Source organism: Pseudaminobacter sp. Soil_N_29 (assembly GCF_057656055.1).
The window spans coordinates 514674-570181 of sequence record NZ_JBDGLC010000002.1 but is presented as its reverse complement, the minus strand read 5'-3'; the positions used below and the strand labels follow the sequence as shown (position 1 = coordinate 570181).

54 protein-coding genes, 1 tRNA gene, 1 pseudogene and 2 riboswitches (1 of these 58 only partly in view) are annotated in these 55508 nt (G+C 65.1%); of the genes and pseudogenes, 36 read left to right on the top strand and 20 right to left on the bottom strand.

The features are described 5' to 3' along the window. The first annotated feature begins 612 nt into the window (after positions 1-612). A complete protein-coding gene (locus AC3A4H_RS08685) occupies positions 613-1794 on the top strand; it encodes a BaiN/RdsA family NAD(P)/FAD-dependent oxidoreductase (protein ID WP_487766333.1) in 1182 nt (393 codons plus the stop codon). A 68-nt stretch (positions 1795-1862) separates the two neighbouring features. After that, a complete protein-coding gene (locus tag AC3A4H_RS08680; protein WP_487766332.1) occupies positions 1863-2654 on the top strand; it encodes an SH3 domain-containing protein in 792 nt (263 codons plus the stop codon). A gap of 21 nt (positions 2655-2675) precedes the next feature. Here the strand turns inward: AC3A4H_RS08680 and AC3A4H_RS08675 are convergent, their stop codons facing one another. From AC3A4H_RS08675 to cobA, 5 genes are all read right to left on the bottom strand, one after another. Further along, positions 2676-3011 carry an ElaB/YgaM/YqjD family protein gene (locus AC3A4H_RS08675; RefSeq protein WP_487766331.1) on the bottom strand — a complete coding sequence of 112 codons (336 nt, stop codon included), beginning with the start codon at positions 3009-3011 and terminating at the stop codon, positions 2676-2678. Between the two features lie 88 nt (positions 3012-3099). After that, complete coding sequence (cobT, locus tag AC3A4H_RS08670) at positions 3100-4110, bottom strand: nicotinate-nucleotide--dimethylbenzimidazole phosphoribosyltransferase (protein WP_487766330.1); 1011 nt, start codon at positions 4108-4110, stop codon at positions 3100-3102. Between the two features lie 19 nt (positions 4111-4129). Continuing rightward, entirely contained in the window at positions 4130-4894 is a 765-nt protein-coding gene (gene cobS / locus AC3A4H_RS08665; RefSeq protein WP_487766329.1) for an adenosylcobinamide-GDP ribazoletransferase, read from the bottom strand. 3 nt (positions 4895-4897) lie between these two features. Next, the gene (locus tag AC3A4H_RS08660; protein WP_487766328.1) at positions 4898-6211 is read right to left on the bottom strand and encodes a cobyrinic acid a,c-diamide synthase CobB; all 1314 of its coding nucleotides are present in this window, start codon (positions 6209-6211) and stop codon (positions 4898-4900) included. Continuing rightward, positions 6208-6993 (bottom strand): uroporphyrinogen-III C-methyltransferase, encoded by a 786-nt coding sequence (gene cobA / locus AC3A4H_RS08655; protein WP_487766327.1) that lies wholly within the window; start codon positions 6991-6993, stop codon positions 6208-6210. Before cobA ends, AC3A4H_RS08660 begins: the two co-directional genes overlap by 4 nt. Before the next feature lie 53 nt (positions 6994-7046). On the opposite strand from cobA, the gene AC3A4H_RS08650 reads away from it, so the two are divergent. Continuing rightward, entirely contained in the window at positions 7047-8177 is a 1131-nt protein-coding gene (locus tag AC3A4H_RS08650) for a cobalt-precorrin-5B (C(1))-methyltransferase (RefSeq protein ID WP_487766326.1), read from the top strand. Here the strand turns inward: AC3A4H_RS08650 and cobM are convergent. Genes cobM through cbiE form a run of 3 tightly spaced genes read right to left on the bottom strand, consistent with a single transcriptional unit; the run spans position 8144 to position 10523 of the window. Further along, the gene (gene cobM, locus AC3A4H_RS08645) at positions 8144-8908 is read right to left on the bottom strand and encodes a precorrin-4 C(11)-methyltransferase (RefSeq protein ID WP_487766325.1); all 765 of its coding nucleotides are present in this window, start codon (positions 8906-8908) and stop codon (positions 8144-8146) included. The genes AC3A4H_RS08650 and cobM overlap by 34 nt on opposite strands. Beyond that, a complete protein-coding gene (locus AC3A4H_RS08640) occupies positions 8905-9309 on the bottom strand; it encodes a cobalamin biosynthesis protein (RefSeq protein WP_487766324.1) in 405 nt (134 codons plus the stop codon). Before AC3A4H_RS08640 ends, cobM begins: the two co-directional genes overlap by 4 nt. Continuing rightward, positions 9288-10523 (bottom strand): precorrin-6y C5,15-methyltransferase (decarboxylating) subunit CbiE, encoded by a 1236-nt coding sequence (cbiE, locus tag AC3A4H_RS08635; RefSeq protein ID WP_487766323.1) that lies wholly within the window; start codon positions 10521-10523, stop codon positions 9288-9290. The genes AC3A4H_RS08640 and cbiE overlap by 22 nt, the downstream gene beginning before the upstream one ends. A gap of 1 nt (position 10524) precedes the next feature. Between cbiE and AC3A4H_RS08630 the strand changes: the two genes are divergently transcribed. Further along, positions 10525-11292: a cobalt-precorrin-6A reductase gene (locus tag AC3A4H_RS08630; RefSeq protein WP_487766352.1), complete on the top strand. Its 768-nt coding sequence runs from the start codon at positions 10525-10527 to the stop codon at positions 11290-11292. On the opposite strand, the gene AC3A4H_RS08625 is transcribed toward AC3A4H_RS08630, so the two are convergent. The 8 genes from AC3A4H_RS08625 to AC3A4H_RS08590 form a co-directional block, all read right to left on the bottom strand. After that, positions 11256-12020, bottom strand: a complete 765-nt coding sequence (locus AC3A4H_RS08625; RefSeq protein WP_487766322.1) for a precorrin-3B C(17)-methyltransferase — start codon at positions 12018-12020, stop codon at positions 11256-11258. The two genes, AC3A4H_RS08630 and AC3A4H_RS08625, sit on opposite strands and share 37 nt — an antisense overlap. Continuing rightward, positions 12017-12754, bottom strand: a complete 738-nt coding sequence (locus AC3A4H_RS08620) for a precorrin-2 C(20)-methyltransferase (RefSeq protein WP_487766321.1) — start codon at positions 12752-12754, stop codon at positions 12017-12019. The genes AC3A4H_RS08625 and AC3A4H_RS08620 overlap by 4 nt, the downstream gene beginning before the upstream one ends. Then, on the bottom strand, positions 12751-13383 hold the full coding sequence (locus AC3A4H_RS08615; RefSeq protein ID WP_487766320.1) for a precorrin-8X methylmutase: 633 nt from the start codon (positions 13381-13383) through the stop codon (positions 12751-12753). Before AC3A4H_RS08615 ends, AC3A4H_RS08620 begins: the two co-directional genes overlap by 4 nt. Positions 13384-13385: 2 nt before the next feature. Continuing rightward, a complete protein-coding gene (cobG, locus tag AC3A4H_RS08610; RefSeq protein ID WP_487766351.1) occupies positions 13386-14777 on the bottom strand; it encodes a precorrin-3B synthase in 1392 nt (463 codons plus the stop codon). A 44-nt stretch (positions 14778-14821) separates the two neighbouring features. After that, entirely contained in the window at positions 14822-18166 is a 3345-nt protein-coding gene (gene cobN / locus AC3A4H_RS08605; RefSeq protein ID WP_487766319.1) for a cobaltochelatase subunit CobN, read from the bottom strand. A gap of 16 nt (positions 18167-18182) precedes the next feature. Further along, entirely contained in the window at positions 18183-19220 is a 1038-nt protein-coding gene (cobW, locus tag AC3A4H_RS08600; RefSeq protein ID WP_487766318.1) for a cobalamin biosynthesis protein CobW, read from the bottom strand. After that, entirely contained in the window at positions 19217-19651 is a 435-nt protein-coding gene (locus tag AC3A4H_RS08595) for a DUF1636 family protein (RefSeq protein ID WP_487766317.1), read from the bottom strand. The genes cobW and AC3A4H_RS08595 overlap by 4 nt, the downstream gene beginning before the upstream one ends. 30 nt (positions 19652-19681) lie before the next feature. Next, positions 19682-19883: riboswitch (cobalamin riboswitch) on the bottom strand. Positions 19884-19912: 29 nt separating this feature from the next. Further along, the gene (locus AC3A4H_RS08590; RefSeq protein WP_487766316.1) at positions 19913-21112 is read right to left on the bottom strand and encodes a winged helix-turn-helix domain-containing protein; all 1200 of its coding nucleotides are present in this window, start codon (positions 21110-21112) and stop codon (positions 19913-19915) included. A gap of 343 nt (positions 21113-21455) precedes the next feature. On the opposite strand from AC3A4H_RS08590, the gene AC3A4H_RS08585 reads away from it, so the two are divergent. From AC3A4H_RS08585 to AC3A4H_RS08480, 22 genes and pseudogenes are all read left to right on the top strand, one after another. After that, a complete protein-coding gene (locus tag AC3A4H_RS08585; protein ID WP_348777277.1) occupies positions 21456-21821 on the top strand; it encodes an NADH-quinone oxidoreductase subunit A in 366 nt (121 codons plus the stop codon). Continuing rightward, positions 21812-22393 carry a NuoB/complex I 20 kDa subunit family protein gene (locus AC3A4H_RS08580; RefSeq protein ID WP_348777276.1) on the top strand — a complete coding sequence of 194 codons (582 nt, stop codon included), beginning with the start codon at positions 21812-21814 and terminating at the stop codon, positions 22391-22393. The genes AC3A4H_RS08585 and AC3A4H_RS08580 overlap by 10 nt, the downstream gene beginning before the upstream one ends. A gap of 6 nt (positions 22394-22399) precedes the next feature. Beyond that, positions 22400-23005 (top strand): NADH-quinone oxidoreductase subunit C, encoded by a 606-nt coding sequence (locus tag AC3A4H_RS08575; RefSeq protein WP_487766315.1) that lies wholly within the window; start codon positions 22400-22402, stop codon positions 23003-23005. Between the two features lie 9 nt (positions 23006-23014). Further along, positions 23015-24205, top strand: a complete 1191-nt coding sequence (locus AC3A4H_RS08570) for an NADH-quinone oxidoreductase subunit D (RefSeq protein WP_487766314.1) — start codon at positions 23015-23017, stop codon at positions 24203-24205. 1 nt (position 24206) lies between these two features. After that, positions 24207-24842: pseudogene (gene nuoE, locus AC3A4H_RS08565) on the top strand (NADH-quinone oxidoreductase subunit NuoE); the annotation flags it as partial. 28 nt (positions 24843-24870) lie between these two features. After that, positions 24871-26175, top strand: a complete 1305-nt coding sequence (gene nuoF, locus AC3A4H_RS08560) for an NADH-quinone oxidoreductase subunit NuoF (protein ID WP_348777273.1) — start codon at positions 24871-24873, stop codon at positions 26173-26175. A 167-nt stretch (positions 26176-26342) separates the two neighbouring features. Next, positions 26343-28424 carry an NADH-quinone oxidoreductase subunit NuoG gene (gene nuoG / locus AC3A4H_RS08555; protein ID WP_487766313.1) on the top strand — a complete coding sequence of 694 codons (2082 nt, stop codon included), beginning with the start codon at positions 26343-26345 and terminating at the stop codon, positions 28422-28424. Positions 28425-28431: 7 nt separating this feature from the next. After that, on the top strand, positions 28432-29475 hold the full coding sequence (gene nuoH, locus AC3A4H_RS08550) for an NADH-quinone oxidoreductase subunit NuoH (RefSeq protein ID WP_348777271.1): 1044 nt from the start codon (positions 28432-28434) through the stop codon (positions 29473-29475). Between the two features lie 11 nt (positions 29476-29486). After that, positions 29487-29657: a hypothetical protein gene (locus AC3A4H_RS08545; protein ID WP_487766312.1), complete on the top strand. Its 171-nt coding sequence runs from the start codon at positions 29487-29489 to the stop codon at positions 29655-29657. Positions 29658-29659: 2 nt separating this feature from the next. Next, the gene (nuoI, locus tag AC3A4H_RS08540) at positions 29660-30151 is read left to right on the top strand and encodes an NADH-quinone oxidoreductase subunit NuoI (protein WP_348777270.1); all 492 of its coding nucleotides are present in this window, start codon (positions 29660-29662) and stop codon (positions 30149-30151) included. Positions 30152-30284: 133 nt separating this feature from the next. Next, complete coding sequence (locus tag AC3A4H_RS08535; RefSeq protein WP_348777269.1) at positions 30285-30899, top strand: NADH-quinone oxidoreductase subunit J; 615 nt, start codon at positions 30285-30287, stop codon at positions 30897-30899. Between the two features lie 2 nt (positions 30900-30901). After that, positions 30902-31210 carry an NADH-quinone oxidoreductase subunit NuoK gene (gene nuoK, locus AC3A4H_RS08530; protein ID WP_348777268.1) on the top strand — a complete coding sequence of 103 codons (309 nt, stop codon included), beginning with the start codon at positions 30902-30904 and terminating at the stop codon, positions 31208-31210. Between the two features lie 12 nt (positions 31211-31222). Beyond that, positions 31223-33217, top strand: coding sequence for an NADH-quinone oxidoreductase subunit L (gene nuoL / locus AC3A4H_RS08525; RefSeq protein WP_487766311.1), 1995 nt, complete (start codon positions 31223-31225; stop codon positions 33215-33217). A gap of 3 nt (positions 33218-33220) precedes the next feature. Beyond that, positions 33221-34726, top strand: a complete 1506-nt coding sequence (locus AC3A4H_RS08520; protein ID WP_487766310.1) for an NADH-quinone oxidoreductase subunit M — start codon at positions 33221-33223, stop codon at positions 34724-34726. Positions 34727-34739: 13 nt separating this feature from the next. After that, on the top strand, positions 34740-36176 hold the full coding sequence (nuoN, locus tag AC3A4H_RS08515) for an NADH-quinone oxidoreductase subunit NuoN (protein WP_487766309.1): 1437 nt from the start codon (positions 34740-34742) through the stop codon (positions 36174-36176). A 4-nt stretch (positions 36177-36180) separates the two neighbouring features. Next, entirely contained in the window at positions 36181-37005 is an 825-nt protein-coding gene (locus AC3A4H_RS08510; protein WP_487766308.1) for a biotin--[acetyl-CoA-carboxylase] ligase, read from the top strand. A 96-nt stretch (positions 37006-37101) separates the two neighbouring features. After that, positions 37102-38772 (top strand): ribonuclease J, encoded by a 1671-nt coding sequence (locus AC3A4H_RS08505; protein WP_487766307.1) that lies wholly within the window; start codon positions 37102-37104, stop codon positions 38770-38772. Between the two features lie 20 nt (positions 38773-38792). Continuing rightward, positions 38793-39197 (top strand): methylmalonyl-CoA epimerase, encoded by a 405-nt coding sequence (mce, locus tag AC3A4H_RS08500; RefSeq protein ID WP_348777262.1) that lies wholly within the window; start codon positions 38793-38795, stop codon positions 39195-39197. Positions 39198-39201: 4 nt separating this feature from the next. Continuing rightward, positions 39202-39471: a DUF1467 family protein gene (locus AC3A4H_RS08495; protein WP_487766306.1), complete on the top strand. Its 270-nt coding sequence runs from the start codon at positions 39202-39204 to the stop codon at positions 39469-39471. 858 nt (positions 39472-40329) lie between these two features. After that, positions 40330-41655, top strand: a complete 1326-nt coding sequence (proS, locus tag AC3A4H_RS08490; protein WP_487766305.1) for a proline--tRNA ligase — start codon at positions 40330-40332, stop codon at positions 41653-41655. Next, positions 41655-42938, top strand: a complete 1284-nt coding sequence (locus AC3A4H_RS08485) for a lipoprotein-releasing ABC transporter permease subunit (RefSeq protein ID WP_487766304.1) — start codon at positions 41655-41657, stop codon at positions 42936-42938. The genes proS and AC3A4H_RS08485 overlap by 1 nt, the downstream gene beginning before the upstream one ends. After that, positions 42938-43621: an ABC transporter ATP-binding protein gene (locus AC3A4H_RS08480; RefSeq protein ID WP_487766303.1), complete on the top strand. Its 684-nt coding sequence runs from the start codon at positions 42938-42940 to the stop codon at positions 43619-43621. The genes AC3A4H_RS08485 and AC3A4H_RS08480 overlap by 1 nt, the downstream gene beginning before the upstream one ends. An 874-nt stretch (positions 43622-44495) precedes the next feature. Here the strand turns inward: AC3A4H_RS08480 and lipB are convergent. Beyond that, positions 44496-45227: a lipoyl(octanoyl) transferase LipB gene (gene lipB, locus AC3A4H_RS08475; RefSeq protein ID WP_487766302.1), complete on the bottom strand. Its 732-nt coding sequence runs from the start codon at positions 45225-45227 to the stop codon at positions 44496-44498. Positions 45228-45437: 210 nt separating this feature from the next. On the opposite strand from lipB, the gene AC3A4H_RS08470 reads away from it, so the two are divergent. The 4 genes from AC3A4H_RS08470 (at position 45438) to AC3A4H_RS08455 (ending at position 48674) form a co-directional block, all read left to right on the top strand. Beyond that, positions 45438-45522 (top strand) — tRNA-Leu (locus AC3A4H_RS08470). 269 nt (positions 45523-45791) lie between these two features. Then, a complete protein-coding gene (locus tag AC3A4H_RS08465) occupies positions 45792-46424 on the top strand; it encodes a class I SAM-dependent methyltransferase (protein ID WP_487766301.1) in 633 nt (210 codons plus the stop codon). A gap of 348 nt (positions 46425-46772) precedes the next feature. Continuing rightward, positions 46773-48191 (top strand): magnesium transporter, encoded by a 1419-nt coding sequence (gene mgtE / locus AC3A4H_RS08460; protein ID WP_348777252.1) that lies wholly within the window; start codon positions 46773-46775, stop codon positions 48189-48191. A 96-nt stretch (positions 48192-48287) separates the two neighbouring features. Further along, entirely contained in the window at positions 48288-48674 is a 387-nt protein-coding gene (locus AC3A4H_RS08455; protein ID WP_348777725.1) for a MerR family transcriptional regulator, read from the top strand. Positions 48675-48739: 65 nt separating this feature from the next. On the opposite strand, the gene AC3A4H_RS08450 is transcribed toward AC3A4H_RS08455, so the two are convergent. Both AC3A4H_RS08450 and AC3A4H_RS08445 read right to left on the bottom strand, forming a co-directional pair. After that, entirely contained in the window at positions 48740-49216 is a 477-nt protein-coding gene (locus AC3A4H_RS08450) for a methyltransferase family protein (protein WP_487766300.1), read from the bottom strand. Further along, complete coding sequence (locus AC3A4H_RS08445) at positions 49213-50211, bottom strand: heparan-alpha-glucosaminide N-acetyltransferase (RefSeq protein ID WP_487766299.1); 999 nt, start codon at positions 50209-50211, stop codon at positions 49213-49215. Before AC3A4H_RS08445 ends, AC3A4H_RS08450 begins: the two co-directional genes overlap by 4 nt. 79 nt (positions 50212-50290) lie before the next feature. Here AC3A4H_RS08445 and AC3A4H_RS08440 point away from each other — a divergent pair, with 79 nt between their 5' ends. After that, positions 50291-51121, top strand: a complete 831-nt coding sequence (locus tag AC3A4H_RS08440; protein ID WP_487766298.1) for an aldo/keto reductase — start codon at positions 50291-50293, stop codon at positions 51119-51121. A gap of 115 nt (positions 51122-51236) precedes the next feature. After that, positions 51237-52436 (top strand): MFS transporter, encoded by a 1200-nt coding sequence (locus tag AC3A4H_RS08435; RefSeq protein WP_487766297.1) that lies wholly within the window; start codon positions 51237-51239, stop codon positions 52434-52436. On the opposite strand, the gene AC3A4H_RS08430 is transcribed toward AC3A4H_RS08435, so the two are convergent. Further along, the gene (locus tag AC3A4H_RS08430; protein ID WP_487766296.1) at positions 52405-53607 is read right to left on the bottom strand and encodes an aromatic ring-hydroxylating oxygenase subunit alpha; all 1203 of its coding nucleotides are present in this window, start codon (positions 53605-53607) and stop codon (positions 52405-52407) included. The genes AC3A4H_RS08435 and AC3A4H_RS08430 overlap by 32 nt on opposite strands. A gap of 154 nt (positions 53608-53761) precedes the next feature. Continuing rightward, positions 53762-53955: riboswitch (cobalamin riboswitch) on the top strand. A gap of 37 nt (positions 53956-53992) precedes the next feature. On the opposite strand from AC3A4H_RS08430, the gene AC3A4H_RS08425 reads away from it, so the two are divergent. The 4 genes in view from AC3A4H_RS08425 to cobO are tightly spaced (at most 14 nt apart) and all read left to right on the top strand, a layout consistent with a single transcriptional unit that may run on beyond the window. After that, positions 53993-54175, top strand: a complete 183-nt coding sequence (locus AC3A4H_RS08425) for a CbtB domain-containing protein (protein WP_348777248.1) — start codon at positions 53993-53995, stop codon at positions 54173-54175. A 14-nt stretch (positions 54176-54189) separates the two neighbouring features. Beyond that, complete coding sequence (locus tag AC3A4H_RS08420; RefSeq protein ID WP_487766295.1) at positions 54190-54939, top strand: CbtA family protein; 750 nt, start codon at positions 54190-54192, stop codon at positions 54937-54939. After that, positions 54932-55447 (top strand): bifunctional adenosylcobinamide kinase/adenosylcobinamide-phosphate guanylyltransferase, encoded by a 516-nt coding sequence (gene cobU / locus AC3A4H_RS08415; RefSeq protein ID WP_487766294.1) that lies wholly within the window; start codon positions 54932-54934, stop codon positions 55445-55447. Before AC3A4H_RS08420 ends, cobU begins: the two co-directional genes overlap by 8 nt. A 1-nt stretch (position 55448) precedes the next feature. After that, positions 55449-55508, top strand: the 5' portion of a protein-coding gene (gene cobO, locus AC3A4H_RS08410; protein WP_487766293.1) for a cob(I)yrinic acid a,c-diamide adenosyltransferase. It continues 558 nt past the right edge of the window; only the first 60 of its 618 coding nucleotides appear in the window; its start codon is at positions 55449-55451; its stop codon lies beyond the right edge, outside the window.

The following is a 55508-nucleotide window of genomic DNA, read 5'->3' as shown; positions in this document are numbered from 1 at the left end:
TCCTGCCGCGGTCGCGCCACCTATCGAAGCGAGAGGCAAGGCGACTACCAGTAACGTCCACGTCAATGAGCGCCAGCGGTGAAATCTTCTGGAACTATCAAGTGGAGCAGGATCGAAAGCGTCTATCATTCCACCCTCCATGATCAGGCTTGCAGAAAAATACTTCGTGAATAAGGGCGTGTATCTATTAAGAATAAGCTAAAGTCTTATCTATTGGCGGTGAGAGAGATCTTCTTTGCCAGACCGCTATAGACTTGATGCCCGCCACGCTCTCATGATTATCGCTGCCGCTCGCATCTGGACGGCTAAAGCACTCACAGAACTGTTTTCTCCATGTCAGGGACCCCAGCCCGCGTTCAAAAAGGCCTCATCGAGGCGGCGGGTTCTTTTCTTGCGGCACTTGGCAAGCGATTCGTGACGCGCTAGAACGAATCCCAATGGGTCCACAGTTCGATCCTGTGCGTGCCAATCAAATAAATCGCTGATTTTATTTGTCTTTCTACGCTTTGCGCGGATTGGGTGCGGCGATCCTCTGGCAATTGGTTCAGGCACGGCGGCAGGCTTTGCCCGGTGGCCAAGATCTGTTGAGGGCCGAGAGCGGAGCAAGGCAGGTTGAACATGTTCGATGTAGTTGTGATCGGTGCAGGCGCCGCCGGCATGATGTGCGCGATCGAAGCGGGCAAGCGCGGCCGCTCGGTGCTGGTCATCGACCATGCCGCGGCGCCCGGCGAAAAGATCCGCATCTCCGGCGGCGGGCGCTGCAACTTCACCAATATTCACGCCAGCCCGAAGAATTTTCTCTCGCAGAACCCGCATTTCTGCATCTCCGCGCTCAGCCGCTACACGCAGCGCGACTTCATCGCGCTCGTCGAGCGCCACGGCATCGCCTATCATGAAAAGACACTCGGCCAGCTTTTCTGCGACGGCTCGGCCACGCAGGTCATCGCCATGCTGGTGGCAGAGATGAAGCGCCACGGCGCCGAATTGCGGCTGGCCACTGCCGTCGAGCGAATCGAGCGGACTGGTGACGGATTTTCTCTCTCGCTCTCGGGCGGCAATGTGCGCTGCTCGTCACTGGTGGTGGCCTGCGGCGGCAAGTCGATCCCCAAGATGGGCGCGACCGGCTTCGGCTATGACGTTGCCGCTCAGTTCGGCTTGCGGGTGGTGGAGACGCGGCCGGCGCTGGTTCCGCTGACATTCGACCAGAACACGCTGGCGCGGCTGAAGCCGCTGGCGGGCGTGGCGGTGGAGGCAGCGGCGATTTCCTGCGGCAAGGCTCGCTTCGAGGAGGCGATGCTGTTCACTCATCGCGGCATCAGCGGGCCGTCGATCCTGCAGATCTCCTCCTATTGGCGCGAGGGCGAGGAGATCGGCATTTCCATGCTGCCGGGTACCGACATGTTCGAGGCGCTGCGCCAGGCCCGCGCCGCCAATGGTCGCCAGGCTCTGCAGACGGCGCTCGGCGCGCATCTTCCCAAGGCGCTGGCACAGTCGATCGCCGAGGAGGCGCGTATGCCGGGCAATATCGCCGATCTTTCCGACAAGCAGCTTCGCCGCGTCGCCGAGATGGTCAATGGCTGGCGAATCAAGCCGGCCGGCTCGGAAGGCTACCGCACGGCCGAGGTGACGCTGGGTGGCGTCGACACGCGCGACCTGGATTCGAAGACCATGGCGGCCAGGGCCGTGCCGGGCCTTTATTTCATCGGCGAGGTGGTGGACGTGACCGGCTGGCTCGGCGGCTACAACTTCCAATGGGCCTGGTCTTCGGGCTGGTGCGCGGGGCAGGCGGCTTGAGCGGCCGGGCGAAGGCAAAGGGCCGGCGCGTCAACCGCGTCTTAAAATCTTCGCGCCATGGTGCGCGCATGGTTGGATTTGCACTTCCCAAACTGAGATGGCTGGTGCTGGGCGCCGTCGGCGCGGGCGTCTGGGCAATGACCCAGGAGCCGCCCACGCCGCGCAAGACGCAGATGCCCTCGCGCCCGGCGGCGACGGTGCAACGCAAGGCCGAACCCCCGGTTGCGCCGCAGCGGCAAGCCGCTGCGCCGAGCGCGCCGAAGCAGGTTGACGCCGCGCCGGCAACTTCGGCAAAGGAGGTCGTGGCGCTGGCCGCGCGTCCGTCACAGATGGTCACCAACTCGGTGGCAAAGCCGCAGCACCCGCTGCCGCAGCGCGCGCCTGACAACACGCTCTACACGACCACGCGGGTGAATATGCGCGGCACCGCAAATGCCAGCGCGCCGTTGGTTGCGACGCTTGGCGTCGGCGAGGCGGTAAAGCCGATCGTGCGGGACGGCAAATGGCAACTCGTGTCGGCGCGTGGCCACAAGGGCTGGATACTCGCCGAATATCTGCGCGCCGCAAGCCCCGAGGCGCCGCGCCCAGCGACAGCGGTGCCGGGCAGGGCAGGACCGACCGCTGCGGTGGCCCGTACCGAACCGCCTGCCAGCAGGCCGCAGCCCTATACGCCGCCGCGTCCACAGACCACCGGACTGATTTCATCTGCCAAGGCGCTGTTCGGAGGCAAGCGTCCCCTGCGCGCGCCGCAGCCAGGCGACTGCCAATGCCCATACGACCTGATGATCGACGGCTCGCAGTGTGGCGAGCGCAGCGCCTATATCCGCCGCAGCCGCCGAAACGTGCAGTGCTACATGTGAGCGCGGACGCGACGGCAACGCCTATCGACGCGCGAGCAGGCCGATCAGCAGGCCTAGAACTGCAAGCCCCACCACCGTTGTGGCGACCGGGTTCTCGCGTGCGGCCTGCCGCACCTCTCGGGTGCGCTGGGCGATGTGAGGCATGGCGTCCTGCATCCGCGACATGACCTCGTCGTAGATTTCGGATGCGCTGTGGTGCGTATCCTCGAGTGCGGCGGCTCCGCGCTTCGACAGGCTCTTCTTCAGCGACAATACCTCGCGGCGCAGTGCCGAGATCTGATCTTCCAGATCGTCGGTCAGGTCGTTGCGAAGCCTGGAAAACGAGTCGTCGCGAAGCCGGGAAAATGTGGAAGCCATTCGGGAAATCCTCGTTAGCGTGATGGAGCCAGAACGACCGCTGCCGCCTTTGGTTCCACCCGCAGGAACGGGGCCTGCCGCCTCCGAGCTATTTCTCGGAAACGCCGGCCTCGACGAAGCTCGCCATGCCGGTGTGGCATTCCAGCGCCGAGCGCACGACGTTGATCGCTAGGCACGCGCCCGAACCTTCGCCGAGCCGCATGCCGAGATCGAACAGCGGCTTCAGCTCCAGCGCTTCCAGCAGCGCCCGGTGCCCGGCCTCGGCGGAAACATGGGCGGCAAGCACGTGGCCGAGCCCGGCGTCGTGCAGCCTGGCCAGCGGCGCGACCGCGGCGGTGCAGACAAAGCCGTCGAGCAGCACCGGCACGCCATGCCGGCGCGCGGCCAGCGTCGCGCCGAAGATGGCCGCAAGCTCGCGCCCGCCAAGGGCTGCTGCGACCTTGAGCGGGTCGGAAAGCGCATCTGCGTGCAGCGCAAGGCCCTTGTCGATGGCCGTCACCTTGCGCTTCAGGCCCGCATCGTCCACGCCCGTGCCGCGACCGGTCCACTTTTCCGCGCCGCCGCCGAAGAGGGCTGCCGCAATCGCCGCTGCCGGCGTCGTGTTGCCGATGCCCATTTCGCCAAAGCAGATCAGGTCCGTGTCCTTGCTGACCGCCTCATAGCCGGCCGAGACGGCGGCGAGGAATTCTTGTTCGCCCATCGCGGGTTCCTGCGTGAAGTCGCCGGTCTGGCGTTCGATCTCGAGCGGAATCACCGCAAGTTCTGCGCCGGCCACGCGGGCGAGCTGGTTGATCGCGGCGCCCCCGCCGGCGAAATTCGCCACCATCTGCACCGTGACTTCCGATGGATATGCCGAGACGCCTTGCGCGGTCACGCCATGCGAGCCGGCAAAGACGATCACTTTCACCTTGTCCAGCTTCGGCATGTCGCGGCCCTGCCAGCGGGCCAGCCAGGCGGCGATGGTTTCGAGCCGTCCGAGGCTGCCCTGCGGCTTGGTCAGCGTGTCCTGACGGCGAGCAACCGCCTCGGCGGCCGAATCGCTGCCCATGGGCAGGCTTTCGCAGGCGGCGCGCAGGTCTTCGAACGAGGTGAAGGTCATCGTGGGGAACTCCGATAGGTCAAATCAGGATTGCGCTTGCCGCAAGCAGGACGAGGATTTCCGCGCCCTGCTGCAGCGCGCCGACGGTGTCGCCGGTGTGGCCGCCGATCTGGCTAAGGCACAACCAACGTAGGACTAGAAACCAGAGGGCGAGCAGGGCGGCGACGGCTATGGCGCCGGGCAGGCCGAGGAACAACAGTGCTAGCGCACCAAGCACCGCACTGGCGATGGCGACTTCGGCGGAAGGCGCGCCGGCGTCGGCCGCGAGGCCTTGCGTGCGGGCGGAGGGCAGCAAATCCATGAAGCCGGGGATCAGTGCGCGAGAGGCGCCATGGGCAGCGATGAGCGCGCTGAAGACGTGCGGCACGCTGGCAAGTTCGGAAAGCGCGGTCCAGCGCAGCAGGATGGAAAGCGCCAGTGTGGCCACGCCATAGGTGCCGACGCGACTGTCGCGCATGATTTCCAGCTTGCGCTCGCGTGTCCGGCCTCCGCCAAAACCGTCTGCGGTGTCGCCAAGGCCGTCCTCGTGCAGGCAGAAAGTGACGAGCATGGTGGCGGTCAGCGCGAGCGCGGCGGCCGGGCCCGATGCGAGGCCGAGCCATGTTGCCAAGGCAAAGACGATGCCGCCGATCAGAGCCACCACGACGCCGACGAGCGGCGCCGCCCAGAGCGCGGAAGACAGGCTGCGGCCTGAAAAGTCGAGATGCGGAAGCGGCAGGCGAGTCAGGAAGACGAGCGCGAGCGCAAAATCCTTGGCTGCCTTCTCCAAAAACCCGCCGCCCATCGCTCAGCCCCTCGCAATGGCGTGGAAAAAGGTGCCGCTGACATGGCCGCGCCGGCCGCCGGCAGCGCCCAGCGGGTTACCCTGACCGTCGGCCAGTTCGGCGAGCTTGTCGTCCGCGCCGGGCGAAATCACCTGCGCGTAATGGAACTCATGCCCGCGCACGAGCCTACCTTTTTGTCCAAGCGGACAGTCGGCCAGCAGCGTCGCCTGCCGATAGCCGAGGTTCATCTTGCGCTTGGCGAAGCTTGTGGAATGGCCGAGCAGGCCGAGCATTTCGTGCGTGGTGCCGTCGGCGTCCTCCAGCGTCTCGCCCAGCGTCATGAAGCCGCCGCACTCGCCATGGACCGGCCGCATCTCGGCAAAGCGGCGCATGCCCGCGCGGAAATTCTGCGCGGCGGCGAGCTTGCCGGCATGGAGTTCCGGATAGCCGCCGGGCAGCCAGCAGACGTCGCAATCCTCGCGCGGGGCCTCGTCGGCCAGCGGCGAAAACGGCACGATCTCGGCGCCGGCCTTGCGCCAATGCGCGGCGACATGCGGATAGACGAAGGTGAAGGCGGCGTCCTGCGCCAGCGCGATGCGCTGGCCGGGCGGTGGGAGAGCATCGGAAAAATCCGCGCCCTGCGGCTGAAGCGGCGTCATCAACGCCATGATCGCCTCGAGGTCGAGCGAACGCTCGGCCATGTCGGCGAGTCGGTCGAGATGCGTCATCAGGTCGGCATGCTCGCCGGCCTGCACGAGGCCGAGATGGCGTTCCGGCAGGGCCAGCGCGGTGTCGCGCATGACGGAGCCGACGACCGGCAGGCCGAGCGCCTCGATGGCATCACCCGCAAGCCGCCTGTGACGCTCGCTGCCCAGCCGGTTCAGCACCACCCCGGCGATGCGCACTTGCGGATCGTAGGTGGCAAAACCCTTGGCGATGGCCGCGGCCGTCTGCGACTGGCCCGAAACGTCGAGCACCAGAAGGACTGGCAGGCCGTAGAGGCGCGCGAGGTCAGCCGCCGAGCCCGAACGGCCCGGCGCGCTCGGAATGCCGTCGAACAGGCCCATCGCGCTTTCCAGCACGATCATGTCGGCCTGCGAAGCTGCTTGCGCCGCCAGCGCATTGAGCAGCGCAGGCGACATCGCCCAGCTGTCGAGATTGACGCCCGGCCGGCCAGTGGCCGCATGGTGGAAGCCGGGATCGATATAGTCGGGGCCGGATTTTGCGCCGCCGACGCTTAAGCCGCGCCGCGCCAGCGCCCGCAATATGCCGATGGTGACGCTGGTCTTGCCCGAGCCCGAGCGGGGTGCGCCGACGATCAGCCCGCGTGCGCTCATGCTTCCCCCAGCAGTTCGGCACGCATAGCGACGATCCCGCCAACGACGATCAGCGCCGGCGACACCACATTTTCGCGCGCGGCAGTTTCGACCAGCGCGCCTAGTGTTGCGGTGACGGTACGCTCCTGCGGCAGCGAGGCGTTCTCCACCAGTGCCGCCGGCGTATCAGCCGGCAGTCCGCCCGCCAGAAGCTCGGCAACCGTCTCTTCCATATGCGTCAGGCCCATATAGATCACGATCGGTTGGCCGGTGCGGGCAAGGGCTGCCCAATCCGGCCTGTCGTCGGAGACGGCGGCAAAGCCGGTAGCCAGGATGATCGCGCCGTTGACGCCTCGAACCGTGGCCGGAATGCCCGCCGAGGTCAGGCCGCCGAAGGCCGAGGTGACGCCGGAAAGCACCCGCCAGGGAATGTTTTCGCGGGTCAGCACCAGCGCTTCCTCCGCGCCGCGGCCGAAGACGAAGGGGTGGCCGCCCTTCAGTCGAACCACCTTGCGGCCGTCGCGCGCCAGCTTCACCAGCAGCGCGTTGATGTCGTCCTGCGGGATCGACAGCCTGCCGCCTCGCTTGCCGACGAAGAATTTTTCCGCCTGCTCGGCAACGGCGACGATTTCGGGCGACACCAGCGCGTCGTGCACCAGCGCGTCGGCCTGGGCGAGCGCGGACAAGACATCGAGCGTCAGCAGACCCGGATCGCCGGGGCCGGCGCCGGCCAGCCAGACATGGCCGGGTTCGAGCACCTGCGGCTCATGCTTTAAACGGGCGATAGCTTTTTCGAGACTCATGAATGCCGCTTTCGACGATGACGCGGAGCGTCGCCAAGCCTATAGATTGCGCCATGACTGCCGAACAGACCGCCTCCGAAGAAGCTCCCCTGCGTCGTGGCTGGACCACCGGCGCTTGCGCCACCGCCGCCACCAAGGCGGCGTGTGCTGCGCTTTTGTCCGGCGATTTCCCCGATCCGGTGGAGATCACGCTGCCCGGCGGCAATGTGGTCGGTTTCGCGCTTGCAATCTCGGAATTGGGCGAGGGGCAGGCGATGGCCGGTGTGGTCAAGGATGCCGGCGACGATCCGGACGTGACGCATGGCGCGCTGGTGAAAAGCACGGTCCGCCGGGGCGCACCGGGCAGCGGCATTGTCTTCCGCGCGGGCCCGGGCGTCGGCACGGTGACGCGGCCGGGCCTGCCGATCCCGCCGGGTGAGCCGGCGATCAACCCCGTGCCGCGCAAGATGATCGCGCAGGCGGTGCATCAGGTTGCCGGCGAAAATGCCGATTTCGAGGTCGAGATTTCCGTCGTCGGCGGCGAGGAGATGGCGCAGCGCACGCTCAACCCGCGCCTCGGCATTCTTGGCGGCATCTCGATCCTGGGCACGACCGGCGTGGTTATTCCCTATTCGTGCTCGGCCTGGATCCACTCCATCCATCGCGGCGTCGACGTCGCGCGCGCCATGGGGTTTACCCATGTCGCCGGCTCCACCGGCAACGCGTCCGAGATGGCGGTGCAAAAATTCCACGGCATGCATGAGGTTCAGCTCATCGACATGGGCGACTTCGTCGGCGGCATGCTGAAATACATCCGCGCGCATCCCGTGCCGCGCGTCACCATCGCAGGCGGCGTCGCTAAGATGACCAAGCTGGCGCAGGGCATGCTGGACGTGCATTCGAGCCGGGGCAGGGCCGATCTCGAAGGACTGGCTGAGGTGGCGCTGGAGGCCGGCGCGAGCGATGACCTTGCCGCGCGCATCCGTGGCGCCAACACCGTGGCGGAAGCCTTTGCGCTTGCCGTTGCCGAAGGCGTGCCGATCGGCGACGCGATTGCCGCCGGCGCATGGCGCACCGCCGCGCCCGCGCTCAAGGGCACGGACATCGAGCTCGAGATCCTGGTCTTCAACCGCGAAGGCGAGTTGAGAGGGCATGCGCCCTTCGCACCGGCTCATAGCGTGTCGCGCCCCCTGAACCGGCGCTGATAGTCGGGATCGTAGAGCGAGCTTTCGCGAAAATCCTGCGATGCCAGCGACGGCCCGACGAAGATCAGCGCCGTGCGCTCGATCGGGTCGTCGGCCAGCTTCGCCGCGATCGTGCCGAGCGTGCCGCGCAGCACGCGCTCGTCCGGCCATGAGGCGTGGAAGACGATCGCAACCGGGCAATCCGCGCCATAGAGCGGCGTCAGTTCCTCCACCACGCGGTCGATGGCGTGGATGGCGAGATGGATGGCAAGCGTGGCGCCAGTTGCGCCGAAGGCGGCCAGGTTTTCCTTTTCCGGCATGGGCGAGGCCCGACCCGAAACGCGCGTCAGCACTAGCGACTGCGCCACAGCCGGAATGGTCAGCTCGCGCCCCAGCGCCGAGGCGGCCGCCGCGAAGGAAGGGACGCCGGGCGTCATCGTATAGGGAATGCCGTGGCGCTCGAGGCGGCGGATCTGCTCGGCCACAGCACTCCACACCGAAAGGTCGCCCGAATGCAGGCGCGCGACGTCCTTGCCCTCGTCATGCGCTGCCAGGTATTCGGCCTCGATCTCGTCGAGCGACATGGGCGCGGTGTCGACCAGTTTTGTTCCTGGCGCGCAATAGCCGAGCAAATCAGGCGCGACGATCGAACCGGCATAGAGGCAGACCGGGCAGCTTGCGAGCAGGTCGCGGCCGCGAACGGTGATGAGGTCTGCGGCACCCGGGCCGGCGCCGATGAAATGAACCGTCACGCTTTGTCTCCGCTGATGGCTATGGCGCAGGTGACCGCATCGAACGCGATGCGGGGGCCGAGCAGGCGCGAATCCGGGCCCGCCGCCGCAAGTGCCGCCGCTTCGGAAAGCGAAGGCGCGCCGGTCCTTTCCAGCGACAGCGCCGAATGGCTCTTTGTCCGCTTGCCGGCCTCGGCCAGTTCAGCGTCGCCGATGATGATGACCGCGCGGCGCAGCTGCCGCCCGGCCTGAAAAATCGCCCCTTCGTGCTGCTTCAGCTTGCCGGTCGCCAGCGCGTCGAGATGCGCGAGGTCGAGGTCGTGCGCGCCGAGTGCTGCGTTGATCGCGCCCAGCACCTGCTCCTTGCTGACGCCCTTGCGGCTGCCGATGCCCGCCACGATCATGGTTTTGCCCACGACCATTGCGTCACCGGCATGGCCGGTCGCCAGCCCTGCATGGTGCCGACCGGAACCGCACGCGAGACCGAAAGGCGGATCAACTCGCCGCCGAGGCGTGCTTGCAGCGAAAGCAGCAGCGCCTCCATTTCGAGCGTCACCGCATTGGCCACAAGCCGTCCGCCGGAGGGCAGGGCGCCGATCGCCGCGTCCATGACGCCGGGCTCCGAGCCGCCGCCGCCGACGAAGATGGCGGCCGGGGTCGGCAGGCCGGCGAGCGCTTCAGGCGCGCGGCCTTCGATCACCGTCAGGTCGGGCACGCCGCAGGCGCCGGCATTGCGGGCAATCCGGGCGGCGCGTTCGGAATTGGCCTCGATTGCGATGGCGCGCATGGACGGATCGCGCAGTATCCATTCGATGGAGATGGAGCCCGAGCCCCCGCCAATGTCCCACAACAGTTCGCCCCGGCGCGGCGCGAGCGACGACAGCGTGACGGCGCGGATTTCGCGTTTTGTCAGCTGGCCGTCATTCTCGAACAGATCGTCCGGCATGCCGGTCGCCAGCGGCAGGATGCGCGCCTGCGAATTCGATTCAACCTCGACCGCCAGAACGTTGAGCGGATTGATGTTTTCGAGATCGAAAGCGTCGGCGCTCGTCGTCGTCAGGCGTTCGGACTGTCCGCCCAGCGCCTCCAGCACTGTCAGCCGCGAGGGGCCGAAGCCGAGTTCGGTAAGAAGCTTCGCCACCGTCGCCGGGCCGTCGCCATCCGAGGTCAGTGCCAATATGCGCGCCTTCGGGTGCAGAAGCGGGCGGATGAGGTCGATGGGCTTGCCGTGCAGCGACACCGTCCTGGTGTCCGGCAGCGCCCAGCCCAGGCGAGAGGCGGCGAGGCTGAAGGCGGAAGGCGCGGGCAGCACGCGCATTTCGGCCACCGGCACGTGCCGGGCCAGCGTGGTGCCGACGCCGTGACAAAACGGATCGCCCGAGGCGAGCACGCAGACGGGTCTACCGGACAGCGCCAGCACGGCACGCATGCCGGCGTCGAACGGCGTCGGCCATGGCTCGGCCGTACCCGTCACCAGCTCGTCCACCAGCGCCAGATGCCGCTTGCCGCCGAATACGACTTGCGCCGTCGCAATGCAGCGCTTGGCCTCGTCGCCAAGACCCTCTACACCATCTTCGCCGATGCCGACGATGGTCAGCCAGCGGGCAGCGGCGGAGTTTTCTCGATCAGCAGGCATGATGACCCACCGCGTTCTGATACTTGGCGGCACCACCGAAGCCCGGCAGCTTGCCGGCAGGCTGGCCGCCCGCGCCGATCTTTCCCTCACACTGTCGCTCGCCGGCCGCACGGTCGATCCCGTGGCGCAACCCGTGCCAGTGCGCAGCGGCGGCTTTGGCGGAGCCGAAGGGCTGACGCGATATCTGAGCGACGAGCGCGTCGAACTGCTGATCGACGCCACGCATCCTTACGCGGCCAATATTTCGCGCAACGCGGCTGAAGCTGCCACGCTTGCCGGCGTGCCGATCCTGGCGCTGCGCCGTCCGGGTTGGGAGGCGGTCGAGGGCGACCGCTGGAGGCTGGTCGAAAATGCCGAAGAAGCGGTCGCCGCGCTCGGCCAGATGGCGCGTCGCGTTTTCCTGGCGCTCGGCCGGCAGGAGATCGCCGCCTTTGAGGGCGCGCCGCAGCATGCCTATGTCATCCGCAGCGTCGATCCCGTCGAGCCGCCGCTCGCCGTGCCGAACGCGACTTACATCCTCGCGCGCGGCCCCTTCGCCGAGGCCGACGAGCGCGAGTTGCTGGCCAGCCACCGCATCGACGCCATCGTCGCCAAGAACAGCGGCGGAGCCGCCACCTATGGCAAGATCGCGGCCGCGCGCGAACTCGGCATCGAGGTCATCCTGTTCCGCAGGCCGGACCTGCCGCAGGTGCCTCATGCGCAAAGCGTCGCGGAGCTGGCCGGCATGGTCGATCATTGGCTGGCACCTGCCGAAAAGCGCGGCGTGTAGACCAGCGGGCGTTTTTCGCCGCGCTCGATGATGCGGGTTTCGGGCGAGCCGATCATCACGCAGGTCGCCATGTCGGCCTGCTCGGCGTGGGCTTCCGCCAGCGGCGTGATCTCGATGCGCTCGTCGGGCCGGCCGGCGGCGCGGCCGAAGATGACGGGCGTCGTGCCGGGCAGGATGGTCCGCAACTTGTCCAGCGCTTCGCCAAGCTGCCAGGGCCGCGCCTTGCTGATCGGATTGTAGAGCGCGATGACAAAACCCGCGCCCGCTGCCGCCTCCAGCCGCCGCAGGATCAGGTCCCACGGTTTCAGATTATCCGAAAGCGAGATGGCGCAGAAATCGTGACCGAGCGGCGCGCCGATGCGGGCCGCGACCGCCAGCATGGCGGTGACGCCGGGAACGATGGTCAGCTCGATGTCGCGCCATTCGGCGGGGCCTGCCTCGATGGCCTCGCACACAGCCGCCGCCATGGCGAAGACGCCTGGATCGCCGCCCGAAACCACCGCGACGCTGGCACCGCTTGCGGCCCGCTCAAGCGCTGCGTTGGCGCGCGAAATCTCCTCGCGGTTGTCGGAGGCGATGCGGGTCTGATCGGACCGCAGGTTCAGCCGGTCGACATAGGGGGCGTAGCCGTAGAAGAACTGCGCCTCGGCCGCCGCAGCACTTGCCTCCGGCGTGATCTGGCCGGGATTGCCGGGGCCGAGGCCGATGACGAAAAGACGTCCGCTCATGGCCGTCCCTCCCAGCCGGGCACCAGCACGATGGCGAAATAGGGCGCGGTGTCGTCGGCCTTCTCGGCCAGCGGCATGGAAGCAGTGTTGGCCATGGTGCCGCGCTCGACATACATCGCCCGCTCCAGCTTGCCGGTGGTGGCGAGCGCGCGGCGGATTTTCGGCAGGTTGCGACCCACTTTCATGATGACGGCGGCATCCGTGTCGGCCAGCCGCCGCGAAAGCTCGAACTCGCTCATCGTGCCGGGCAGCACGCTCAGCACGTCGTCGCCCTGCACGATCGGCAGGCCGGTCTGCGACCAGCAGCCGGACATGGCAGTCACGCCCGGGATAACCTCGGTTCGGTAGTGCTGCGACAGCCGCACATGCAGGTGCATGTAGGAGCCATAGAACAGCGGGTCGCCCTCGCTCAGCACGGCGACCGTGCGGCCCGCATCGAGATGCTCGGCCACGGCGCGCGCCGACTCCTCGTAGAAGCCGGTGATGGCGGCCTTGTAGTCGGCATGGTCCTTGTCGATCTCGGTTGTCACCGGATAGAGCAGCGGCAGTTCGACGATGCCGGGCTTCAGATGCGCCGAGATGATGGCTCGGGCATTGCCGTTGTTGCCGCGCTTGGCGAAATGCGCCAGCACGTCGGCCTCGCCCAGCGCGCGAACGGCCTTCAGGGTCAGAAGCTCGGGGTCGCCGGGGCCGGTGCCGACGCCGATGAGGCGGCCTTTGGGTTCAGCGCTCACAGTCCGGGCCTCGCCAGCGCGTTGAGGGCGGCGGCCGTCATGGCGCTGCCGCCGAGGCGTCCGCGCACGATGGCATAGGGCACGCCATAGGAATTTTCCGCCAGCGCATCCTTGGATTCGGCAGCACCCACAAATCCCACCGGCATGCCGATGATGGCCGCAGGCTTCGGCGCGCCGTCGCGCAGCAGTTCGAGCAGGTAGAAGAGGGCGGTCGGCGCATTGCCGATGGCCACCACCGAGCCCGCCATGCGGTCGAGCCAGAGTTTTATCGCGGCAGCGGAGCGGGTGTTGCCGATCTCCTGCGCCAGCGCGGGCGTGCGCTCGTCGCGCAGGGTGCAGATCACCTCGTTGTCGGCGGGCAGCCGGGCGCGGGTCACGCCGCGCGACACCATCTCGGCATCGCAGAAGATCGGCGCGCCAGCCTTCAAAGCGGCACTCGCGGCTTCCACGAAGCCCGGCCCGAACTCGAACTTTTCCGCTGCCTCGACAAGGCCGCAGGCATGGATCATGCGCACGGCAACATCGGCCTCGGCCTCGGAAAAGCGCGACAGGTCGGCCTCGGCGCGAATGATCGCGAAGGAGCGTTCGTAGATCGCGTTGCCGTCGTGAATATAATCGTATCCCGCCATCTTCATCCCTGCTGAAAAGCCGCTGCGAGCCGGCTTTCGCCGAGCCGCGCGATGCACTGTGCCGTTGTCTCTCCGGGTCGGCGCTCCTGCTTCAGAAGCGCTGCGACCCGGCCGAAACCGTTGGCGAGTTCATAGCCCGGCGTGTACGCGGCCGGAAGTGCCTTCGCCGTCCCGTCAACGACAAGTCCGGCTCCTTTTTCGTCGCCCACCAGAGTGAGTGCGGCGCGTGCCGGATGCGCGCAGCCCTTGGCGCAGCCGGAAATGTGTAGCGTGACGGACGGATCGAGTGCCGAGCCGCTTTCGCGGGCGATTTCTTCAGCCAATTCGCGCGCGGCAACGCGGCCCGATGCGCAGGCCGGCGCGCCGGGGCAGGCCGCTATCATGCGGCGCGGGTCGAGCGGGTCGGTGACGAAGCCGAGCTGAGTGGCTTCGGCCAAGAGGGGAGCGCAGGCGGACTCTGCGAGGCCGAGCAGGATCAGCGAGCGTTGCAGGGCAGGGCGAATTTCGGTTGCGCCGAAGCCTTCGGCTATTTTTGTCAATTCGATCAGCCGGGCCGCGGGCATGCTGCCGAAGGGCAGGCCGAGGATCAGGGCATGACCAGAGTTGGCAAGAGGAAGGGCGCCGAGCGGGCCTTTACCCTCCCCCTTGTGGGGGTCCGAAGGACGGGCGAGACCCGTGGCTCGCCCTGGCAGGTCGGCGCGTAGCGCCGGGGTGGGGGTAGCCGCCGGTGCAGGGGAAACACCCCCACCCCGTCTCTCGACATCCGCTCCGCGAATGTCGCTCGCCGACCCTCCCCACAAGGGGGAGGGTAAGGCGCTCAAATCCAAATCCCGCGCCCGCGCCTCGCGGCCACGATCCGCGATCTCCTGCAATATCGCCACAACTGCATCACACGCATCGTCCTCGGCGACCGCGCCGATTGGCGTTGCGGTGCTGGCATCGCCGGCGACTGCCAGCAGCCACTGTCCGGGCGCGAGCGCGGTCAGCCGCACATCTGCCTGCACGGTGTCCATGTTCAGCCGACCGCCGCCATCGACCACCACGGAAACCTTTGGCCCGAGCCGAGCGCCAAGCCCGGCTGCGTCGATGGCATCGCGGACGCGCGCGGCGAGCGGTGAGGGATCGGCGATTTCTACTGGATCTAGCCCCGCGAGCGGCCCCATCTCCACCGGCACGCCGGTGCGGACGGCGATGCCCAGCACATCGACCTCGGCCGCCAGCATTGTCGCGCTTTCGGCGGTCAGCCCGCGAATCTGCAGGCTGCCGCGCGCCGTCACCTCGACCACGCCATTGCCGTGCCTCAGGGCGGATTCGCAGAGTCCGATCAACTCCTTAGGCGAAACTCCTCCAGCTGCGGGGTTGAGCCGCACAAGCAGCCCATCGCCCGTCTGCATCGGGGCCGAGAGTGCCGGACAGGCGCCTCTGCGCGAAAAGCCGCTCATGCCGCCGCTCCCAGCGCTTCGGCCTCGGCGATCAGGCTTGCCAGATCGTCGTCGATCGAGTTGCGCAGCGGATGCCACAGCCCGCGCCGCCGCGCCGAGGCGAAACGCTCGGCGATCACCTTGGCCGCGGCCGGGTTCTCGCGCAGCAGGAAGGCGCGCACCGCTTCGTCGCCGAGATAGGCGTCGTGCACGGCCTCGATCAGAGCGCCGGGAATGGCATGGGTGGTTTCGGCAAAGCCGACCAGCCGGTCCACCGTCTCGGCGAATTCGGATGCGCCGCGCGGCCCGTGGCGCATCTGGCCCTCGATAAAGCGCGGATTGACCGCGCGGGCGCGCACCACCCGCGTCACCGCCTCGGTAACCGAGCGCGGGCGCGGCCGCGCTGGATCGGTGGTGTCGAGCACGATCACGTCGGCATTGTTGCCGAGTGCGGCAAGTGCGGCCGAAAAGCCGCCGATGAAGGCGACGTCGGCCGAGCCTTCAAGGATGTCGCGGCCGGGGTCGTCGCCACTGTGCACCAGCAGGTCGGCCTCGGCGATCCGTGTCGCGAAGGCGCCGGGCGCGGAAACCCCTTCGCCAGAGGGGCCGCCATAGGCGTGGGAGGTGGCGTCCAGATAGGCACGGCCGAGCTCGGCGCGGTCCTGCCATTCGCCGCGCGCCAGCATTTCCTCCAGCCCCGCGCCATAGGTGCCGGGCGAGGAGCCGAAGATGCGCGGTGGCGTGCACCCGCTCGCGCGCGCTTCGGCGGCCAGCGGGTTTTCGGACGCCTCCTCGTCGCGCGCGGCGACGGCCGCGGCTGCGGCGTCGATCAGCGCGATCTGGGTCGGGAACATGTCGCGGAACAGGCCGGAAATGCGCCAGGTCACGTCCACGCGCGGCCGCCCTACCGTTGCCGGCGGCAGCACCTCGATGCCGGTCACGCGGCCAGTCGCGGCATCCCATTGCGGGCGGCAGCCCATCAGGAACAGGCCCTGCGCGATCTCCTCGCCGCCGGTGCGCAGCGAGGCGCTGCCCCAGAGGTCGATGACCAGCGAGCGCGGCCAGTCGCCATGGTCCTGCAGATAGCGCGTCAGCACCTCCTGCGCCGCCGCACGGCCGAGGTCGAAGGCCGTCGGGGTGGGCATGGTGCGCGGATCGGCGGTGAACAGGTTGCGGCCTGTGGGCAGCACGTCGGTGCGCCCGCGCGCCGGCGCGCCGGAGGGGCCGGCGGTGATGTGGCGTCCGTCGAGCGCTGCGATCAGCGCCGCACGCTCGCTTTCCGCGCTTCTCAGGCGCTGCTCGTCGGCCTCGCCTTCGGCGGCGCGGCCATAGACATGCAAGCCGTCCTTGACCGCAAAATCCTTGAGGTCGCAGAGCCAGGCATCGATGCGGCGCAGGGCCTCGTCCGGCGCATCGGTTCTGGCAACGCCGGCCTCGGCGGCAAGGCCGGTCTGCGAGGCAGTGTCGACGATCAGCTTTGCCAGCCGGTCGCGGCGGCGGCGGTCGAGGCCGTCGGCCTGCGCATATTCGTCCACCAGTCGCTCCAGCGTCTGCTGGTTCTCGTCCAGCCCGGCATGGGCAAGCGGCGGGGGCAGGTGGCCAAGCGTGACGGCGGCAATGCGCCGCTTGGCCTGCGCGGCCTCGCCCGGATTGCTGACGATGAAGGGATAGACCACCGGCAGGCCGCCGGTGACGATTTCAGGAAAACAGTTTTGGCCGAGCGCCACCGTCTTGCCGGGCAGCCATTCCAGCGTGCCGTGCGCGCCGACATGCACCAGCGTATGGCAGCCAAGGCTTTTGCGCAGCCAGAGCCCGAAGGCCACCAGCGCATGGCGCGGCGGCAGCGTCGGGTCGTGATAGTCGGCGCGGCGGTCGGCCGAGCGCCCGCGATCGGGTGCCAAAGCGACGGTGACGTTGCCGAAGGTCGCGGCGCGGAAGGGGAAATCGCCGCCTTCCTCGGTTTCGCTCGCGGCATCGCCCCACGCCGCCTCGACGGTTGCCCGCGCCGCTGCGGGCAGTTCGGGGGAGAGGCGAGCATAGTCCTCGAGGCTGATGCCGTGGACGCGGCGTGCCAGAAGGTCCAGCAGTTCGCGGGGCGATTCGGGAATCCCTTCAACGTGATAGCCCTCGGCCTTCAGGTCGTGCAGCATGGCGAGCACGCTGTTGGGCACGTCGAGGCCGACGGCATAGCCGGTGCGGCCGGGCGCACTGGGATAGTCCGGGATCAGGATCGCAACCTTGCGCGTCGCCCGCGGCTCGCGCTGCAGGCGCAGGAATGCGGCGATGCGGCCCGCCACCTGCTCGACGCGGTCGGGCTCGGGGCGGTTGGCGAGGCCCTTGAAGGCAAGGGCGCTGTCTACCTCCATCTCGGCCTTGAACGAGATCGCACCGGCCAGGATGCGCCCGTCGAGCTCGGGCATCACCACATGCATGGCAAGGTCGGCCGGTGCCAGTCCGCGCTGGTTTTCGGCCCAGGCATCACGACGCGTGGTGGCGACGATGACCTGGAATACTGGCGCGCCCGCGCGGTCGAACAGCGTTTCCACGCCCGGCTCGGCGCTGCTGGCAAAGGCGGTGGCGGTGATGATGGCCGCCGGCTTTAGGTTCGCCAACGCGCTTTCCACGAAGGCGAGGGAGGTTTTGTCTTTCAGGCTGGAGACGAAGATGGGAACAGGCGCGATGCCCCGCGCGCGCAACGCCTCGACCAGCGCATCGATGGGCGCGACATCGGCTGCCAGCAGCATCGAGCGGTAGAAGAGGATCGGGACGATGGGGGCGTCAGCCAGCGCAGCAGCCGCCTGAACCACGCCCTTGCCCGGCTCGTAAAACCCGGCCTTTGGCACCGCGATCGGCTCCGTCGCAGCGCCCTGTCCGCCGGCAAGTCCGGCCAGATGGTGCATCAGCGCGCGCATATTGTCCGGCCCGCCCTCGCGGAAATAGGCGAGCAGCAGGTCGAGCTTTTCGCGAGGCAGTGTCGAGCATTCGATCAGCCGCTGGTCCTCGTCGTGGCTTTCGCCGGGCAGCAGCGCGAGGCGAATGTTCTTCTCGCGGCAGATGGCGGCCAGCCGGTCGCAGCCATAGCGCCACCAGTCGTAGCCGCCAAGGATGCGCACGAGGATGATTTTTGCGTGGGCGGCCACGCTGTCGACCCAAAGGTCCACCGACATCGGGTGGCGCAGGTCGCGAAGTGCTGCCAGCCGCATGGAGGGCAGGGTGTCCGCCTCCTGCCGCCACGCCGCAGCCAGCCCGGCCAGATCGCTGTCGGTGAAAGACAGCGCCACGACATCCGCCGGCGTCTGCCGCAGGTCGACCGGCTCGATCAGGTCGTCGAGCGAGGCGGATGTCGTGGTCAGTATGTGCATGGCCGCGCGCGCCTGCTCAGTTCGCCAGAATGCGCTCGATGGCCTCGCGGTTCAGGCCCTTCAGCCCGATGACGACGAGACGCGAGCGGCGCTCCTCGGCCGGCGTCCAGGCGCGGTCATAATAGTGGTTCACGCGCGGGCCGACGGCTTGCACCAGAAGCCGCATCGGCTTGCCGGCCACATCGACAAAACCCTTCACGCGCAGCACGTTCTCCTGCTCTGCTGCCGCCGCCACGCGGTTTGCCAGTTCCTCGGGGCTGGCGATGGCCGGCAACTCCACGATGAACGAGTCAAAATCGTCGTGCTCATGGTCGAGCATGCCGTCATGCAGCGTCTTGCGGTTTTCGATGTCGTCCTCGACGGCGAGGCCGAGGCCGAGCATCACCGACGGATCGACCTTGCCATGCGCGCTCGGCACCACTTTTACCGCGCGTGACAGATGCTCGCCGATCGTCGCATGGGCGCGGGCGCTGCCGTCCGCGTCGATCAGGTCGCTCTTGGAAAGGATGATGAGGTCGGCGCAGGCCACCTGGTCCTGGAACACTTCCTCGACCGGATCGTCGTGGTCCAGCGTCTCGTCTTCCTCGCGCTGCGCCTGCAGGGCGTCCATGTCGGAGGCAACCTGACCGGCGGCGAGAGCGGCACCGTCCACCACGGCAACGACGCCGTCGACCGTCACGCGGCTCTTCACCGAAGGCCACTGGAAGGCCTGCACCAGCGGCTTGGGCAGCGCCAGGCCCGAGGTCTCGATCAGGATGTGATCCACCTTCGGCTCGCGCGACAGGATTTCATCCAGCGCCGGCACAAAATCGTCGGCCACGGTGCAGCACAGGCAGCCGTTTGCCAGCTCGACGATGTTTTCCTCCGGGCAGGCGTCGATGCCGCAGCTTTTCAGAATCTCGCCGTCCACGCCGACATCGCCGAATTCGTTGACGATCAGCGCCAGGCGCTTGCCATTGGCGTTTTCGAGGATGTTGCGGATCAGCGTGGTTTTGCCGGCGCCGAGAAAGCCGGTGACGACGGTGCAGGGAACGCGGGTCGCGGAGGCGGTCATGAAATGTCCTTCACTATGGCAAGAGGGGGAATGCGGGCGACAAGGCCGCGCTTGAGGCTGTCGGGGCGGCCGCGCCAGGGCAGTATGCCGTCTGTGGCGGTCGCGAAAAGCTTGGCGCCGGCAATCAGGTCCGGGCCGCTTTCAGGCGTCAGGTCGCCGAAGACGTAGCTCCAGCAGCCGTTGCGAAGCAGTGCGGCACTCAGCCGGCGCTTGCAGTTGCCAAGGCACTCGACCTGCTGGACACGGATGTTTTCGTTGGAAGCGGCGCGCAGCGTGGCCTGCGCCAGAAATTCGCCGGCGCGGGGGCGGGCGTCGGAGCCGGTTTCGTCCCGGCAGGAGGAACAGACGACAACGGTTATGTCGGAGCCATCCGCATCACGGACATCCTCGGCCAGCGCTGTCGAGTCAGCTTCGGTCTTCACTAGAATCATGCTCCTTGCCCAGGACACCCGCCGGGCGGTCGGATTAATGGTATGACGGCAGGTCTCCTGGCTCGCGCATCGTCGCCTCACGCCGCCTTCCCGGAAAACTCCAGTGGCTGTCGGCCTTCGGCTCTTCGCTTACAGTTGCGGGTACAGCTGCGGAATTGGGATTTGTCCCCGCACCGCATTCCCTCTTGGCCCCTCCCTTTGCGGAGAGGGGACCGTCGCGGGCGAATTTAGGCGGGGGCGGCTTGGCCTGTCAACGCGCGGTTACGACGTGAGGATGTCCGTCAGCGCCGGTGCCAGGTCGCCGGCAGGCACGACGTCGATGCGCTCCAGTTCCAGCCATTGCGCCATCAGGCGAAGCTCGTCGGCCAGGGCTTCGGCGGTGTGGGCTGGTGCGCCGGGTTCTGCATAGGCGGCCTGCACGCGCAGCACACCGGCGGGCCGGTCGGCCTTGAGGTCGATGCGCGCCGCAATGGTGTCGCCGAGCAGGAAGGGCAGGACGTAATAGCCGTATTGCCGCTTGGCGGCTGGCGTGTAGATTTCGATGCGATAGCGGAAGCCGAATAGCCGTTCGGCGCGGGAGCGTTCCCACACGACCGGGTCGAAGGGGGCCAGCAGCGCGCGGGCCTCCACCTTGCGCGGCATGCGTGCGCCCGTGTGCAGATAGGCCTGCTGGCTCCAGCTCTCCACGCGCACCGGCAGAAGCTCCCCCGATTCGACCAGCTCTTCCACGCGGCCCTTCACGTCGGCGGACGAGAGACGAAAATAGTCGCGCAGGTCACCCACCGTCGCGATGCCCAGCGCGCGGGCAGAGATGCGCAGCAGTTCGCGGTGCGCGTCGGCGGCGGTCGGCGCCGGCGCGGAAAAGACCGATGACGGCAGCACGCGCTCGGGCAGGTCGTAGAGGCGCTCGAAGCCGCGGCGCGAGGCGGTGGTGATGCGGCCGGCCCAGAACAGCCATTCGAAGGCGTGCTTTTCGTCGCTCCAACCCCACCAGCCGCCGGAACCCTTGGCGCCGTCAATGTCGGAGGCGGCGACGGGGCCTCGGGCGACGACCTCGCTATAGATGTCATCGATTAGACGCGTGTTCTGCTGCGCCCAGTTGGCCAAGCCGGTGTACATCTCTTCGTGGCGTTCCGCGCGCTGCATGCGCCAACGCAGCAGCGGATAGGTTTCCACGGGCAGGAAAGAGGCTTCGTGCGCCCAATACTCGAACAGCGAGCGCTTCTTCGAGTTGGCCGCCTTGTCGAGCAGGTCGCGCGGGTAGGGGCCTAGCCGCGAGAACAGCGGCATGTAGTGCGCGCGCACCACCACGCTCACGGAATCGATCTGCAGCAGGCCGATGCGCGAAAGCACCTTGTTGAGGTGCCTGCGGTCGATGGGGCCGGCGGGGCGGGCATCGGCGAAACCTTGCGCGGCCAGCGCTATGCGCCGCGCCAGCTTGAGCGAGATCCTTTCCTTCATGTTCGTTCGCTCCGCGGGGTCCTGTTGCGACTTCCGGTTTCGTCCGGGAATCGGATTGGCGCCTCACGCTAGCAATGTTGCAACCCGAATTGTGTCAGGAGGAAAAGTGGAGTAAAAGAGTATAGATATCAAATTCGGGTTCTGAGCCGCCAATCGCGCAAAAGCGATGGACGCAGCCGCCCTTTGGCCAAGGTTTGACTTGCTTCGCCGAAGCGCCTGCGCTAACCCTCGCCGCGTTGCAGCATGGGTTTTCGGCGCCATCTGACCTGCGCATGTGTCGCGGTCCTGAGGCTCGATTCAGTGCTATAATTTGGTCGGTTGGCCGCCAACGGAAAGTCGGAGCATGAGTGGGCTATTAAGTTCATATCTTCCCATTGTCATTTTCATCGGTGTTGCCCTGGTGATCGGTCTCGCGCTGATCGCCGCGCCGTTCATTATTGCCTACCGCAATCCGGACCCGGAGAAGCTGTCGGCATATGAGTGCGGCTTCAACTCCTTCGATGACGCACGGATGAAGTTCGACATCCGCTACTATCTGGTGGCGATCCTGTTCATCATCTTCGACCTTGAGGTGGCGTTCCTGTTCCCGTGGGCGGTGTCGTTCGGCGAGATCGGCATGCTGGGCTTCTGGTCGATGATGGTCTTCCTGGCGGTGCTCACGATCGGCTTTATCTACGAATGGAAGAAGGGAGCGCTGGAATGGGATTGAATCAGGCATCCCCCACGCTTGTCGCGGCCAAGCCCAAGGGCATTATCGATCCGAATACGGGCAAGCTGATCGGCGCTGACGATCCGTTCGTGGCCGACATCAACAACGAGCTTTCCGACAAGGGCTTTCTGGTCACCTCTTCCGAGGCGCTGATCACCTGGGCGCGTACCGGCTCGCTGATGTGGATGACGTTCGGCCTTGCCTGCTGCGCTGTCGAGATGATGCACATTTCGATGCCGCGCTACGACGCCGAGCGCTTCGGCATCGCGCCGCGCGCTTCCCCGCGCCAGTCGGACGTGATGATCGTGGCCGGCACGCTGACCAACAAGATGGCGCCTGCGCTGCGCAAGGTCTATGACCAGATGCCGGAGCCGCGATACGTCATTTCCATGGGCTCCTGCGCCAATGGCGGCGGCTACTACCATTATTCTTATTCGGTGGTGCGCGGCTGTGACCGCGTGGTGCCGGTGGATATCTATGTGCCCGGCTGCCCGCCCACGGCGGAAGCGCTGCTTTACGGCATTCTTCTCCTGCAGAAGAAGATCCGCCGCACCGGCACGATCGAACGGTGATTTTCCATGAGTGAAGCCCTCAAGGACCTTGCGGTCTATCTGGCCGAGAAGCTCGGTGCCCGGATCGGTGAGACGGTTCTGGCCTATGGCGAGCTGACCATCTCTGTCGCGCCGGACGACATCGTCGCCGTTGCCGGCTTTCTGCGTGACGACGTGCAGTGCCAGTTCGTCTCGATGATCGACATTTGCGGTGTCGACCACCTGGCGCGCGAAAAGCGCTTCGACGTGGTCTATCACCTGCTGTCGCCGCGCCAGAACCTGCGCATCCGCCTGAAGGTGCAGACCGACGACGAGACCCCGGTGCCGTCGCTGACCGGCATCTATCCCGGCGCCGACTGGTTCGAGCGCGAAGCCTACGACATGTATGGCATTCTGTTCTCGGGTCACCCTGATCTGCGCCGCCTGCTGACCGACTATGGCTTCGAAGGCTATCCGCTTCGCAAGGATTTCCCTCTGACCGGCTTCGTGGAGGTTCGCTACGACGATGCGGCCAAGCGCGTCGTTTACGAGCCTGTCGAACTCAGGCAGGAATTCCGCAATTTCGATTTTCTCTCGCCGTGGGAAGGGACCGACTACGTCCTGCCGGGCGACGAGAAGGCCAAGGGAAATTGAGGCGCCAGAATGGCTGAAACCTCCGTCCGCAATTTCAACATCAACTTCGGCCCGCAGCATCCGGCCGCGCACGGCGTGCTGCGCCTGGTGCTCGAGCTCGACGGTGAAGTGGTCGAGCGCGTCGATCCGCATATCGGCCTGCTGCACCGCGGCACCGAGAAGCTGATGGAGCACAAGACCTATCTGCAGGCTCTGCCCTATCTCGACCGCCTCGACTACGTGGCGCCGATGAACCAGGAGCACGCCTTCGCGCTCGCGGTCGAGCGTCTGCTCGGCATCGCGGTGCCGAAGCGCGGCCAGCTGATCCGCGTGCTCTATTCCGAGATCGGCCGCATCCTCAATCACCTGCTCAACGTCACCACGCAGGCGATGGACGTCGGCGCGCTCACCCCGCCGCTGTGGGGCTTCGAGGAGCGCGAGAAGCTGATGGTCTTCTACGAGCGTGCTTCCGGCGCGCGCATGCACTCGGCCTATTTCCGGCCCGGCGGCGTCCACCAGGACCTGCCCGAGAAGCTGGTCGAGGACATCGGCAAGTGGTGCGATCCGTTCATGAAGACGGTCGACGCGCTCGATGAACTGCTGACCGAGAACCGCATCTTCAAGCAGCGCAACGCCGACATCGGCGTGGTGTCGCTGGAAGACGCATGGGCCTGGGGCTTCTCCGGCGTGATGGTGCGCGGCTCGGGCGCAGCCTGGGACCTGCGCAAGAGCCAGCCCTACGAGTGCTATTCCGAAATGGAATTCGACATTCCGGTCGGCAAGCACGGCGACTGCTACGACCGCTATCTCATCCGCATGGAAGAGATGCGCCAGTCGGTTCGCATCATGCGCCAGTGCGTCGAGCGCCTGCTGAGCACAGAGAAGGTCGGGCCGGTCTCCAACACCGATGGCAAGGTCGTGCCGCCGAAGCGCGGCGAGATGAAGCGCTCGATGGAAGCGCTGATCCATCATTTCAAGCTCTATACCGAGGGCTACCACGTGCCGGCCGGCGAGGTTTATGCCGCCGTCGAGGCGCCCAAGGGCGAGTTCGGCGTCTATCTCGTCTCCGATGGCACCAACAAGCCTTATCGCTGCAAGCTCAGGGCCCCTGGCTTCGCACACCTGCAGGCGATGGACTTCCTGTGTCGCGGCCACATGCTGGCCGACGTCACCGCCGTCCTCGGCTCCCTCGACATCGTCTTTGGTGAGGTTGACCGCTAATATGTCCGTTCGTCGTCTCGCAGATGCCAGCGTCCAGCCCGCGTCCTTCGCCTTCAACAGCGAAATGGCCGCGCAGGCCAAGACCTGGATCCAGAAGTACCCGAAAGGCCGCGAGCAGTCGGCCGTCATTCCGCTGCTGATGCTGGCGCAGGAGCAGGAAGGCTGGGTGACCCGCGCCGCGATCGAATACGTGGCCGAAATGCTCGACATGCCGCTGATCCGCGTGCTCGAGGTCGCCACCTTCTACACGCAGTTCCAGCTCAAGCCGGTCGGCACCCGAGCGCACATCCAGGTGTGCGGCACCACGCCGTGCATGCTGCGCGGCTCGGAAGCGCTGATGGATGTGTGCCGCTCCAAGATCCATCATGACCAGCTCCACCTCAACGAGGCCGGCACGCTGTCCTGGGAGGAGGTGGAATGCCAGGGCGCATGCGTGAACGCGCCCATGGTCATGATCTTCAAGGATGCCTATGAGGACCTGACGCCCGAACGGCTGGCCGAGATCATCGACCTGTTCGAGGCGGGCAAGGGCGACACCGTTCAGCCCGGTCCGCAGAATGGGCGCTTCTATTCGGCTCCGGCTTCGGGCCAGACCACCCTTCAGGACGAGAAAGCCGTCCTGAAGTCGACGCGCGACGGCAAGAAGCCGGTCTGAGGGACGAGAAATGCTTCAGGACAAGGACCGTATCTTCACCAACATCTATGGCCGCTTCGACAAGTCGTTGAAGGGGGCCATGGCGCGCGGCTGCTGGGATGGCACGGCGGGCATCATAGAAAAGGGCCGCGACTGGATCATCAACGAGATGAAGGCGTCGGGCCTGCGCGGCCGCGGCGGCGCCGGCTTCCCGACCGGCCTCAAGTGGTCGTTCATGCCCAAGCAGAGCGACGACCGTCCCTCCTATCTCGTTGTCAATGCCGACGAATCCGAGCCGGGCACCTGCAAGGACCGCGACATCCTGCGCCATGACCCGCACACGCTGGTCGAGGGCTGCCTGATCGCCGGCTTCGCCATGAATGCCGTCGCGGCCTACATCTATGTGCGCGGCGAGTTCATGCGCGAGCGCGAGGCGCTACAGCGCGCTATCGACGAGGCCTATGCCGCCAAGCTGATCGGCAAGGGCAACAAGAACGGCTACGACTTCGACATCTATGTTCACCACGGCGCCGGCGCCTATATCTGCGGCGAGGAAACCGCGCTGCTGGAGAGCCTGGAAGGCAAGAAGGGCCAGCCGCGCCTGAAGCCGCCGTTCCCGGCCAATGTCGGCCTCTACGGCTGCCCGACCACGGTCAATAACGTCGAGTCGATCGCAGTTGCGCCGACCATCCTGCGTCGCGGCGCTGCATGGTTCTCGTCGTTCGGCCGCCCGAACAACGCCGGCACCAAGCTGTTCTGCATCTCCGGCCACGTCAACAATCCGTGCACGGTCGAAGAGGCCATGTCGATCCCGTTCCGCGAGCTGATCGAGAAGCACTGCGGCGGCATTCGCGGCGGCTGGGACAATTTGCTGGCGGTCATTCCGGGCGGCTCTTCGGTGCCGCTGGTGCCGGCCGAGCAGATCATGGACTGCCCGATGGATTTCGACGCGTTGCGCGACCTGAAGTCGGGTCTCGGCACGGCCGCCGTCATCGTCATGGACAAGTCCACCGACATCGTGAAGGCGATTGCGCGGCTCTCCTACTTCTACAAACATGAAAGCTGCGGCCAGTGCACGCCGTGCCGTGAGGGCACCGGCTGGATGTGGCGCGTGATGGAGCGTTTGGTGCGCGGCGAAGCGCAGAAGCGCGAGATCGACATGCTGCTGGACGTCACCAAGCAGGTGGAAGGCCACACGATTTGCGCCCTTGGCGACGCTGCGGCGTGGCCGATCCAGGGCCTGATCCGGCATTTCCGTCCGGAGATCGAGCGGCGCATCGATGAGTTCACCCGCAATGCCCATCGCGCCGAGCCGGCGCTGGTGGCAGCGGAGTAAGGACGAAGGAAAACGCCGCGCAGGGAGCCGTGCCTGCACTGTCCGTCAACGGCGCCGGCGCGGCATCTGCGGCGACGGTTGAGAAGAAACATTGAATTGGGTCGGTCGGGGTTCGGCAAGAACACCCGGCCAAGGAATTGCGGATACACCGCAGGGGTTTGAAGCGTATGGCTAAACTCAAGGTCGACGGCATCGAGATCGAGGTTCCCGATCACTACACGCTCTTGCAGGCGGCTGAAGAGGCCGGCGCGGAAGTGCCGCGCTTCTGCTTCCACGAGCGTCTGTCGATCGCCGGCAACTGCCGCATGTGCCTGGTCGAGGTGAAGGGCGGACCGCCCAAGCCGGCGGCTTCCTGCGCCATGGGCGTGCGCGACCTGCGCCCCGGCCCCAACGGCGAGCTTCCCGAGGTGTTCACCAACACGCCGATGGTCAAGAAGGCCCGCGAAGGCGTGATGGAATTCCTGCTGATCAACCATCCGCTCGACTGCCCGATCTGCGATCAGGGCGGCGAGTGCGACCTGCAGGACCAGGCCATGGCCTATGGCGTGGACTCCTCGCGCTATAAGGAAAACAAGCGCGCGGTCGAGGACAAGTATATCGGCCCGCTGGTCAAGACGATCATGACGCGCTGCATCCACTGCACGCGTTGTGTCCGCTTCACCACCGAAGTGGCCGGCATTTCCGAGCTTGGCCTGATCGGCCGCGGCGAGGATGCCGAAATCACCACCTATCTCGAGCAGGCGATGACCTCCGAGTTGCAGGGCAACGTGATCGACCTGTGCCCGGTCGGCGCGCTGACCTCGCGTCCTTACGCCTTCCAGGCGCGTCCGTGGGAGCTGACCAAGACCGAATCCATCGACGTGATGGACGCCGTCGGCTCGGCCATCCGCGTCGACAGCCGCGGTCGCGAGGTGATGCGCATCATGCCGCGCATCAACGACCAGGTGAACGAGGAATGGATCTCCGACAAGACCCGCTTCATCTGGGACGGCCTGCGCACGCAGCGCCTCGACCGGCCATATGTGCGCCGCAACGGGCGCCTGAGCCAGGCGACCTGGGCGGAAGCATTCGCCGCCATCAAGGACGCCGTTGCCAAGACCTCCGCCGATCGCATCGGCGCGATCGCCGGCGATCTCGCCGCGGTCGAGGAAATGTATGCGCTGAAGCAGCTCATGGCTTCGCTTGGCTCGGCCAATATCGACTGCCGCCAGGATGGCGCCGCGCTCGATCCGGTGCTCGGACGCGCCAGCTACATCTTCAACCCGACCATCGAGGGCATCGAGCACGCGGATGCGGTGCTGATCATCGGCTCCAACCCGCGCTTTGAGGCATCGGTGCTCAACACGCGCATCCGCAAGCGCTGGCGCATGGGCGACTTGCCGGTCGGCGTGGTCGGTGACATGGGCGACCTGCGCTATGAATACGAGATGCTCGGCGCTGGTCCCGAGACGCTCAAGGAACTGGCCGACGGCAAGGGCAACTTCTTCTCCGTGCTGAAGAAGGCGCAGCGCCCGCTGATCATCGTGGGGCAGGGGGCTCTGGCGCGCGAAGACGGCGTTGCCGTTCTCGGCCTTGCTGCCAAGCTGGCGACCGCCGTTGGCGCCGTCAGCGACGAGTGGAACGGTTTTGCCGTGCTGCACACGGCTGCCGCGCGCGTCGGCGGCCTCGACATCGGCTTCGTGCCGGGCGAGGGCGGCCTGAGCGTGGGCGAGATGCTCGGCGGGACCGATGTCCTGTTCCTGCTCGGCGCTGACGAGTTCGACATGAACACGGCCGGCTCGGCCTTCGTGGTCTATATCGGCACCCATGGCGATGCCGGTGCGCACCGCGCCGACGTCATCCTGCCGGCTTCGGCCTACACTGAGAAGTCGGGCACCTATGTGAACACCGAAGGCCGCGTCCAGCAGACCAACCGCGCCGGATTCGCGCCGGGCGAGGCGAAGGAAGACTGGGCGATCCTGCGGGCGCTTTCCGAGGTGCTTGGCCATCGCCTGCCGTTCGACTCGCTGGCGCAGCTTCGCGCCAGGCTCTACGCGGAATACCCGCATCTGGCCGAAGTCGACGAGATTGCTGCCGGCAACCCGGCCGACATCGCCAATGTCGCCAGGCTCGGCGGCGCGGTGAGCAAGGAGGCCTTCGTCTCCCCTGTCGCGGACTTCTATCTGACCAACCCGATCGCGCGTGCCTCGGCCGTCATGGCGGAATGCTCGGCCCTCGCGAAGGACGGCTTCAAGCAGGCAGCCGAGTAGGACGATCATGGACACTTTCTTCTCATTCTACGTTCTGCCGGGACTGATCATCCTCTTGAAGTCGGTGGCGATGCTCGTCATCCTGCTGGTCTTCGTGGCCTACATTCTCTACGCCGACCGCAAGATCTGGGCGGCAGTGCAGATCCGTCGCGGCCCGAACGTGGTCGGCCCGTGGGGCCTGCTGCAGTCCTTCGCCGACTTGCTGAAGTTCGTCGTGAAGGAGCCGATCATCCCGTCGGGCGCCAACAAGGGCGTGTTCCTGCTTGCCCCGCTGGTCTCGGCCGTGCTGGCGATGGCGGCCTGGGCGGTCATTCCGGTCAATGAGGGCTGGGCGGTCGCCAACATCAATGTCGGCATCCTCTATGTCTTCGCCATCTCCTCGCTCGAGGTCTATGGCGTGATCATGGGCGGCTGGGCATCCAACTCGAAATATCCGTTCCTTGGCGCGCTTCGTTCGGCCGCGCAGATGGTGTCTTATGAAGTCTCCATCGGCTTCGTCATCGTCACCGTTCTGCTGTGCGTCGGCTCGCTCAACCTCAGCGACATCGTTCTGTCGCAGCGCGACGGCATCGGCACCATGCTCGGCATGCCGAACTCGTTCCTCGACTGGCACTGGCTGGCCCTGTTCCCGATGTTCGTCATCTTCTTCATCTCGGCGCTGGCCGAGACGAACCGCCCGCCCTTCGACCTGGTGGAAGCCGAGTCGGAGCTGGTGGCCGGCCACATGATCGAATATTCCTCGACGCCGTTCCTGCTCTTCTTCCTTGGCGAATATGTCGCGATCGTGCTGATGTGCGCGCTCACCACCGTCCTGTTCCTGGGCGGGTGGCTGCCGCCGTTCGACTTCGCGCCGTTCACCTGGGTGCCGGGCGTTGTCTGGTTCGTGCTCAAGGTGTGCTTCGTCTTCTTCATGTTCGCCATGGTGAAGGCGTTCGTGCCGCGCTATCGCTACGACCAGCTCATGCGCCTGGGCTGGAAGGTTTTCCTGCCGATCTCGCTGTTCATGGTGGTGGCCACCGCCGCCTTCCTGAAGCTGACGGGGCTGGCATGACGGCCACGGGCATGACCGGCAACCTGGAGGGGTTGGCTGCGCGGTTCGCGCAGCCGCAGTCTCCCGCCGCGCCTGCCGGGCACGCCGCGACCGCTCGAGTTTTCAACATTGCCGGCCTGCGCCACTGCGCGCTTTCGCCGGTCGTCGGCTACGCCGTAGCCAGTTACGTATTTGGAGATTGACGATGTCAGCTCTAGCCCAAGCCGCCAAGTCGCTGCTCCTGAAGGAGTTCGTGCAGGCGTTCTTCCTGTCGATGCGGATGTTCTTCTCGCCCAAGCCGACACTGAACTACCCGCACGAGAAGGGCCCGGTCAGCCCTCGCTTCCGCGGCGAACATGCGCTGCGCCGTTATCCCAACGGCGAAGAGCGCTGCATCGCCTGCAAGCTGTGTGAGGCGATCTGCCCGGCGCAGGCCATCACCATCGAGGCCGGCCCGCGCCGCAACGATGGCACCCGCCGCACGGTGCGCTACGACATCGACATGGTGAAGTGCATCTATTGCGGCTTCTGCCAGGAGGCCTGCCCGGTCGACGCCATCGTCGAAGGGCCGAACTTCGAATTCGCGACCGAGACGCGCGAGGAGCTTTACTACGACAAGGAAAAGCTGCTCGCCAACGGCGACCGCTGGGAGCGCGAGCTCGCCCGCAACATCGCGTTGGATGCGCCGTACCGGTGAGACGAGAATCATGGACGAGCCGAAGCTGCTCGTCTAAGGAACACGCGGCCTTGCCCGCCGAAAGCGGCGCAAAGGCCAGGAATAGGGTCGGGTGCATGGCGCCGCGGCCCGTGAAGGAAAACTGGGGGAACCCATGCTGAGTGGATTAGAGGCGGCCTTTTTCTACCTCTTTGCCTTTGTTGCGATTGCGTCGGCCTTCATGGTCATTTCGGCGCGCAACCCTGTGCATTCGGTTCTCTTCCTGATCCTCACCTTCTTCAACGCGGCAGGCCTGTTCCTCCTGACGGGCGCCGAGTTCCTGGCGATGATCCTGCTGGTCGTTTATGTCGGCGCCGTGGCGGTCCTGTTCCTGTTCGTGGTGATGATGCTGGACGTCGACTTCGCCGAGCTGAAGTCGGGCGCGCTGCAATATGCGCCGATCGGCGCGCTGGTGGGCCTGGTGCTGCTGGCCGAGCTGATCGTGGTCACGAGCGGCTATGTGTTCTCGCCGAAGCTGGCGGAGACCGTGTCCGCGCCGATGCCTGATCTGGCCACGCGCCACAACACGGCCGCGCTCGGCGACATCCTGTACACGGATTACATCTTCTACTTCCAGGTGGCCGGGCTGATCCTGCTGGTCGCCATGATCGGTGCGATCGTGCTGACGCTGCGCCACAAGCAGGGCATCAAGCGGCAGAACATCGCGGCGCAGGTCGCCCGCACGGGCACGATCGAAATCAAGAAAGTCGAAACTGGCAAGGGAATCTGACGATGGAAGTCGGCATCGCACATTATCTGACCGTTTCGGCGATCCTGTTCACGCTTGGCGTGTTCGGCATCTTTCTGAACAGGAAAAACGTGATCGTCATGCTCATGTCGATCGAACTCATCCTGCTCGCGGTGAACCTCAACTTCGTAGCCTTCTCGGCGACGCTGCACGACATGGTCGGACAGGTGTTCGCGCTGTTCGTGCTCACGGTCGCCGCTGCCGAGGCAGCTATCGGCCTTGCCATTCTCGTCGTCTTCTTCCGCAACCGCGGCTCCATCGCGGTCGAAGACGTGAACATGATGAAGGGTTGACGGAACAAAACTATGTATCAGGCAATCGTCTTCCTTCCGCTTCTTGGCTTCCTGATCGTCGGCCTGTTCGGCACGTCGCTGGGCGCCAAGGCGTCTGAATACATCACCTCGGGCTTCCTGGTGATCGCGGCAGTGCTGTCGTGGGTCGCGTTCTTCTCCGTCGGGTTCGGAACGACCGAGGCCTTCAGCGTCCCGCTGCTGCGCTTCATCGATTCCGGCACGCTGCAGTCCGACTGGTCGTTGCGCATCGACACGCTGACGGTGGTCATGCTCGTCGTCGTCAACACGGTGTCGGCGCTCGTGCACATCTACTCGATCGGCTACATGCACCACGACCCGCATCGGCCGCGCTTCTTCGCCTACCTTTCGCTGTTCACCTTCGCCATGCTGATGCTGGTGACGTCGAACAACCTGGTGCAGATGTTCTTCGGCTGGGAAGGCGTGGGCCTGGCGTCCTACCTGCTGATCGGTTTCTGGTACAAGCGCCCGTCTGCCAACGCCGCCGCCATCAAGGCCTTCGTCGTCAACCGCGTCGGCGACTTTGGCTTCCTCCTCGGCATCGCCGGCGTGTTCCTTCTGTTCGGGTCGGTCAACTTCGACACGATCTTCGCCACAGCCGCCACCTACGTGCCGGTTGAAGGCGCGGCCGAGAACACCGCCGTCGTGTTCAACTTCCTGGGCTATGAGCTGGACCGCGCCGGGGCGCTGACCGCCATCTGCCTGCTGCTCTTCATGGGCGCGATGGGCAAGTCGGCGCAGGTTCCGCTGCACACCTGGCTGCCGGACGCCATGGAAGGCCCCACCCCGGTTTCCGCACTGATCCATGCGGCGACCATGGTCACCGCCGGCGTGTTCATGCTGGCCCGCCTGTCGCCGATCTTCGAACTGTCGCACACGGCGCTCATCGTCGTGACCATCATCGGTGCGATCACCGCCTTCTTCGCGGCGACCGTCGGCCTGGTGCAGAACGACATCAAGCGCGTGATTGCATATTCGACCTGCTCGCAGCTCGGCTACATGTTCGTGGCGCTGGGCATGGGCTTCTATTCCGCTGCCATCTTCCACCTGTTCACGCACGCCTTCTTCAAGGCGCTGCTGTTCCTGGGCTCGGGCTCGGTCATCCATGCCGTTTCCGACGAGCAGGACATGCGCAAGATGGGCGGCTTGAGGAAGCTGATCCCGACCACCTACTGGATGATGATCATCGGCACGATCGCGCTTACCGGCGTCGGTATCCCGGCAACGATCATCGGCACCGCAGGCTTCTTCTCCAAGGATGCGATCGTCGAAGGCGCTTTCGCCGGCATCGGCCACAACCCGGCCGCCGGATTTGCCTTCATCGCCCTGGTCGTGGCGGCTGTATTCACCAGCTTCTACTCCTGGCGCCTGATCTTCATGACCTTCCACGGTCAGCCGCGCGCAACCGCCGACGTCATGCACCACGTGCATGAATCGCCGCCGGTAATGCTGGTCCCGCTGTTCCTGCTCGCCGTTGGCGCGCTGTTTGCCGGCGTGGTGTTCCACGATCAGTTCATCGGCGAGGGCTACGACGCGTTCTGGAAGGCCGCGCTCTACGTGCTGCCGGAGAACCACATCCTGCACGAGATTCACGACGTGCCGATGTGGGTGAAGATGTCGCCCTTCGTGGCCATGATCATCGGCTTCGCGTTCGCCTGGCAGTTCTACATCCGCTCGCCGGAGACGCCGAAATACCTCGCGGCCCAGCATCGCGGCCTCTATGCCTTCCTGCTGAACAAGTGGTACTTCGACGAACTGTACGATTTCCTGTTCGTGAGGACCGCCAAGCGGCTTGGCACCTTCTTCTGGAAGAAGGGGGATGGCGCGATCATCGACGGGCTCGGCCCGGACGGGGTTTCCGCCCGCGTGATCGATGTCACCAACCGCGTCGTCAAGCTTCAGACCGGATATCTCTACCACTATGCATTCGTCATGCTGATCGGCGTCGCCGCCCTCGTCACCTGGATGATGCTCGGGAGCTCGTTTTAGACCATGACCGATTGGCCTATTCTTTCTACGGTCACATTCCTGCCGCTCGTCGGCGCGTTCCTGATCCTTCTGATCCGGGACGACAGCGAGGCTGCGCGACGCAACATTCGTAACGTCGCGCTGCTGACGACCGTCTTCACTTTCATCCTGTCCATTTTCATCTGGACCGGCTTCGACAACACCAATCCTGGCTTCCAGATGGTGGAGAAGGTCGCCTGGCTCGACAGCGGCATCTCCTACCACATGGGCGTCGATGGCATCTCGATGCTGTTCGTCATCCTGACGACCTTTCTGATGCCGATCAGCATCCTGGCCAGCTGGGACTCGATCCAGACGCGCGTTAAGGCGTACATGATCGCGTTCCTGATCCTGGAAACGCTGATGATCGGCGTGTTCTGCGCGCTCGACCTGGTGCTGTTCTACGTCTTCTTCGAAGGCGGCCTGATCCCGATGTTCATCATCATCGGCGTGTGGGGCGGCAAGCGGCGCGTCTATGCCAGTTTCAAGTTCTTCCTCTACACGCTGTTCGGCTCCGTGCTGATGCTGCTGGCCATCATGGCGATGTTCTGGCAGGCGGGCACCACCGACATCCCGACGCTGCTGACGCACAGCTTCCCGGGCAACATGCAGACCTGGCTGTGGCTGGCCTTCTTCGCCTCGTTTGCGGTGAAGATGCCGATGTGGCCGGTGCACACCTGGCTGCCGGACGCGCACGTGGAAGCTCCCACCGCCGGCTCGGTCATCCTGGCAGCCATCCTCCTGAAGATGGGCGGCTACGGCTTCCTGCGCTTCTCGCTGCCGATGTTCCCGGAGGCTTCGCTCTACTTCCAGCCGCTGGTCTTCACGCTGTCGGTCATCGCCATCATCTACACCTCGCTGGTGGCGCTGATGCAGGAGGACATGAAGAAGCTGATCGCCTATTCGTCGGTCGCGCACATGGGCTACGTCACCATGGGCATCTTCGCCATGAACACGCAGGGCATCCAGGGCTCGCTGTTCCAGATGCTGTCGCACGGCCTGGTTTCGGGCGCGCTGTTCCTGTGCGTCGGCGTCATCTACGACCGCATGCACACCCGCGAGATCGCGGCTTATGGCGGCCTGGTCAACAACATGCCGAAATATGCGGTGGTGTTCCTGATCTTCACTATGGCCAATGTCGGCCTGCCGGGCACCAGCGGCTTCATCGGCGAGTTCCTGACGATTCTCGGCGTATTCAAGGTCAACACCTGGGTCGCGCTGTTCGCCGCAACAGGCGTCATCCTTTCGGCCGCCTATGCGCTGTGGCTCTACCGCAAGGTGATCTTCGGCGCGCTGACCAAGGACAGCCTGAAGGGCCTGCTCGACCTCTCCGCCCGTGAGAAGGCGATCATCTATCCGCTGGTCGTGCTGACCATCTTCTTCGGCGTCTACCCGGCTCCGGTCTTCGACGTGACCGCTGCCTCGGTGCAGTCGCTGATCAACAACATCACCGTATCGCTCGAAGCCGCGCAGACCGCGGCTGCGAACTGACAGGGACGGGCAAATGACGCCGGAACTTTACTCGAGTCTTTCTCTGGCCCTGCCGGAGCTGATCATCGCGGTTGGCGCGCTTGCGCTGCTGATGGTCGGCGTGTTCTCGGGCGAGCGCGCCAATTCCACCGTCACCGGTCTTGCCGTGGCGGTGCTGATCGGCGCCGGCGCCTGGATGGTGTTCTTCGGAGAGCAGGGCAAGGCGTTCAATGGCGCCTTCGTCAGCGATCCGTTCGCGGAGCTGATGAAGATCCTCATGCTCATCGGCTCGGTGGTGACGCTGATCGTGTCTGTCGGCTTCGCCAAGGCGGAGAAGTTCGACAAGTTCGAGTATCCCGTGCTGATCCTGCTGGCGACCGTCGGCATGATGCTGATGATCTCGGCCAACAACATGATCACGCTCTATATGGGCCTGGAGCTGCAGTCGCTTGCGCTCTATGTGGTCGCCGCCATCAACCGCGACAGCGTGCGTTCGACGGAAGCGGGCCTGAAGTATTTCGTGCTCGGCGCGCTCTCCTCGGGCATGCTGCTTTATGGCATCAGCCTCGTCTACGGCTACACCGGCCACACCGGCTTCGAGCAGATCGCCGCTGCGCTCTCTGGCGCCGAGCGTCAACTCGGCCTCGTCTTTGGCCTGGTGTTCGTGCTTACCGGCGTTGCGTTCAAGATCTCGGCCGTGCCGTTCCACATGTGGACGCCCGATGTGTATGAAGGCGCGCCCACGCCCGTGACCACCTTCTTCGCCTCCGCGCCGAAGATGGCAGCGATGGCGCTGATGGTTCGCGTGACCATGACCGCCTTCGAGCCGATCGCGGCGGACTGGCAGCAGATCGTCGTCTTCATTTCCATCGCTTCGATGCTGCTCGGCTCGTTTGCGGCTATCGGCCAGCGCAACTTCAAGCGCCTGATGGCCTATTCGTCGATCGGGCATGTCGGCTTCGCGCTGGTGGGACTGGCCGCGAATTCCGAGGCTGGCGTGCGGGGCGTCATCATCTACATGCTGATCTACCTGGCCATGACGCTCGGCACCTTCGCCTTCATCCTCGCCATGCGCCGCAAGGACGGCAATGTCGAGCAGATCGGCGACCTGGCCGGCCTTGCCACCACCAACCCGATGATGGCCACCATCCTCACGATCCTGATGTTCTCGCTGGCGGGCATTCCGCCGCTCGCGGGCTTCTGGGCCAAGTGGTACGTGTTCCTGGCCGCCATCAACGCCAATCTCTACGCGCTTGCGGTGATCGGCGTTCTGGCCTCGGTGGTGGGCGCATACTATTACCTGCGCATCATCAAGATCATGTGGTTTGACGAGCCGGTCGGCGGCTTCCTGCCGATGGCTGGCGAATTGCGCCTTGTCCTCGGCCTGTCCGGCGTCTTCATCCTGTTCTACGTGCTGATCGCCGGTCCGATCGGCCGCGTGGCCGAAGCCGCTGCCAAGACGTTCTTCTGACGGCATGGGCTTTCTGCTCGCTCCGACAGCGGCCGCCGAGGGCTTTCGGCTCGAGGCGCATGACAGCGTCGGATCGACAAATGCTATAGCGCTCGAAAGGGCGCGGGAAGGCGACCCGGGCAGGCTCTGGGTCGTTTCCAAGCGGCAGGAAAGCGGCCGCGGCCGTCGCGGCCGCGCCTGGGCGACGCCGGAGGGCAACCTCGCGGCGACGCTGCTTCTGATCACCGACCGCGACCTGAAGACCGCCGCCACTCTCGGCTTCGTGGCCGGGCTGGCGCTGGGCGATGCGCTGGATGCGGTCGTGCCGGGCCGTATCATGGCTGCCACGGGCGACGCCGGTGGCGCGCACGGCAACCGCTTCGAGCTGAAGTGGCCGAACGACGTGCTGGCAGATGGCGCCAAGATGGCGGGCATTCTGCTAGAATCTTGCATGCTTGCGGCCGACCGTTTCGCGCTTGCGATCGGCATAGGCGTCAACGTGGTTGCATATCCTGAGGACGTTCCATATCCCGTGACCTCGCTCCGGGCGCTGGGTTCTTCCTGCGATGCCGAGACGCTGTTTCTTGCGCTCTCCGACGCATGGAGCGTAAACATGCGGCTCTGGAACCAAGGGCGTGGGTTGGAAAACATCCGTCGCCGCTGGCTGTCACGCGCTGCGGGCCTCGGCGGGCAGGTTGCGGTGCGTGTCGAAGGCGAGGTCATTCGCGGCGTGTTCGAGACCATCGACGAGGACTGTCGCTTCGTCATTCGCGATGACAGCGGCGCGACCCACAAGATCGCAGCCGGCGACGTGCATTTCGGGGCCGTGGCTTCGGCGGGCGCTATCTAGGCTAACTGGTAAAGCGCCGAGCGGGCCCATGACCTGCGCAGGTGTCCGATGCGGCAAATCGGGACGCCCGGCGAGAAGAATTGAAAAGGAAAAGACATGGCGAAATCGAGGGAAGCTGAGCTCGTGTTCGTGCCGCTGGGCGGCGTGGGCGAGATCGGCATGAATTTCGCGCTCTATGGCTACGGTCCGATAGACAACCGCGAATGGGTGATCATCGACGTGGGCGTGACATTCCCCGACCCGACCCTGCCCGGCGTCGACCTTGTGCTGCCCGACACGCGCTTCATCGAAAACGAGCTGCACAATCTGCGTGGCATCGTCATCACCCATGCGCATGAAGACCACTATGGCGCGCTGCTCGACCTGTGGCCGCGCCTGAAGGCGCCGGTGTGGATGACGCCGTTCTCCGCCGGTCTGCTCGAAGCCAAGCGCCAGGCCGAGGCCGGTGCCGCGAAGGTGCCGGTGAACGTCTACCGCGCGGGCGAAGCCTTTACCGTTGGGCCGTTTTCCATCGAGGCGGTGGCGGTCACGCACTCCATTCCGGAGCCGATGTCGCTTGCCATCACCACGCCACTGGGCACCGTCGTCCACACCGGCGACTGGAAAATCGACCCCGCGCCGGAAATCGGCCCGATGACGGACGAGGCGCGTTTCCGCGCGCTCGGCGAACGCGGCGTGCTGGCGCTGGTCTGCGATTCCACAAACGCCATGCGCGACGGCGACTCGCCGTCGGAGCAGGCGGTGGGCGAGGGGCTGCGGGGCGTCATCGAGAAGGCGCCGGGCCGCGTTGCCGTCACAACCTTCTCCTCCAATGTCGGGCGCATCCGCTCCATTGCCGAGGCCGCGCGCGACACCGGCCGTCAGGTGCTGGTGCTTGGCCGCTCTCTCAAGCGCGTCATCGATGTAGCCACCGAACTCGGCTACATGGACGGCCTGCCGGAATTCGTCAGCGAGGAGGACTACGGCTACATCCCGCGCGAGAACCTTGTCATCATCTGCACCGGCAGCCAGGGCGAGGCGCGCGCCGCACTTGCCAAGCTGGCGCGCGACGAGATGAAGAGCGTGGGCCTGTCGCCGGGCGACATCGTCGTCTTTTCATCGCGCACCATTCCGGGCAACGAAAAGGCCATTCTCGAGATCAAGAACCAGCTCATCGACCAGGGCATCAAGATCATCGAGGACGGCGACGCGCTGGTACACGTCTCGGGCCATCCACGCCGCAGCGAGCTGCGCCGAATGTATGAGTGGGTGCGGCCGCGTATTGCGGTGCCGGTGCATGGCGAGGCCGCGCATCTGGTTGCCCATGGTTCGCTAGCCGCGGAGGCCGGCGTTCCCGAGGTTGCGCAGATCCGCAATGGCGACATGCTGCGGCTGGCGCCGGGCGCCGCCGAGATCGTCGACCAGGTGCCGTTCGGTCGCATCTACAGGGATGGCAAGCTGATCGGCGACGAAGAGGCCGTGGGCATACGCGAGCGGCGCAAGCTCTCCTTTGCCGGCCATGTGGCGGTCAACGTGGTGCTGGACGACCGCTACGAGATTGCCGGCGATCCGGATATCGTGGCGATCGGCGTTGCCCAGGTGGATGCACGCGGCGACGACATGGAAGAGTTGATGCTCGATGCGGCAATCGGCGCCGTCGACAGCATACCCCGTGCGCGTCGAAAAGATCTGGACCTTGTCCAGGAAGCCGTGCGACGCGCCGTGCGTGGCGCCGCCAACGAAGCATGGGGCAAGAAGCCGCTCGTGACCGTTTTCGTTACGCGCTGAGCAAGGGATCGGTGAGGACAATGCTGGGTCGCCTCAATCACGTCGCCATCGCCGTGCCGGACCTCGCGGCCGCGAGCGCCGTCTACCGCGACATGCTGGGCGCGAAGCTGACCGAGCCGCAGGCATTGCCCGAGCATGGCGTGACCGTCGTGTTCATCGACACCGGCAATACCAAGATCGAGCTGCTCGAGCCGCTGGGCGAGGGCTCCCCGATCGCTGCATTCCTGGAGAAGAACCCGGCCGGCGGCATGCACCATCTCTGTTACGAGGTGGAAGACATCATCGCCGCCCGCGACCGCTTGAAGGCGGCCGGCGCGCGCGTGCTGGGCGACGGAAACCCCAGGATCGGCGCACACGGCAAGCCGGTGCTGTTTTTGCATCCCAAGGATTTTTTGGGTACCTTGGTCGAACTGGAACAGGTGTAGTCCCATGAGCTGGATTTCGGCAGCCGCAGTCTTCTTCATCATCTGGTGGACGGTGCTGTTCGCAGCGCTCCCGGTCGGCCTGAGGACGCAGGACGATGACGGGGCGGTCACGCTCGGCACAGAGGCAAGTGCGCCGCGCGGACCCCATATGCTGCGTGCCGTGATCCGGACGACGATCATTTCGGTCATCATCTGCGGTCTTTTCTACTACTTGACCAAGGTGCTCGGGTTCGGCTTCGACGACTTCCCGAATTTTCTCCCGCCACTGGACTGACCGGGCAACTTGCCGCTGGGCAGGGGAGCGAGTTTCCGCCGCCTCCGAGGCGTGACAGGGAAACTTGGGCTGGCGAGTGCCGCGCGCCGAGGCTGAACATCACCAGCGCGGCGCGCGTACGAGCCAATTTTCGAGTTTTTCCAGGCTTATTCCGACCGCGCTTCCTGCCGCTGCTTCGCGGGCGCGGCAACCACATGCATTGCGAGAAGCGATTTCATGCCGGCGCTGCCTGTGAAAGGCGGGCGCTGTCAGGCGAGGGGATGCCTGGCAGGCCGTGTATCTTTCCAAAAAGATATACTGAATTACACCGCTGAATACGATATTTAGTCTAGTGATTTAGTATAAATAGGAATATAGAAAAGCCGATGGCGCTTGCCCTTCGCATTCGGACGAGCGGGAGGAGAAAGAGCTATGCTGTTGATTTCGCAAAAAAAATGCAAGGCACAAGGCCTTGCAATTGAACGCGTCCGATCTGCTTTCCGTCACCGGCGGCTGCGTATTATCGCGCCTAGATCGCATCCTCCCAAGACTTTGACCGCGTAGGAGAGCAGATTTTGCTTCGCTCTCTCGATTATCTGAGCACACTAGACCAAGCTGCGATGAATTGTCACTAACAATTTTGCGTCTCAAGCCTGGGAGATGTGCTGCACTGCACAAAAGCCGCACGCGGCTTGGCTTCGGCAGCTTCGGCGGTTCGCATGGCCGGGCCGGAGCAACATGCCGGCCAGCGCGAAGTGGCAGGAAAAGCTGGCTTGGGTTCACATCGCGCCTTGAAATGGCTATGAAGCGCGGGCAGGCAAATCTGCGCCGGTTCCGATTCCGGTTCCGGTTCCTCTTTCTTCTTTGACGGAACTCCCCATGCGTCTATCGCGCTACTTCCTGCCCATCCTGAAAGAGAACCCGCGCGAGGCCGAGATCGTCTCGCATCGCCTGATGCTGCGTGCCGGCATGATCCGCCAGCAGGCGGCCGGAAGCTTCTCTTGGCTGCCGCTGGGCAAGCGCGTTCTCGACAAGGTTTGCCAGATCATCCGCGAGGAGCAGAACCGCGCGGGGGCGCTGGAGATCCTGATGCCGACGATCCAGTCGGCCGACCTGTGGCGGGAAAGCGGTCGCTATGACGACTATGGCGACGAGATGCTGCGCATCAAGGACCGCAACAAGCGCGACATGCTGTTCGGTCCCACCAACGAGGAGATGGTGACCGAGATCTTCCGCTCCTACGTCAAGACCTACAAGGACCTGCCGCTCAACCTCTACCACATCCAGTGGAAGTTCCGCGACGAGCGGCGGCCGCGCTTCGGCGTGATGCGCTCCCGCGAGTTCCTGATGAAGGACGCCTATTCCTTCGACCTTGACTATGAAGGCGCCAAGGCGGCCTACAACCGCATGTTCGTGTCCTATCTGCGCACTTTCACGCGCATGGGCCTGCAGGCGATCCCGATGCGCGCCGACACCGGCCCGATCGGCGGCGACCTCAGCCACGAATTCATCATCCTGGCCGAGACCGGCGAGAGCCAGGTCTATTGCGCGCGCGAATTCCTGAGCCTGCCGGTTCCGGGGGAGAACACCGATTTCTCCAACGACGCGCAAATCGCCGACATCGTCAAGGAATGGACCACGCCCTACGCGGCCACGGATGAAATGCACGACGAGGCGGCCTGGAGCGCCGTGCCTGCCGGCGACCAGCTCTCGGCGCGCGGCATCGAGGTCGGCCACATCTTCCATTTCGGCGAGAAATATTCGAAGCCGATGGAAGCCAAGGTCGCCGGTCCGGACGGCAAGGAGCACTATGTCTCCATGGGCTCCTACGGCATCGGCCCCTCGCGCCTCATCGCGGCCATCATCGAGGCCAGCCACGACGAGAACGGCATCATCTGGCCGGAGGCAGTGGCGCCGTTCCAGGTCGGCATCATCAACATGAAGACGGGCGACGCCGAGTGCGACCGCGTTTCGGAAGAGCTTTATGAAGCGCTCACCGCCGCCGGCAAGGAAGTGCTCTACGACGACACCGACCAGCGCTCGGGCGGCAAGTTCGCCACCGCCGACCTGATCGGCCTGCCGTGGCAGGTCATCGTCGGCCCTCGCGGCGTGGCTGCGGGCGAGGTCGAGATCAAGAATCGCCGCACCGGCGAACGGGAGACGATGTCGATCCCCGCCGCAATCGCGCGCTTCGGTAAGGCCTGATGGCGAAGGCGGCGGCCAAGCCGGCTGGCGCCGGACCGTTTTCCGTCTTCGAACGGATGGTGGCGTGGCGCTATCTGCGCTCGCGCCGCAAGGAGACGGTCATCTCGGTGATCGCCTCGATCTCCTTCGTCGGCATCATGCTTGGCGTGGCCACGCTCATCATCGTCATGGCGGTGATGAACGGCTTCCGCGCCGAGCTGCTCAACCGCATCCTCGGCATCAACGGTCACCTGATCGTGCAGCCGATGGATACCCCGCTTGACGACTACGAAGCCGTGGCAGGCCGCATCAACGGCGTGCGTGGCGTCAAATATGCCATTCCGCTCATCGACGGCCAGGTGCTGGCGCAGGGCGAGGTCGGGGCCGGCACTGGCGCGCTGGTGCGCGGCGTTCGCGGCGAAGACCTGGCCAGGATCCCGCTTGTGGCCAACAACATCAAGCAGGGCTCTCTTGTCGGCTTCGACACCGGCGAGGGCGTGGCGATCGGCAGCCGCATGGCCGACAATCTGGGCCTCGTTCTCGGGGACACGGTTACGCTGATAGCGCCGGAAGGCGAAATCACCCCGATGGGCACCACGCCGCGCATGAAGGGCTATCCGATCACCGCGATCTTCGAGGTCGGCATGTCGGAATACGATTCCTCGATCGTCTACATGCCGCTTTCCGAGGCGCAGCTGTTCTTCAATATGGAAAACCGCGTCCAGACGATCGAGATATTCGTCGATAACCCCGACGCGGTTGATGCGCTGAAGCCCGCGGTGGAGGAGGCGGCGCAGCGGCCGGTCTTCGTTTCCGACTGGCGCCAGCGCAACCAGACCTTCTTCTCCGCGCTCCAGGTCGAGCGCAACGTGATGTTCATGATCCTGACACTGATCGTGCTGGTGGCGGCCCTGAACATCATTTCCGGCCTGGTCATGCTGGTGAAGGACAAGGGGCGCGACATCGCCATCCTGCGCACCATGGGCGCCACGCGCGGCGCGGTGATGCGCATCTTCATGATGACGGGTGCCGCGATCGGCGTCACCGGCACCATCGCCGGCGTCGTCCTGGGTATCGTGGTATGCCTCAACGTGGAGTCGATCCGTCAGTTCTTCTCCTGGATCTCGGGCACCGTTCTGTTCAACCCCGAGCTCTATTTCCTCAGCAAACTGCCGGCCAAGATGGACATGGGCGAGACCATCAGCGTTGTCGCCATGGCGCTTGTCCTTTCTTTCCTGGCAACGCTGTTCCCGGCTTGGCGTGCCGCCAAGCTCGATCCGGTCGAAGCCTTGCGATACGAATGATGGCCAGCGAAAGAATCCTAGAACTGAAGGGCGTCGACCGGCACTACGTTCAGGGGCCGCGCAAGCTCACCATCCTCAACGGTGCCGAATTTTCGCTGCGGCGCGGCGAAATGGTCGCGCTGGTGGCCCCGTCCGGTGCCGGCAAGTCCACGCTGCTGCACACGGCCGGCCTGCTGGAGCGGCCCGACGCCGGCGAGGTGATGCTGGCTGGGCGCAATTGCGGCCGCCTTTCCGACGACGAGCGCACTGCCATTCGCCGCAATGACATCGGCTTCGTCTACCAGTTCCACCATCTGCTGCCGGAGTTCTCGGCCATCGAGAACGTGATGATGCCGCAGCTCGTCAAAGGGCTTGCCCCCGCGGAAGCGCGGGCGCGCGCAAAGCAGCTTCTCGAATACATGCAGATCGGCAAACGCGGCGAACACCGCCCGTCCGAACTCTCGGGCGGCGAACAGCAGCGCGTGGCGATAGCCCGCGCCGTTGCCAATGCGCCGCTGGTGCTATTGGCCGACGAACCGACCGGCAACCTCGACCCCAACACCGCCTCCTATGTCTTCGGGGCGCTCTCGGCCCTCGTGCGGCAGTCCGGCCTGGCGGCGCTCATCGCTACCCACAACCACGAGCTTGCGGCCCGCATGGACCGCCGCGTCACGCTCTCCGAAGGCAAGATCGTGCCGCTCTAAGGTGGAGGGCTCCTCGCGTGGAGCCCTTTCTTCGCTCGGCACATGCGACGCCGCCCGTGATTGGTGGCGGCCGCTCCCACCCCGCCGTCATCCTCGGGCGGCGCACGAGCGAAGCGAAGTGCGGAGGTTCCGGGGATCCATGCCGCTCCGCCAAAGCTGCTGCAGCGGTGCGAGAGGAGCATGTCGCACCTCTAAACGTAAGCACTTGCGACGCCGCCCGTGATTGGTGGTGGCCGCTCCCATCCCGCCGTCATCCTCGGGCCGGAGCACGAGCGAAGCGAAGTGCGGAGGTTCCGGGGATCCATGCCGCTCTGCCAAAGCTGCTGCAGCGGTGCGAGAGGAACATGTCGCACTTCCAAACGTAGACACATGCGACGCCGCCCGTGATTGGTGGCGGCCGCTGCCCCACTCCCGTCATCCTCGGGCCGGAGCACGAGCGAAGCGAAGTGCGAAGGTTCCGGGGATCCATGCCGCTCCGCCAAAGCTGCTGCAGCGGCGCAGGAAGTGCATGCCGCACTTCCGACAGCAACACTTTGTTTTTCAAACGACGAACGCTCTCAAGGGAGAGGTAAAGCCCCGCGCTTCCTGTCCCGCAACGGTGCACGCGCCGCGTTAACGCTCGCTTAACCCTGCCGCCACCTCAGCCGCAAGGGCGCCATTGTCGATCGCTGCACCTATTGACGCGCGAACAAAAATAGAACAAACTATAAACATATCAAATACACGAGGGAATCATGACCGATCTGTTCCAGGATGTCATCTCGCTGATTTGCATGAGCGCGTTTCTGGTCACGATGGCGATGTGGATCGGCGCGATGTGACGATCCATTTTTGAAATGGGGCGCAAGAGTTTTGCGGGGCGGCATCAATCGGCCTAGCACTCCGCCTCGCGCGTGATCTCGGCCGGCCCAAAGACGGTTTCGAAGGAGGCCTTCAGCGCCACGTCGAGATCGGACATCGTCACGGGCAAGCCGAGGTCCACTAGGCTGGTGACGCCGTGCTCGGTCACGCCGCATGGAACGATGCCGCTGAAGTGGCTGAGATCCGGCTCGACATTGATGGCGATGCCGTGGAAGCTCACCCAGCGCCGCAGGCGGATGCCGATTGCCGCGATCTTGTCCTCCGCGGGGGTGCCGTCGGGCATGGGCGGCCGATCCGGCCGGACAACCCACACGCCAACCCGGTCCTCGCGCCGCTCGCCGCGCACGTTGAAGCGGTCCAGCGTGTCGATGATCCACGCTTCCAGCGCTGCCACGAAGGCGCGGACGTCCTCTCGCCGGCGCTTGAGGTCGAGCATGACATAGGCCACCCGCTGGCCGGGGCCGTGATAGGTGTATTCGCCGCCGCGGCCTGCGTCGAAGACGGGGAATCGATCCGGGTCCACCAGGTCCGAAGGCTGGGCGCTGGTGCCGGCGGTGTAGAGCGGCGGATGCTCCACCAGCCAGACCAGTTCGCTGGCCGCGCCGTCGCGAATCGCCGCGGCGCGTGATTCCATGAACGCCAGCGCATGTTCGTAGTCGGTCAGGCCGGGCTCGATTCGCCATTCTACCGGCGGCGATTCCACTGCCGGCAGGAACGAGGTCTCGATCTGGCTGCGCTGCATCATGTTCGGCTCCGCAAAAACGTCTTCCTTCATATGGCCGGGGCCGCGCCAAAGGTCCAGTTTCTCGTTTTTGCGCGGCGTTTCCCCGGCGTCTGCAAGGGGTTCCGCAAGAGAGTTCACAAAGACGCCAATTATTCGCCACGGCGCACTTGTTTCGCCGAAAGCGATTTGCTACATGCCGCTGGCCGATGGAGATCGGCCCTTTCGTGACGTGCGGTCGTGGCGGAATTGGTAGACGCGCAGCGTTGAGGTCGCTGTGGGGCAACCCGTGGAAGTTCGAGTCTTCTCGACCGCACCATCACGAAGCTTCAGCTCTTGAAGCTGCTGATTATCCTTCCTTTTTTCAAATGGGATGATGCCGCCGTAAAGGCCCGCATGACCCTTTGCGGCCTCCCGGTCGGATTCTCGGCGTGCTCTTCGCAGGTCGCGTGGCCTGGCTGTCCTGGCATGCGCCGAAACGTTGAGATTCGAAGCGCAGGGACAAGCGTCGCAGGGACGCGAATCGGGTGCTTGAAAGGCGGCGGCTCTTCTTGGCATGCTGATGCGCCCTCGGGAGAAAGACCTGCAATGAGCGAGGAAAGCCGTAAGAGCCATTGGGACAAGGCTTACACCGACAAGGGCGAGGCGGGCGTAAGCTGGTTTGAAGACCGGCCCGAACTTTCGCTCGAGCTGATCCGGCAGGCCGGCGGCTCGCCGGCGACCTCCCTGATCGATATCGGCGGCGGCGCCTCTCGCCTGGTCGATGCGCTGGTGGCCCAAGGGTGGCGTTCGGTGACGGTGCTCGACGTGTCCGAAACCGCGCTTCAAGCCGCGCGCGCCAGGCTGGGCAAGGCTGCCGAGCAGGTGCAATGGATCGCAGCGGACGTGACGCAATGGCAGCCGGCCCGCGCATATGACATCTGGCATGACCGCGCGGCATTTCACTTTCTGGTCGACCCGTCAGAGCGCGCGGCCTATGTCGAGCGCCTTGCTTCGGCGGTGAAGCCAGGGGGCCATGCCATCATCGCAACCTTCGCACTGGACGGGCCGGAGCGCTGCAGCGGCCTTCCGGTGGTCCGCTACGACGGCTCCATGCTGGCTGCCGAGCTCGGGGCGGCTTTCGCGCTACTCGAAAGCCGCCACCATCTCCACCAGACGCCGTGGGGCTCGACACAGCCCTTTCAGTACAGCCTCTTCCTCCGCGTTCCGGACCGCGCCTAGCCGGTAAAAAATTTTTTCCCGGCGCGTGGAACCGAACCGGCGCAAGCGCGTTGAAATTCACCAACTAGGGGTAGATGGTACACATCAGAAAGCCCGTTGCCTGACAGAGGCGGCGGGCTTTCTGCTTTTCGGCACATGCGCTGAGCGTGCCGTGGGAAGATCGGTCGAGTTTCCCGAGCAATGGCTGGCCGTGCCGGCGGGCGAGGGGCGCTTCCTGGGGCGCCGGTGGCGGGCTCCAACTTCTGTGAGCGCTGCGAGGCAGAGCGCATTTCGTTTGAATTCACGGCTCGTTCTGCCATAGACCTGACGGGCAAAACTTCCCCATGAATCGTGGAGCGAGAGGCGCGCTTGGAAGGCCAGGATGAAAAATTGCCGGGTGCCGTTGGCCATCCGCATCTTCACGCCGAAATTTATGACGATGACGGCGTCATCCGTGCCTCGTTTCTCGCGCAGGTCGAAGCAGCGATTGCCGAACGCAACACTGAGGCCCTCAAGGACGACATAGGCAGCCTGCACCAGTCCGAACTGGGGCATCTTCTGGAAGCCCTGCTGCCGGAACAGCGGCGCGCGCTGGTCGAACTCATGGGCAGCGACTTCGACTTTTCGGCTCTGACCGAGGTCGACGAGGCAATTCGCCTCGAGATCGTCGACAACCTGCCGAACGAGCAGATCGCCCAGGCGGTGCAGGAACTCGATTCCGACGATGCCGTCTACATTCTGGAAGACCTGGATCAGGAAGACCAGGACGAGATCCTGGCGCAGCTTCCGTTCACGGAGCGAATCAGGCTGCGCCGCTCGCTCGACTATCCGGAAGAAACCGCCGGACGGCGCATGCAGACCGAATTCGTCGCCGTGCCGCCATTCTGGTCTGTCGGCCAGACCATCGACTACCTGCGCGAGGACAAGAACCTGCCGGACAGGTTCAGCCAGATCTTCGTCATCGATCCCACCTTCAAGCTTCTGGGCTCCATCGCCCTCGACCAGATCCTGCGCTCCAAGCGATCGGTGAAGATCGCGGACATCATGCACGAGACGCGCCACGCCATTCCGGCCAGCATGGACCAGGAAGAGGCGGCGCATGAATTCGAGCAATATGACCTGCTGTCGGCAGCCGTCGTGGACGAGAACGACCGGCTGGTCGGCGTGCTGACCATCGACGACGTGGTCGACGTGATCCAGCAGGAGGCCGAGGAGGACCTGCTGCGAATGGGCGGCGTGGGCGACGAAGAACTGTCCGACACGGTGCTGGCGGCTTCGCGCTCGCGCGTGCCCTGGCTTCTGGTCAACCTGTTCACCGCCTTCCTGGCGGCTTCCGTCATCGGCCTGTTCGACCGCACCATCGAGCACATCGTGGCACTTGCGGTGCTGATGCCCATCGTGGCCGGAATGGGCGGCAATGCAGGCTCGCAGACGATGACGGTGACCGTGCGCGCGCTGGCCACGCGAGACCTGGACATCTACAACGCGGGGCGCATTATCCGCCGCGAAATGGGCGTTGGATTCCTCAACGGAATGATCTTCGCCGTGCTCATCGGCATCGTCGCGGCAAGCTGGTTCCAGGATCCCAATCTGGGCGGGATTATCGCCGCCGCCATGATCATCAACATGTTTGTGGCAGCGCTGGCGGGTATACTGATTCCACTGCTGCTCGACAGGGTCGGCGCCGATCCGGCGGTCGCGTCTGCCGTATTCGTCACCACGGTCACCGATGTGGTCGGCTTCTTCGCCTTTCTCGGCCTCGCCACCTGGTGGTTCGGCATGCTTTGAGCCGGGTCCGGCTGAAGCGATCTGAATTGACTTTTACGTAAATGCCGTGACAAGATTCCCAGCCATTTTCGTGAACTATGTCGGGGCGGAGCCATGATCCGGGAATATTATACGATCACTGAACTGACCCGCGAGTTCGACATATCCACGCGGACCTTGCGGTTCTACGAGGACGAGGGGCTGATACAGCCCGTCAGGCGCGGCCGCACCCGGCTTTTCCGCCCCTCCGATCGCCACCTGATCAGGCAGATCATGCGCGGCAAGCGCCTTGGTTTCTCGATCAACGAGATCCGCGAGATCATCCAGATGTACAAGGAGCCGCCGGGCGAGATCGGCCAGCTCAATCTGATGATCAAGCGTATCGAGGAAAAGCGCGAGGACCTGCGCCAGAAGCGGCGCGACCTGGAAGAGACACTCGCCGAGCTGGATCAGGCCGAGGAATCCTGCGTCGAACGGCTGGCTGAACTTGGCGTGACCACCTGACGGGCACGCCGGTTACTTCCGCGCGGAGGCCGATGGCCGCCGGGTGACCCGGCAGGGAAGGGCCGTCAGATCCAGCGGCGCACCCGCTTTGCATAGTCGCGGTATTTCTTGCCAAAGCGCGCCTCCAGGTGCTTTTCCTCGCGCTCGACGGCAAGCTTCTGCGTCACGAAGGCGGCAAGAAGAGCCAGCGGCAGGAACCAGGCGATGCCGGTGATGAGGCCCACGCCGACCATCAGCAGCGTTATGCCCATGTAGATGGGGTTGCGCGTGACCGCGAAAGCGCCGTCGGTGACCAGACGCTCGGCGGGGCGGTTGGCCATGATCGTCGTTTCGGCCCGCCGCATGGCCTGAAGCGCCGAGACGTAAAGTGCGACTGCGCCAAGCACCGCAAGCCAGCCGGTGGCGAACAGGATGTCGCCCAGAAGCCCCGATATCCATGGCAAGGGAAGGGCGAAGGCAAGCAGGATGCTGAGCGCAATCGCCGCAATATAGATCAGCGGCGGCCATGGGATGGTGTTGGGGCTGGCATGCATGTCGGTCACGGCGTTCCTCCCTGGAAGGTCGAGTCCTCTGTCTCCTCGGTGCAGGTCTCGGCCTTGTTTTGTATTTTAGCGCGGAAATCCGGCGGCGGGTTTTCCGAAAATAGCTCGTCGAGCCCGTCCCGCTCCAGCGCGTCCAGCATGCATGTGCAGTAGCGGACGCAGAATTCGGCGTCGCGGCTCTGCTCGCAGGTCCTTTCGCAGGAATTGCGGAAGCGCACCTCTTGCGGCTGCACCTGCGCCGGCACCACCTGGGAAAACAGCCAGACGCAGGCGATCAGCACCGGCTGGTGGATGAGGTAGACGGCAAGGCTGTGCTGGCCCGCGAAATTCAGCGGCGCTGCCCATTTTCCGAGGCGGATAACGGCAAGCCTGTCGAACAGGCCGCTGGATGAGGCAAGCCCGCCAGCGGCAATGCCGGCCAGCACCGCGCCGAACCAGGGAAAGACCGGCACATAGTCGTTCGAATGGGGGTTGCTGGACGACAGGCCCACCCACCACAGGGCTGGATGATCGAAGAGTTCGCTGCGCAGGAAGTTTGGCGTCGCGATCACCAGCGCCGCGACAACGAGCGTCAGCAGCGCCGGCAGCCGCAGGAAGGCCAGCCCGAGAAGGCTCGCCAGCGCGATCTGGTGCAATATGCCGAAGAAGATGAAGCCGCTCGGCACGGCAATCCACGTGGCAACCGATATGGCCAGCGCCGCCCCTGCCACCATGGCGAAGCGTCGCCAGAACGGCTTCCAGCGAATGCCGCGGCCGTGCGCCAGCACCAAGCTTACCCCGACCAGGAAGAGGAAGCTCGAGGCGATGCAGCGGGCAAAAAGCTTCCAGCCGCCCACCGCCGTCATGCCCGGTTCGACGTAACCGAAGAATTCCAGGTCCCAGGTAAAGTGGTAGATGGCCATGGCGGCCAGCGCCAGGCCGCGCGCAAGGTCGAGCAGCTCGATCCTCGTGCCCTTTGTGGTCGAGGCTTGATTCGTCTTGATATCGGGGTACATGGCTGTGTTTGCGGGCATTGCCGACATGGTGACATCGTTATCGTGGAAGACAAGGCCGAAGAAGAATTGGGGAAATGCGATGCACAGCGTGAATGCAAATGGCGCCTCTATACCGGCGCTGGGCCTGGGAACCTGGACGCTGAAGGGGCAGGAATGCACTGAGCTGGTGTCTCGGGCACTGTCCATCGGCTACCGGCACGTCGATACCGCGCGCGCCTACGGCAACGAAGACGCCGTGGGCGAGGGGCTGCGCGCTTCCGGCATTGCGCGCGACGAACTGTTCGTGACCACCAAGGTGTGGTGGACGGAAATCGCGCCCGGCGACCTTGAGCGCTCGGCCGAGGCCAGCCTGAAGGACCTTGGCCTCGACCAAGTCGACCTGCTGCTGATCCATTGGCCGAACCCGCGCATTCCACTGGAGAGCTCGATCAAGGCGCTGAATGCGGTCAGGCGCATGGGCCTCACCCGCCACATCGGCGTGGCCAATTTCCCCACCAGCCTGCTGGCCGAAGCGATTTCGCTTTCGGAGGCGCCGCTCGTTTGCAACCAGGTCGAGTACCATCCCTATCTCGACCAGTCCAAAATGCTGCGCATGTGCCGCGAGAGCGGCCTGGCTCTCGTTTCCTATTGCCCGCTGTTCCGGGGCGGCGGTCTGTTCGAGGAAAAGGCGGTGCAGGACGCCGCTGCCCGCCATGGCAAGACGCCCGGCCAGATCGTGCTGCGGTGGCATGTTCAGCAGGAGGGCGTGTCGGCAATCCCGCGCACCTCAAAGGCGGAACGGCTGGCGGAAAACATCGCCGTTTTCGATTTCGCGCTGTCGGATGCGGAGATGGCGGCTATTTCCGCACTGACCAGCCAGAACAAGCGCATCTGCGACTACGACTTCTCGCCCGAATGGGATGCCGCTTAGGCCAGGTGGCGGCGGCCTATAGCCCCACAGGGTTTGCGACGGGCAAAGGTCGGTTTCCTGCTATCCTCCCACCGCTCGGGCCTGCCAACCTGCCCGCGAAATATCCGGGGCAGGAATGGTCACGCAGGTAAGGCATCCCATCTGGCTTCCCGCCGTAAAGCAGGCGGGCGCGCGCACCTTTGCCACGCTCTATGCGCTTGAGTCATTTGCGCGCGCCGCCATTTCCAGCGTCGTGCCGATCCAGGCCTACGAACTCCTGCAGAACAAGCAGGGCGTCTCGCTGCTTTATACGCTGGTGGCGCTGATCGGCCTTTCGGCAACGCTGTTCATGCCGATGCTCATCAGCCGCTTCTCGCGCCGCTGGATCTACACCGCGGGCACGGCGCTTCTGGCCATTGGCTCGCTCCTGTTCATGACCCATTCGCTGGCCGGCCAGATGGTGGGCATGCTGGCACGCGTCATGGGCTCCAGCGCGCTCGCCATCACGCTCAACCTCTACATCATGGACCACATCCGCAAGACGGAGATCATGCAGGCCGAATCGCTGCGCATGGCCTGGTCGATGATGGCCTGGACCGGCGGGCCGACGCTCGGCGTCTTTCTCTATACGCGTTATGGCATCATCGTCACGCATGCCGTGGTGGTGGGCTTCGCGATGGCGCTGCTGGCCACGTTCTGGTATTTCCGCCTCGGCGACAATCCGCTGATCAGCCCCGGCAAGACGCGAGCCGCCAACCCGCTGAAAAACATCGGCCGCTTCGTCTCACAGCCCAGGCTGCGCCTGGCCTGGGTGATCGCTTTTGGCCGTTCCTGCTTTTGGACCACCTTCTTCGTCTATGGCCCGATCCTGATGGTGGTGACGGGCGAGGGCGAGCTGGCTGGCGGTCTTCTGGTGTCGGCCGGCAATGCGCTGCTCTTTGCGGCTATCTCCTGGGGCAAGGCGGGGCGTCGCTTCGGCGCACGCAACGTCATGACGTTCGCTTTCCTGGCCATGAGCGCCGCCTTGTTCGCGGCGGGGCTGAGCGGCGAAGGGCTGCCGCTGCTGACGGGTGGCTTCCTGTTGCTCGGAGCGCTGTTTGCGGTGGCGCTCGATGCGCTCGGCTCCACCGCCTTCATGCGCGCGGTGCGCACCTATGAGAGGCCGCAGATGACGGCGGTCTACCGCACCTATCTGGATCTTTCCGAGCTTATCCCGCCGCTGGTCTACACGGTGGTGCTCAGCTTCTTCGGCCTTGGCGCGGTGTTCGCCACGCTAGGCTTCTTCACCATCTTTTGTGGCGTGATTACCTTCCGCTATCTTCCGAAGTCGATGTGACCTCGCAAGCGGCGTGCTGGTCGCGCACCCATTGATGGAAGCGATGCAGCTCGTATTCTTCCGGCATCAGCACGCCGGAAGAATGGCGCATCGAATGCAGGCCCTTCTGGTTGACCTCGCAGATGGCGGCGTCCTCCTCCAGCACCCGCGCGCCGAAACTGACGATGTTTTTCAGGCCGGCGCCCTCCGATGACAGCGCATCCGCGGGAAACAGCCATTCGGCGGTAAGCTCGGTCTGCTCCGGTCCGAGCGGCAGGAGGCGCACGGTGCGCACATAGTCGACATGACCGACGATGAACATGGAAGGCAGGTGCGCGGCATAGGTCTGGCCCGCGGCGCGCTCCGCCTCGGTCAGCGTGGCGAAGACGGGACCGTGGGCGCGCCCATCGTCCGACCAAGTTTCGGCTCCCGGACGCAGCCCGCCGGCATATTCGGGCGCGTCGTTGTCCGCATGGAGAGCCCATTCCGGGTCGTCGTAGCGTGCCATCAGCCCGCGCCCATAGATCGGCACCAGGTGGGAGAGGTGCTTGTGCACGCCGGGGCAATGCAGGCACTCGTTGAAGTTTTCCCAAAAGACCTTCCAGTTGCAATTCAGCACCTTGCGCAGCACGTGGCCGGTGGCGAGGTCTTCCAGAGGCCAGTTCGACAGGTCGCACGAGCCGGGGTCGAAGCTTTCGGGCGCCGAGCCGGCGGCATCTTCGGCAAGATTGACGAAAACGAAGCCCCGCCACGACGAAAGCGCCACCGGATAGAGCGGATAGTCGGCCTTGTCGAAACCGGCAGGAAGCGTCTTGGAAGGGACGCGCACCAGCTCGCCCGCCAGAGAATAGGACCAGGCGTGGTAGGGGCAGGTGAGCAGCTTGCTTTTCAACCGACCTTCGCTTTCGCGGCAAAGCTGCGAGCCGCGATGGCGGCAGGTGTTGTGGAAGGCGCGCAAGGCTCCGGCTTCGTCGCGGATGAGCAGAACCTGCTGGGTGCCCACCGTGAAGACGCGAAAGGCTCCAGGCTGCGCGATATCTGCCTCGCGGCAGAGCATGATCCAGTTGCGATACCAGATCGCTTCGAGGTCGCGGCGGTATTCGGCCTCGTCCCAGTAGGCCCGGGACGGCAGCGTTGCCTGGGCGGTTCGCAGGCCGTTATAGGGATCGATTGCTTCGGTGTCTGCTCGCATGGCGTTGCCCCGATCGATGGGAGAGCGGACACTGCTGCGCGCCGATTGTCAATCGGGGGCGCGAGGTGAGGCAGGTGGCTGACTTGCGCGTTTGCGACCTTGCCGGCCGATAAAAGGGCGGGATTATGGTTTGCCGGGCGTGGCGATTCTTCATATAGTCGCAATCGTCGTCGGTTCCGGACGGAACCAAAAGGGAATGCGGTGCGGGCATTTTTTGCCCAAAGCCGCGGCTGCCCCCGCAACTGTGCGCGGAGAGCTCTCCCCAGATGCCACTGAGGGTTACCTCGGGAAGGCGGGGAAGGGCGTAGACCCGCAAGCCAGGAGACCTGCCGGCGACGAAGAAAACTCTATGGGCCCTCGGGTGGAGGGTGAAAGGATTTTTGGAATGAACACTGTTGCTTCCTCGTCGATCGGCGCTTCGGTTGGCTCGGCCTCGCGCGTTACGCAGCTGGCGCTTTCCGCCCTTCTCGGCCTTTTCGTGGTCGGCTTCGTGGGCTTTGCGCAGATGGACGCCGTTCACAACGCTGCCCACGACTACCGTCACTCGCTCTCGTTCCCCTGCCACTAACGGGGGGCTTTCACATGACAGTGTTTCGCAACGTCGTGTTCATCGCGGCGATCGCCGGGCTTTTGTCCGGCATCGTGATGGCCGCGATGCAGGCCTATGCTACCGTCCCGCTGATCCTTCAGGCGGAGGTTTATGAGGAAGCCGCCGGCGGGCACCACCATGGTGCTCCGGAGGTCTCAACCCCGTCTGCTCTCGATCATGAAGCGGCGGCGCCTGCGGAAGAGGAAGAGGGCTGGGCGCCGGCCGACGGTTTCGAGCGCTACAGCTTCACCGTGCTGGCCAATGTCGTCACCGCCATCGGCTTCGCGCTGGTGCTAGTGGCCGTTTCCGAACTGGCCGGCGGCATTGCCGGTTGGCGCCAGGGTGTGTTCTGGGGCTTTGCCGGCTTTGCCGTGTTCACGCTGGCACCGGGCCTGGGTTTGCCGCCGGAACTGCCTGCCATGCCCGCGGCCGATCTCGCCGCCCGTCAGGTCTGGTGGATCGGGACGGCTGTGGCAACCGCCGCGGGGCTTGGCCTGATCGCCTTCCGCAGCTCGTTGGCGTTCTCGCTGATTGGCGTGGCTTTGATCGTGGCACCGCATGTCATCGGCGCGCCGCAGCCGGAAAGTCACGAATCGCCCATTCCGGCAAGCCTGCACCACCAGTTCGTGGTCGCGGTCACCGTCACCAACCTGATCTTCTGGGTGGTGCTTGGGGCTCTGGTCGGCATCGTCCGCAGCCGCTTCACCGGAACGGCGAAAAGCCTGCGCGACAGCTTTGCGTGAGGCACACACACTGACGCTGCTGCTCGGCGGCGCGCGCTCCGGCAAGAGCGCGCATGCCGAGCAGCTGGCGACCGGCTTCCCGGCGCCCTGGACCTATATCGCCACCGCCCAGGCCTTTGACGACGAGATGGTGGAGCGCATCGCGCTGCACCGCGCCCGCCGCGCCGAGGGCTGGGAGACGCTCGACGCGCCGCTGGACCTCGTGGGCGCAATAGAGAGCGTACCCGACGGCCGCCCGCTATTGGTCGATTGCCTGACGCTATGGCTTTCCAATCATCTCCTGGCCGAGCATGATCTCGAACGCGAAAGCGAACGCCTTGCCGATGTGCTGGGCAAGCCGCGCGGGCCGTGGTTCGTCGTGGCCAACGAGGTCGGCCTCGGCATCGTGCCCGATAATGCGCTTGCCAGAAGATTCCGCGACGCCGCCGGCCGGCTCAACCAGAAGATTGCGGCTCGCGCCGACCGTGTCCTATTCATGGTCGCGGGGCTACCCATGCAGGTGAAATGACATGAAGGAAATCGACGACAGCGAAGCCGAACGCCATAAGGCCAAGATGGCCAAGCGCAAG

Coding starts and splice junctions, on each gene's coding strand:
- AC3A4H_RS08615 (WP_487766320.1), bottom strand. CDS start 13,383: ATGGCGGGATACGATTATATTCACGACGGCAACGCGATCTACGAACGC.
- AC3A4H_RS08630 (WP_487766352.1), top strand. CDS start 10,525: ATGACCCACCGCGTTCTGATACTTGGCGGCACCACCGAAGCCCGGCAG.
- AC3A4H_RS08510 (WP_487766308.1), top strand. CDS start 36,181: ATGGGCTTTCTGCTCGCTCCGACAGCGGCCGCCGAGGGCTTTCGGCTC.
- AC3A4H_RS08575 (WP_487766315.1), top strand. CDS start 22,400: ATGAGTGAAGCCCTCAAGGACCTTGCGGTCTATCTGGCCGAGAAGCTC.
- AC3A4H_RS08445 (WP_487766299.1), bottom strand. CDS start 50,211: ATGTACCCCGATATCAAGACGAATCAAGCCTCGACCACAAAGGGCACG.
- AC3A4H_RS08590 (WP_487766316.1), bottom strand. CDS start 21,112: ATGAAGGAAAGGATCTCGCTCAAGCTGGCGCGGCGCATAGCGCTGGCC.
- AC3A4H_RS08545 (WP_487766312.1), top strand. CDS start 29,487: ATGACCGGCAACCTGGAGGGGTTGGCTGCGCGGTTCGCGCAGCCGCAG.
- nuoF (WP_348777273.1), top strand. CDS start 24,871: ATGCTTCAGGACAAGGACCGTATCTTCACCAACATCTATGGCCGCTTC.
- nuoN (WP_487766309.1), top strand. CDS start 34,740: ATGACGCCGGAACTTTACTCGAGTCTTTCTCTGGCCCTGCCGGAGCTG.
- nuoG (WP_487766313.1), top strand. CDS start 26,343: ATGGCTAAACTCAAGGTCGACGGCATCGAGATCGAGGTTCCCGATCAC.
- AC3A4H_RS08640 (WP_487766324.1), bottom strand. CDS start 9,309: ATGGTCGTGGGCAAAACCATGATCGTGGCGGGCATCGGCAGCCGCAAG.
- cobN (WP_487766319.1), bottom strand. CDS start 18,166: ATGCACATACTGACCACGACATCCGCCTCGCTCGACGACCTGATCGAG.
- AC3A4H_RS08660 (WP_487766328.1), bottom strand. CDS start 6,211: ATGAGCGCACGCGGGCTGATCGTCGGCGCACCCCGCTCGGGCTCGGGC.
- AC3A4H_RS08505 (WP_487766307.1), top strand. CDS start 37,102: ATGGCGAAATCGAGGGAAGCTGAGCTCGTGTTCGTGCCGCTGGGCGGC.
- mce (WP_348777262.1), top strand. CDS start 38,793: ATGCTGGGTCGCCTCAATCACGTCGCCATCGCCGTGCCGGACCTCGCG.
- AC3A4H_RS08480 (WP_487766303.1), top strand. CDS start 42,938: ATGGCCAGCGAAAGAATCCTAGAACTGAAGGGCGTCGACCGGCACTAC.
- cobW (WP_487766318.1), bottom strand. CDS start 19,220: ATGACCGCCTCCGCGACCCGCGTTCCCTGCACCGTCGTCACCGGCTTT.
- AC3A4H_RS08570 (WP_487766314.1), top strand. CDS start 23,015: ATGGCTGAAACCTCCGTCCGCAATTTCAACATCAACTTCGGCCCGCAG.
- AC3A4H_RS08430 (WP_487766296.1), bottom strand. CDS start 53,607: ATGCGAGCAGACACCGAAGCAATCGATCCCTATAACGGCCTGCGAACC.
- cobS (WP_487766329.1), bottom strand. CDS start 4,894: ATGGGCGGCGGGTTTTTGGAGAAGGCAGCCAAGGATTTTGCGCTCGCG.
- nuoK (WP_348777268.1), top strand. CDS start 30,902: ATGGAAGTCGGCATCGCACATTATCTGACCGTTTCGGCGATCCTGTTC.
- AC3A4H_RS08435 (WP_487766297.1), top strand. CDS start 51,237: ATGGTCACGCAGGTAAGGCATCCCATCTGGCTTCCCGCCGTAAAGCAG.
- AC3A4H_RS08585 (WP_348777277.1), top strand. CDS start 21,456: ATGAGTGGGCTATTAAGTTCATATCTTCCCATTGTCATTTTCATCGGT.
- nuoI (WP_348777270.1), top strand. CDS start 29,660: ATGTCAGCTCTAGCCCAAGCCGCCAAGTCGCTGCTCCTGAAGGAGTTC.
- AC3A4H_RS08420 (WP_487766295.1), top strand. CDS start 54,190: ATGACAGTGTTTCGCAACGTCGTGTTCATCGCGGCGATCGCCGGGCTT.
- lipB (WP_487766302.1), bottom strand. CDS start 45,227: ATGATGCAGCGCAGCCAGATCGAGACCTCGTTCCTGCCGGCAGTGGAA.
- AC3A4H_RS08425 (WP_348777248.1), top strand. CDS start 53,993: ATGAACACTGTTGCTTCCTCGTCGATCGGCGCTTCGGTTGGCTCGGCC.
- AC3A4H_RS08675 (WP_487766331.1), bottom strand. CDS start 3,011: ATGGCTTCCACATTTTCCCGGCTTCGCGACGACTCGTTTTCCAGGCTT.
- cobG (WP_487766351.1), bottom strand. CDS start 14,777: ATGCAGACGGGCGATGGGCTGCTTGTGCGGCTCAACCCCGCAGCTGGA.
- cobT (WP_487766330.1), bottom strand. CDS start 4,110: ATGACCTTCACCTCGTTCGAAGACCTGCGCGCCGCCTGCGAAAGCCTG.
- AC3A4H_RS08595 (WP_487766317.1), bottom strand. CDS start 19,651: ATGATTCTAGTGAAGACCGAAGCTGACTCGACAGCGCTGGCCGAGGAT.
- AC3A4H_RS08520 (WP_487766310.1), top strand. CDS start 33,221: ATGACCGATTGGCCTATTCTTTCTACGGTCACATTCCTGCCGCTCGTC.
- cbiE (WP_487766323.1), bottom strand. CDS start 10,523: ATGCCTGCTGATCGAGAAAACTCCGCCGCTGCCCGCTGGCTGACCATC.
- AC3A4H_RS08535 (WP_348777269.1), top strand. CDS start 30,285: ATGCTGAGTGGATTAGAGGCGGCCTTTTTCTACCTCTTTGCCTTTGTT.
- AC3A4H_RS08650 (WP_487766326.1), top strand. CDS start 7,047: ATGACTGCCGAACAGACCGCCTCCGAAGAAGCTCCCCTGCGTCGTGGC.
- AC3A4H_RS08625 (WP_487766322.1), bottom strand. CDS start 12,020: ATGAGCGGACGTCTTTTCGTCATCGGCCTCGGCCCCGGCAATCCCGGC.
- AC3A4H_RS08440 (WP_487766298.1), top strand. CDS start 50,291: ATGCACAGCGTGAATGCAAATGGCGCCTCTATACCGGCGCTGGGCCTG.
- AC3A4H_RS08580 (WP_348777276.1), top strand. CDS start 21,812: ATGGGATTGAATCAGGCATCCCCCACGCTTGTCGCGGCCAAGCCCAAG.
- AC3A4H_RS08465 (WP_487766301.1), top strand. CDS start 45,792: ATGAGCGAGGAAAGCCGTAAGAGCCATTGGGACAAGGCTTACACCGAC.
- nuoH (WP_348777271.1), top strand. CDS start 28,432: ATGGACACTTTCTTCTCATTCTACGTTCTGCCGGGACTGATCATCCTC.
- AC3A4H_RS08680 (WP_487766332.1), top strand. CDS start 1,863: ATGGTTGGATTTGCACTTCCCAAACTGAGATGGCTGGTGCTGGGCGCC.
- AC3A4H_RS08485 (WP_487766304.1), top strand. CDS start 41,655: ATGGCGAAGGCGGCGGCCAAGCCGGCTGGCGCCGGACCGTTTTCCGTC.
- cobA (WP_487766327.1), bottom strand. CDS start 6,993: ATGAGTCTCGAAAAAGCTATCGCCCGTTTAAAGCATGAGCCGCAGGTG.
- AC3A4H_RS08495 (WP_487766306.1), top strand. CDS start 39,202: ATGAGCTGGATTTCGGCAGCCGCAGTCTTCTTCATCATCTGGTGGACG.
- nuoL (WP_487766311.1), top strand. CDS start 31,223: ATGTATCAGGCAATCGTCTTCCTTCCGCTTCTTGGCTTCCTGATCGTC.
- proS (WP_487766305.1), top strand. CDS start 40,330: ATGCGTCTATCGCGCTACTTCCTGCCCATCCTGAAAGAGAACCCGCGC.